At 45.2% G+C, this 57,671-nt stretch carries 53 protein-coding genes and 1 riboswitch (1 of these 54 running past the window's edge); of the genes, 28 read left to right on the top strand and 25 right to left on the bottom strand.

The genetic code is table 11. The features are described from left to right. The 4 genes from R7P69_RS10385 to R7P69_RS10370 all read right to left on the bottom strand — a co-directional run. On the bottom strand, nucleotides 1-100 hold the beginning of the coding sequence (locus tag R7P69_RS10385; protein ID WP_238952189.1) for an ABC transporter ATP-binding protein. It extends 629 nt beyond the left edge of the window; the window shows 100 of its 729 coding nt (coding positions 1-100); the start codon lies at nucleotides 98-100; its stop codon lies beyond the left edge, outside the window. Nucleotides 101-152: 52 nt separating this feature from the next. Beyond that, nucleotides 153-806 (bottom strand): zinc uptake protein ZrgA, encoded by a 654-nt coding sequence (gene zrgA / locus R7P69_RS10380; protein WP_025768357.1) that lies wholly within the window; start codon nucleotides 804-806, stop codon nucleotides 153-155. Between the two features lie 134 nt (nucleotides 807-940). Next, nucleotides 941-1,240: a DUF2607 family protein gene (locus tag R7P69_RS10375; protein ID WP_005379608.1), complete on the bottom strand. Its 300-nt coding sequence runs from the start codon at nucleotides 1,238-1,240 to the stop codon at nucleotides 941-943. A gap of 227 nt (nucleotides 1,241-1,467) precedes the next feature. Further along, nucleotides 1,468-2,019 (bottom strand): YtfJ family protein, encoded by a 552-nt coding sequence (locus R7P69_RS10370; protein ID WP_005379610.1) that lies wholly within the window; start codon nucleotides 2,017-2,019, stop codon nucleotides 1,468-1,470. Between the two features lie 215 nt (nucleotides 2,020-2,234). Between R7P69_RS10370 and R7P69_RS10365 the strand changes: the two genes are divergently transcribed. Further along, a complete protein-coding gene (locus tag R7P69_RS10365) occupies nucleotides 2,235-2,435 on the top strand; it encodes a DUF1107 domain-containing protein (protein ID WP_005379612.1) in 201 nt (66 codons plus the stop codon). Nucleotides 2,436-2,505: 70 nt separating this feature from the next. Here R7P69_RS10365 and msrA read toward each other — a convergent pair whose 3' ends face one another. Then, a complete protein-coding gene (gene msrA, locus R7P69_RS10360) occupies nucleotides 2,506-3,144 on the bottom strand; it encodes a peptide-methionine (S)-S-oxide reductase MsrA (protein WP_017633451.1) in 639 nt (212 codons plus the stop codon). Between the two features lie 167 nt (nucleotides 3,145-3,311). Between msrA and R7P69_RS10355 the strand changes: the two genes are divergently transcribed. The 4 genes from R7P69_RS10355 to R7P69_RS10340 are packed head-to-tail and all read left to right on the top strand — an operon-like array spanning nucleotide 3,312 to nucleotide 9,589. Then, complete coding sequence (locus tag R7P69_RS10355) at nucleotides 3,312-5,024, top strand: autotransporter assembly complex protein TamA (protein ID WP_005379622.1); 1,713 nt, start codon at nucleotides 3,312-3,314, stop codon at nucleotides 5,022-5,024. Continuing rightward, nucleotides 5,021-8,785: a translocation/assembly module TamB domain-containing protein gene (locus tag R7P69_RS10350; RefSeq protein WP_064368957.1), complete on the top strand. Its 3,765-nt coding sequence runs from the start codon at nucleotides 5,021-5,023 to the stop codon at nucleotides 8,783-8,785. The genes R7P69_RS10355 and R7P69_RS10350 overlap by 4 nt, the downstream gene beginning before the upstream one ends. A 44-nt stretch (nucleotides 8,786-8,829) precedes the next feature. After that, complete coding sequence (locus R7P69_RS10345) at nucleotides 8,830-9,177, top strand: gamma-glutamylcyclotransferase (protein ID WP_238952190.1); 348 nt, start codon at nucleotides 8,830-8,832, stop codon at nucleotides 9,175-9,177. A 49-nt stretch (nucleotides 9,178-9,226) separates the two neighbouring features. Beyond that, nucleotides 9,227-9,589, top strand: a complete 363-nt coding sequence (locus R7P69_RS10340; protein WP_017633454.1) for a DUF2799 domain-containing protein — start codon at nucleotides 9,227-9,229, stop codon at nucleotides 9,587-9,589. A 73-nt stretch (nucleotides 9,590-9,662) separates the two neighbouring features. Here the strand turns inward: R7P69_RS10340 and ppa are convergent, their stop codons facing one another. Beyond that, nucleotides 9,663-10,193 carry an inorganic diphosphatase gene (gene ppa, locus R7P69_RS10335; protein WP_005379635.1) on the bottom strand — a complete coding sequence of 177 codons (531 nt, stop codon included), beginning with the start codon at nucleotides 10,191-10,193 and terminating at the stop codon, nucleotides 9,663-9,665. Between the two features lie 127 nt (nucleotides 10,194-10,320). Next, a complete protein-coding gene (gene fbp / locus R7P69_RS10330; RefSeq protein ID WP_005383114.1) occupies nucleotides 10,321-11,337 on the bottom strand; it encodes a class 1 fructose-bisphosphatase in 1,017 nt (338 codons plus the stop codon). A gap of 312 nt (nucleotides 11,338-11,649) precedes the next feature. Here fbp and mpl point away from each other — a divergent pair, with 312 nt between their 5' ends. The 5 genes from mpl to thiQ all read left to right on the top strand — a co-directional run bounded on the left by mpl (nucleotide 11,650) and on the right by thiQ (nucleotide 17,223). Beyond that, complete coding sequence (gene mpl / locus R7P69_RS10325) at nucleotides 11,650-13,008, top strand: UDP-N-acetylmuramate:L-alanyl-gamma-D-glutamyl-meso-diaminopimelate ligase (RefSeq protein ID WP_238952191.1); 1,359 nt, start codon at nucleotides 11,650-11,652, stop codon at nucleotides 13,006-13,008. 5 nt (nucleotides 13,009-13,013) lie between these two features. Next, nucleotides 13,014-13,652, top strand: coding sequence for a flavin prenyltransferase UbiX (locus R7P69_RS10320; RefSeq protein ID WP_005379640.1), 639 nt, complete (start codon nucleotides 13,014-13,016; stop codon nucleotides 13,650-13,652). Nucleotides 13,653-13,689: 37 nt separating this feature from the next. Next, nucleotides 13,690-13,826: riboswitch (TPP riboswitch) on the top strand. Between the two features lie 72 nt (nucleotides 13,827-13,898). After that, the gene (gene thiB, locus R7P69_RS10315) at nucleotides 13,899-14,891 is read left to right on the top strand and encodes a thiamine ABC transporter substrate binding subunit (RefSeq protein ID WP_238952192.1); all 993 of its coding nucleotides are present in this window, start codon (nucleotides 13,899-13,901) and stop codon (nucleotides 14,889-14,891) included. A 41-nt stretch (nucleotides 14,892-14,932) separates the two neighbouring features. Beyond that, nucleotides 14,933-16,519 (top strand): thiamine/thiamine pyrophosphate ABC transporter permease ThiP, encoded by a 1,587-nt coding sequence (gene thiP, locus R7P69_RS10310; RefSeq protein ID WP_238952193.1) that lies wholly within the window; start codon nucleotides 14,933-14,935, stop codon nucleotides 16,517-16,519. Further along, nucleotides 16,519-17,223 carry a thiamine ABC transporter ATP-binding protein gene (gene thiQ / locus R7P69_RS10305; RefSeq protein WP_005379648.1) on the top strand — a complete coding sequence of 235 codons (705 nt, stop codon included), beginning with the start codon at nucleotides 16,519-16,521 and terminating at the stop codon, nucleotides 17,221-17,223. Before thiP ends, thiQ begins: the two co-directional genes overlap by 1 nt. An 18-nt stretch (nucleotides 17,224-17,241) precedes the next feature. On the opposite strand, the gene R7P69_RS10300 is transcribed toward thiQ, so the two are convergent. Further along, a complete protein-coding gene (locus R7P69_RS10300) occupies nucleotides 17,242-18,189 on the bottom strand; it encodes a LysR family transcriptional regulator (RefSeq protein ID WP_005379650.1) in 948 nt (315 codons plus the stop codon). Nucleotides 18,190-18,281: 92 nt separating this feature from the next. Here R7P69_RS10300 and R7P69_RS10295 point away from each other — a divergent pair, with 92 nt between their 5' ends. Next, complete coding sequence (locus R7P69_RS10295) at nucleotides 18,282-19,358, top strand: alkene reductase (RefSeq protein ID WP_025768366.1); 1,077 nt, start codon at nucleotides 18,282-18,284, stop codon at nucleotides 19,356-19,358. A gap of 63 nt (nucleotides 19,359-19,421) precedes the next feature. Here R7P69_RS10295 and R7P69_RS10290 read toward each other — a convergent pair whose 3' ends face one another. The 4 genes from R7P69_RS10290 to argR all read right to left on the bottom strand — a co-directional run bounded on the left by R7P69_RS10290 (nucleotide 19,422) and on the right by argR (nucleotide 24,620). Further along, nucleotides 19,422-19,859, bottom strand: a complete 438-nt coding sequence (locus R7P69_RS10290) for a universal stress protein (protein ID WP_017820275.1) — start codon at nucleotides 19,857-19,859, stop codon at nucleotides 19,422-19,424. A 45-nt stretch (nucleotides 19,860-19,904) separates the two neighbouring features. Next, a complete protein-coding gene (locus R7P69_RS10285) occupies nucleotides 19,905-22,484 on the bottom strand; it encodes a TRAP transporter permease (protein WP_017820274.1) in 2,580 nt (859 codons plus the stop codon). 291 nt (nucleotides 22,485-22,775) lie between these two features. Next, on the bottom strand, nucleotides 22,776-23,744 hold the full coding sequence (locus R7P69_RS10280; RefSeq protein WP_005379657.1) for a TAXI family TRAP transporter solute-binding subunit: 969 nt from the start codon (nucleotides 23,742-23,744) through the stop codon (nucleotides 22,776-22,778). A gap of 405 nt (nucleotides 23,745-24,149) precedes the next feature. Next, the gene (argR, locus tag R7P69_RS10275) at nucleotides 24,150-24,620 is read right to left on the bottom strand and encodes a transcriptional regulator ArgR (protein WP_005379659.1); all 471 of its coding nucleotides are present in this window, start codon (nucleotides 24,618-24,620) and stop codon (nucleotides 24,150-24,152) included. 359 nt (nucleotides 24,621-24,979) lie between these two features. On the opposite strand from argR, the gene mdh reads away from it, so the two are divergent. Together mdh and R7P69_RS10265 are read left to right on the top strand one after the other, a co-directional pair. Then, on the top strand, nucleotides 24,980-25,915 hold the full coding sequence (gene mdh / locus R7P69_RS10270; protein WP_005379660.1) for a malate dehydrogenase: 936 nt from the start codon (nucleotides 24,980-24,982) through the stop codon (nucleotides 25,913-25,915). A 113-nt stretch (nucleotides 25,916-26,028) separates the two neighbouring features. Beyond that, a complete protein-coding gene (locus R7P69_RS10265; protein ID WP_005379661.1) occupies nucleotides 26,029-26,220 on the top strand; it encodes a hypothetical protein in 192 nt (63 codons plus the stop codon). Between the two features lie 93 nt (nucleotides 26,221-26,313). Here the strand turns inward: R7P69_RS10265 and ispB are convergent, their stop codons facing one another. Next, nucleotides 26,314-27,285, bottom strand: coding sequence for an octaprenyl diphosphate synthase (gene ispB, locus R7P69_RS10260; protein WP_064353590.1), 972 nt, complete (start codon nucleotides 27,283-27,285; stop codon nucleotides 26,314-26,316). A gap of 256 nt (nucleotides 27,286-27,541) precedes the next feature. On the opposite strand from ispB, the gene rplU reads away from it, so the two are divergent. From rplU to folA, 6 genes are all read left to right on the top strand, one after another. Beyond that, the gene (gene rplU, locus R7P69_RS10255) at nucleotides 27,542-27,853 is read left to right on the top strand and encodes a 50S ribosomal protein L21 (RefSeq protein ID WP_005383096.1); all 312 of its coding nucleotides are present in this window, start codon (nucleotides 27,542-27,544) and stop codon (nucleotides 27,851-27,853) included. Between the two features lie 20 nt (nucleotides 27,854-27,873). Then, nucleotides 27,874-28,131 (top strand): 50S ribosomal protein L27, encoded by a 258-nt coding sequence (gene rpmA, locus R7P69_RS10250; protein WP_005383095.1) that lies wholly within the window; start codon nucleotides 27,874-27,876, stop codon nucleotides 28,129-28,131. Nucleotides 28,132-28,343: 212 nt separating this feature from the next. Beyond that, a complete protein-coding gene (gene cgtA, locus R7P69_RS10245; RefSeq protein WP_042522432.1) occupies nucleotides 28,344-29,516 on the top strand; it encodes an Obg family GTPase CgtA in 1,173 nt (390 codons plus the stop codon). A 196-nt stretch (nucleotides 29,517-29,712) separates the two neighbouring features. Further along, nucleotides 29,713-30,513, top strand: coding sequence for a threonine/serine exporter family protein (locus R7P69_RS10240; protein ID WP_005379664.1), 801 nt, complete (start codon nucleotides 29,713-29,715; stop codon nucleotides 30,511-30,513). Continuing rightward, complete coding sequence (locus tag R7P69_RS10235) at nucleotides 30,513-30,986, top strand: threonine/serine exporter family protein (protein WP_005379665.1); 474 nt, start codon at nucleotides 30,513-30,515, stop codon at nucleotides 30,984-30,986. The genes R7P69_RS10240 and R7P69_RS10235 overlap by 1 nt, the downstream gene beginning before the upstream one ends. A 9-nt stretch (nucleotides 30,987-30,995) precedes the next feature. Then, nucleotides 30,996-31,475: a type 3 dihydrofolate reductase gene (gene folA, locus R7P69_RS10230; protein ID WP_186584482.1), complete on the top strand. Its 480-nt coding sequence runs from the start codon at nucleotides 30,996-30,998 to the stop codon at nucleotides 31,473-31,475. Between the two features lie 269 nt (nucleotides 31,476-31,744). Here folA and apaH read toward each other — a convergent pair whose 3' ends face one another. From apaH to lptD, 6 genes are all read right to left on the bottom strand, one after another. Continuing rightward, entirely contained in the window at nucleotides 31,745-32,551 is an 807-nt protein-coding gene (gene apaH / locus R7P69_RS10225) for a bis(5'-nucleosyl)-tetraphosphatase (symmetrical) ApaH (RefSeq protein ID WP_025768370.1), read from the bottom strand. Nucleotides 32,552-32,566: 15 nt separating this feature from the next. Further along, nucleotides 32,567-32,947, bottom strand: a complete 381-nt coding sequence (gene apaG / locus R7P69_RS10220) for a Co2+/Mg2+ efflux protein ApaG (protein WP_005379668.1) — start codon at nucleotides 32,945-32,947, stop codon at nucleotides 32,567-32,569. A 75-nt stretch (nucleotides 32,948-33,022) separates the two neighbouring features. Next, nucleotides 33,023-33,832 carry a 16S rRNA (adenine(1518)-N(6)/adenine(1519)-N(6))-dimethyltransferase RsmA gene (gene rsmA, locus R7P69_RS10215; protein WP_005379669.1) on the bottom strand — a complete coding sequence of 270 codons (810 nt, stop codon included), beginning with the start codon at nucleotides 33,830-33,832 and terminating at the stop codon, nucleotides 33,023-33,025. Further along, entirely contained in the window at nucleotides 33,829-34,827 is a 999-nt protein-coding gene (pdxA, locus tag R7P69_RS10210) for a 4-hydroxythreonine-4-phosphate dehydrogenase PdxA (protein ID WP_005379670.1), read from the bottom strand. Before pdxA ends, rsmA begins: the two co-directional genes overlap by 4 nt. Further along, entirely contained in the window at nucleotides 34,817-36,100 is a 1,284-nt protein-coding gene (surA, locus tag R7P69_RS10205) for a peptidylprolyl isomerase SurA (protein WP_005379672.1), read from the bottom strand. The genes pdxA and surA overlap by 11 nt, the downstream gene beginning before the upstream one ends. 59 nt (nucleotides 36,101-36,159) lie before the next feature. After that, a complete protein-coding gene (gene lptD / locus R7P69_RS10200) occupies nucleotides 36,160-38,505 on the bottom strand; it encodes an LPS assembly protein LptD (RefSeq protein ID WP_005379673.1) in 2,346 nt (781 codons plus the stop codon). A 266-nt stretch (nucleotides 38,506-38,771) separates the two neighbouring features. Between lptD and djlA the strand changes: the two genes are divergently transcribed. Beyond that, nucleotides 38,772-39,626 carry a co-chaperone DjlA gene (gene djlA / locus R7P69_RS10195; RefSeq protein WP_005383076.1) on the top strand — a complete coding sequence of 285 codons (855 nt, stop codon included), beginning with the start codon at nucleotides 38,772-38,774 and terminating at the stop codon, nucleotides 39,624-39,626. 140 nt (nucleotides 39,627-39,766) lie between these two features. Here the strand turns inward: djlA and R7P69_RS10190 are convergent, their stop codons facing one another. The 5 genes from R7P69_RS10190 to leuA all read right to left on the bottom strand — a co-directional run bounded on the left by R7P69_RS10190 (nucleotide 39,767) and on the right by leuA (nucleotide 45,699). Further along, nucleotides 39,767-40,549 carry a DUF547 domain-containing protein gene (locus tag R7P69_RS10190; RefSeq protein WP_186584481.1) on the bottom strand — a complete coding sequence of 261 codons (783 nt, stop codon included), beginning with the start codon at nucleotides 40,547-40,549 and terminating at the stop codon, nucleotides 39,767-39,769. Nucleotides 40,550-40,884: 335 nt separating this feature from the next. Beyond that, on the bottom strand, nucleotides 40,885-41,487 hold the full coding sequence (gene leuD / locus R7P69_RS10185) for a 3-isopropylmalate dehydratase small subunit (RefSeq protein ID WP_005383071.1): 603 nt from the start codon (nucleotides 41,485-41,487) through the stop codon (nucleotides 40,885-40,887). Between the two features lie 16 nt (nucleotides 41,488-41,503). After that, complete coding sequence (gene leuC, locus R7P69_RS10180) at nucleotides 41,504-42,904, bottom strand: 3-isopropylmalate dehydratase large subunit (RefSeq protein WP_039841408.1); 1,401 nt, start codon at nucleotides 42,902-42,904, stop codon at nucleotides 41,504-41,506. Nucleotides 42,905-42,977: 73 nt separating this feature from the next. Continuing rightward, nucleotides 42,978-44,069 carry a 3-isopropylmalate dehydrogenase gene (gene leuB, locus R7P69_RS10175; protein WP_005383068.1) on the bottom strand — a complete coding sequence of 364 codons (1,092 nt, stop codon included), beginning with the start codon at nucleotides 44,067-44,069 and terminating at the stop codon, nucleotides 42,978-42,980. Nucleotides 44,070-44,151: 82 nt separating this feature from the next. Next, nucleotides 44,152-45,699, bottom strand: coding sequence for a 2-isopropylmalate synthase (gene leuA, locus R7P69_RS10170; RefSeq protein WP_005379685.1), 1,548 nt, complete (start codon nucleotides 45,697-45,699; stop codon nucleotides 44,152-44,154). Nucleotides 45,700-46,218: 519 nt separating this feature from the next. Here leuA and R7P69_RS10165 point away from each other — a divergent pair. The 8 genes from R7P69_RS10165 (at nucleotide 46,219) to R7P69_RS10130 (ending at nucleotide 57,045) form a co-directional block, all read left to right on the top strand. Beyond that, on the top strand, nucleotides 46,219-47,016 hold the full coding sequence (locus tag R7P69_RS10165; RefSeq protein ID WP_033906036.1) for an SH3 domain-containing protein: 798 nt from the start codon (nucleotides 46,219-46,221) through the stop codon (nucleotides 47,014-47,016). Between the two features lie 152 nt (nucleotides 47,017-47,168). Beyond that, nucleotides 47,169-47,717, top strand: coding sequence for a phosphatase PAP2 family protein (locus tag R7P69_RS10160; protein WP_042522417.1), 549 nt, complete (start codon nucleotides 47,169-47,171; stop codon nucleotides 47,715-47,717). Nucleotides 47,718-47,720: 3 nt separating this feature from the next. After that, on the top strand, nucleotides 47,721-48,767 hold the full coding sequence (locus R7P69_RS10155) for an MJ1255/VC2487 family glycosyltransferase (protein WP_042522415.1): 1,047 nt from the start codon (nucleotides 47,721-47,723) through the stop codon (nucleotides 48,765-48,767). A gap of 555 nt (nucleotides 48,768-49,322) precedes the next feature. Beyond that, the gene (gene calR, locus R7P69_RS10150) at nucleotides 49,323-50,282 is read left to right on the top strand and encodes a LysR family transcriptional regulator CalR (RefSeq protein WP_005379693.1); all 960 of its coding nucleotides are present in this window, start codon (nucleotides 49,323-49,325) and stop codon (nucleotides 50,280-50,282) included. Between the two features lie 293 nt (nucleotides 50,283-50,575). Further along, nucleotides 50,576-52,384 carry an AMP-dependent synthetase/ligase gene (locus R7P69_RS10145; protein WP_005383062.1) on the top strand — a complete coding sequence of 603 codons (1,809 nt, stop codon included), beginning with the start codon at nucleotides 50,576-50,578 and terminating at the stop codon, nucleotides 52,382-52,384. A gap of 449 nt (nucleotides 52,385-52,833) precedes the next feature. Further along, nucleotides 52,834-54,558 (top strand): acetolactate synthase 3 large subunit, encoded by a 1,725-nt coding sequence (locus R7P69_RS10140; RefSeq protein ID WP_005379695.1) that lies wholly within the window; start codon nucleotides 52,834-52,836, stop codon nucleotides 54,556-54,558. Nucleotide 54,559: 1 nt separating this feature from the next. After that, the gene (gene ilvN / locus R7P69_RS10135; protein WP_005379697.1) at nucleotides 54,560-55,054 is read left to right on the top strand and encodes an acetolactate synthase small subunit; all 495 of its coding nucleotides are present in this window, start codon (nucleotides 54,560-54,562) and stop codon (nucleotides 55,052-55,054) included. Nucleotides 55,055-55,164: 110 nt separating this feature from the next. Further along, nucleotides 55,165-57,045 (top strand): diguanylate cyclase, encoded by a 1,881-nt coding sequence (locus R7P69_RS10130; RefSeq protein WP_149192005.1) that lies wholly within the window; start codon nucleotides 55,165-55,167, stop codon nucleotides 57,043-57,045. Nucleotides 57,046-57,100: 55 nt separating this feature from the next. On the opposite strand, the gene R7P69_RS10125 is transcribed toward R7P69_RS10130, so the two are convergent. Next, nucleotides 57,101-57,583: a GntR family transcriptional regulator gene (locus R7P69_RS10125; protein WP_318121575.1), complete on the bottom strand. Its 483-nt coding sequence runs from the start codon at nucleotides 57,581-57,583 to the stop codon at nucleotides 57,101-57,103. Between the last annotated feature and the right edge of the window lie 88 nt (nucleotides 57,584-57,671).

The raw sequence follows: 57,671 nt of genomic DNA, 5'->3' as shown, positions 1-57,671 counted from the left end.
TAATGTGTAATTTGGGGATGTGGATGGTTGGGTTGGTTGAACCGGGCCAGAAAAATTGGGCATCCTCTAGCTCGACAACATTTGGTGTGGTTTCAGTCATATTAAATCACCAAAGCTGTGGCGTGTAAGTGGGTACTCACACGCCACTCGTGTTATTTGATTACGATTTGGGTGTTATCTTTGCTTAATTTAATTGCTGATTGCATGGTATCTGTGAATATATTGACGCTGATGGACTCTGTAGTTGGGAATTGGTTAAACCAATCGGTTTGGATTTGGCTAAGCTGATTAACTTGTTCGCAATTGAAGCGATATTGCACCGAAAATTCACCGTGACCGCCATGATCGTGCGCCTCATCATGATCGTCATGGTGGTCATGTTTATCATGATGTTCATTATGATCATGGTGTTCGTGTCCTTCATGATCGTGATGTGCATGGTCATCATGGTCGTGCTCACTATGATCATGTTCCTCATGAGTTTCGCTTAGGTTGTGGCTCACGTAAGCTTCTTCAACATTACAATCAGCTTGTGAGTTAATAGCGAACAATGCGTTGCTGTCTTCGAGTGTAGCGACGGCTTGTTTAAGCGCTTGCTCTTGTTGTGCGTTTTCTGGAGCATGTTCGAAACCCACAACATCAGCTCCAGGAGCTGTGATCTCTACTAACAGATCTTTGCCATCTTGGGCGATATTAAACTCGACGTGACCATGCACATGAGCACCATGCTGGCGGTATTCGTTTGCATTCGCTGCTGTCGATAAAGTGAGGCCAATAGCAAGGGCTAAAACGTGTTTTGATGACATTGTATTTTTCCTAATTTTACTGGCATTAACCAAAGGCGGTATTGCTCAGATTCGAGTTTCACTAAGTCATTGTTCCCTGACACACTAGGTGCGGAAATGAACTCAATAATTTTGAGTGTGGAATAGTTTGGAAATTAAGCAAAATAAGGAGGGGCACGAGCAGCGCCAAGAACTTCTTCGCCGTACACGAGATGCAAAAAAACATGATGATGCTGGGCGCGCGTAAAAGTCGGTGTAGAGAGGGTAGGTTGTACCTTTGCTATACCGTGCTGAACACCAGAAAATAATTGGCAATGATGATGGGTATGATGGTCGGGCGTCAGATCGACTTGATGAAGTACAACCGCAAAGTTCCAAGCGATCAGCAACGCAACACTGAAAAATAAAGCAGTGCGATACCAATATCTTAGTGTTTTTTGCTGGTGGTGGTACATCTGAGCTCCTCTTACCGACTGTTATAATATAACACCCATAATGAATAAAAGTTCACTCTTTTGTTGGCTAGCAGAAAAATTTAACTCCACACATACGTGCCGAAAAATATTGGTAATACTCTCTGATGGAAGTGTCGCACTTATAAAGAGCAGAGTTATCACTGCCCATGCTTCTAATCAAATTCATATAGCTCCTTACAACAAGAGCAAGGAGCCATTCAATGAAGCTAGATGTTCTGTTTAATAAGCTCAATGACTTTTGTTATCTCATCTTGCTCAAGTGCGCCCTCTTTGACGAACAGAATTTTGCCCGTTTTGTCTTGAACAATAATGGCCGAACTTTCTTCTTTCAGGTCCCAAGTATTAGCAACTACGCCATTTTCATCAAGAACCATGGATGACCAAGGAAACTCTTTTTTACTGTCTTGAGCTGAAGACTTCACGAAAGAGCCTGTCCCCCAAATTGCATCATCTTGGTTGATGATAGTCGTCGTCTGGTAGCTTTCTTGTGGAAAATTTGCCGCTGTTATTGCTGACATTAAAGGGGCATTCATCTCTTTTGAACTGCTACGGCCTGCAATGGCTTGAATGACACGAACTTTGCCTTGCATATGTTGAGTTGCCCAGGGTTGGTATGCAACGCCTTCGCCTTGTAAAACAATCTCGCCGTAAGCGGCAACATTGACAGGAGGAACGCTTTTTCCCACTGACAAGTTGTGTGCAAAGGTCAAGCTTGGCGTTAAGGCCAGTAATAGAGGTAGGAGAGTCTTAGTTTTCATATTGTTATATTCCGTACGAGGTTTGGAAGCTTCCAGTATATATCCAGATCCTAGAAATTTGTAGGACCGTTGATAACATTTATTTAACGTATGGAGTGGTGTAATCTTGCGTTATATTTAGAATTTGCTAAAATGAGTTCCGTCGCAAATTGCGCATTAAGATTGCAGAGGAAAAATAAGCAATCCGTGTTTTCTCAAAGGAATTGAGGTGAGTTATGCTACGTGAGTTTGCTGTATATCGACCATTACAAGTGGCCCGTTTTGTTAAAACGTTGTTCAAAGGTCAATTTTTTATTGTTGGGGTTGGCTGTTTTCAGTTCGACAATGGCAAAGTGTTACTACCTGACGTCAACGATCATAAAAGGCTCACCATCTTTAAAGAAGTCAACCAAGTGATAGCATCATTATCGGCTTAGTTAGCTTGGTACCCACTTAGATTTAGAAAAGAGCGACCATATCGGTCGCTCTTTTTGTTGCTGGTTAGGTTTATCCTTGGAGGCTTGGTGGGAAGCAAACTCCCGTTCCTCCGATGCCACAGTAACCATCAGGGTTTTTCGCCAAATATTGCTGGTGGTAGGTTTCCGCAAAGTAATACGGACCTGCTGGTTGTATTTCGGTGGTGATGTTCGCGCGCTGCTCTTCTTGCAGTGCTTGCTGATACAAGAGTTTCGATTTCTCTGCGCTCTCGAGTTGCTCCGTCGAATAAGTGTAAATTGCAGAACGATATTGAGTACCTAAGTCGTTACCTTGACGCATTCCCTGAGTTGGGTCGTGTTTTTCCCAAAAAACAGCCAGTAGCTTTTCTAATGAGATGACGCGTTCATCGAAAACGACTCGTACGACTTCTGTATGACCCGTTTTACCTGTACAGACCTCTTCATACGTGGGATTGGGTGTGTAACCCCCAGCGTAACCGACTGAAGTAGATACAACGCCGTCGAGTTGCCAAAATACGCGCTCAGCGCCCCAAAAACAGCCCATTCCGAGCAAGATCTGCTGTTGGTGTGACGTCAGAGGCGCCTTTAGGTTAGATTTATTTACAAAATGATGATCGTCAATCTGCATTGGTTGATCTCTACCTGGCAAGGCATCTTCTATACTGATCAATGTTTGTTTGTTGAGCATGGTATTTGTCCTTCAATACGTGTCTTAAATTTGCGAACTTTTTCATTTCGTCTGTATCTGATGCTGTGATGACATAGACCGCGTTAAACCTATTAATATTACAGACTTAGAATCTAATTGGCGTTATCATTATTTACGTTTACTTAACCTCATTCAGCCATAAAAGCATGATAAAAAAAGCTCTCCCCACCATTGTTGGCCTGTTTGCCTTTTCTCATGGTGCCTATGCCGATGTTTCTTTGACTTTGAAAGGCATTGATGGCGCTTTAGAAGAGAATGTCAGTGCGTATCTATCATCTATTCCAGAGAAGGATTACTCCACTTCTCTGCGTTTTCAAGCGAGATTAGATCAAAGTATCACTGAAGCGCTTAACGCGCTTGGGTATTATCATGCAAAAATTTCATACTCTATTCCTGAAGCGAATGATGAGTTAATTGTGCTCATCAAGCCGGGCTTGCCAGTGAAAGTGAAAGTCATGGATGTGGTCATCACTGGAGAGGCTAAGGACGATGAAGAGTTTGCAAAACTTATTGAGCGCTCTCCGCTAAAAGTTGGTCAAGTTTTGAATCAAGGCCAATACGACACCCTTAAGTCAGGCATTCGTAACTTGGCGCTTCAGCGTGGTTACTTCAATGGTGAGTTTACGCTAAGTCGATTAGAGGTTATCCCTGATCTGAACGAAGCTAATGTCCGTTTGCACTACAGCAGTGGAATACGTTTCAATTTTGGCGACGTTTCTTTTATTGGCAACCACATCTGGGAAGACCGTGTCGCATCACTACAACCTTTTAAAGAAGGGGACCCATACAACGTTTCGAAGCTGGGCGAGTTTAACCAGAAGCTATCAAATACGGAGTGGTTTTCCTCAGTTTTTGTTGAGCCTGAATTGGATAGGCTTGATGATGGCCGAGACTTGCCAATTAAAGTGTCTTTATCTCCTGCTTCGAAGAATCAGATCGAGACGGGTATTGGTTACTCAACGGATGTCGGCGTTCGAGGAACGTTGAAGTGGAAGAAACCTTGGGTGAGCTCCCGAGGACACAGTTTCAACACCGCTTTATCCCTATCTAAGCCAGAGCAAACCGTGACTGCTTCTTACAAAATTCCTTTAGAAGATGTCGCTAACGATTATTATCAAGTTCAATATGGGCTTAAAAACCTAGACAACCGTGACACGCAGAGTATCGAGTCTAACCTTGCAGTGGAGCGTCATTGGTTAGCAGACGGTGGTTGGCATAATACCGTTTATGTTCGTCATTTGTACGAGAGCTTTACGCAAGGTTTACAAGATGATGAATTCAACTTCGTACTTCCAGGTGCGACATTTTCTCGGACTAGGGTTCGAGGGGGCAATATGCCAATGTGGGGAGACAAGCAAAGCATCACTATTGAGTATGGTGATACCGCTATGCTTTCTGAAACTAGAGTGCTCCGCTTAATTGGCTCGACTTCTTGGATTCGTGGTATTGGAGAGAATCATCGTGGTTTGTTCCGCTTAGAAGGTGGTGCGAATATTACCGATGAACTTGAAAAACTATCACCGTCGCTGCGTTTCTTCGCTGGTGGTGACAATAATATTCGTGGTTACGGCTATGAATCTATTTCACCTGTGGATGAGAGTGGCGCCCTGACGGGGGGTAAATACATTGTTAGCAGTACATTAGAATACCAATATCGTGTTTATGGAAACTGGTGGGCTGCAACGTTTTACGATATTGGTGATGCGTTTAATGAAACACCAGATTGGAAATCAGGTGCTGGTGTTGGTATCCGCTGGGCGTCTCCGGTGGGCCCTGTTAGTTTTGATTTTGCATGGGGGTTGGATGCAAAACCAGAACGAGAGTTTCGTATCCACTTCTCATTGGGGCCTGAGCTATGATCAAAATGATGTTTAAGTGGACCAAATGGCTGTCGCTCAGTTTGATTGGTCTATTGCTGTTGCTCATCATTATTGTCGCGACAGTTTTATTTACCCACCCAGGCCTCAAATTTGCCTTGTGGGGAGCCGAAAAAGCACTACCACAATTGCAGATTGAAAAAGTGCAGGGTTCATTGTTTCCTCGCTTCGAACTGCATAACGTCAGTTTTGTCGATGAGTCTTTGAATATCGACGCCAAAGTCGAGCGTTTAGCATTGGCAGTGAACTTCCGCTGTTTCTTTGACCCTAAGGTCTGTGTCGATGAGTTAAGACTGCAGGGGCTTGACTTTAAGATGCCAGAGCTACCGCCAGCAAGCGAGGAGCAAGAGGAAACACCACCACTGCGTTCTATCAGTACGCCAGTGCCAATTTTTGTTAATAAAGTCAGCTTTAATGACATCAATGTCAATGTGCTGGGCAATCAAATTGATTGGCAAACATTCTCGACCGCTTTGTCGATGCAGGGTGATCGTTTGGTGATCGCACCTACCGCGTTGAAAGACATTAATGTGGCTTTAGCACCAAGTGAGGCTGAACCTGAAGCGGCTGCCGAGGAGCCGAAAGAAACTGACGTTACGCCGCAAGATATTGTGTTACCCGAAGTATGGATTCCACTGACGGTTGAAGCGCGTCGTCTTGATATTCACAATTTCAAACTGGCGGGTGAAACGCCAGTGATCGTCAATCATCTTGGTTTGGTTGCAAGAGCAGGCGGTGAGCGTGTTGATGTCAAAACGTTAGAGCTCGACATGCCAGAAGTGGAAGGCAAGTTGAGCACACAAGTGACGCTTTCTTCTGATTACCCTATCAAAGCGCAATTGGACGCGTTAGTGAAGCAAGCGGATGCGAAGGGACAAAAACTGTCGCTTTCGGTCTCGGGTTCGGTTGGTGATTTGTCACTAAATGCTACGCTTTCTGAGCTTGTACAAGCGGAGATCAAAGGTGATATTCAACCGCTTAAAACGCAGTTACCGTTTGATGTCGCGATTAAAAATGTACAGGCGCAATGGCCGCTATTTGGACAAAGCGATTACCAGGTTTCTGTACCAAGCTTGGCGGCAAAAGGCTCACTTGATGGCTACGAAGTCGCATTAGAAACCAAAGCTTCGGGCAAAGATATTCCCGCCGTTGATGTCGCACTAAACGGCAAAGGTACGTTAGAGCAAATTGACCTCGAAAGCCTTGTAGTGAAAACCTTAGGGGGCGAACTCTCTGGGAAAGTCATGGCCAATTGGGCCGCGCCAATCAACTGGCAAGCTGACTTAAACCTGAAGAACATTCAACCAGGATTGCAGTGGAAAGAAGCAGAAGGGGATATCAGCGGTAACCTTTCGACTTCGGGGTCGTTAACAGAACAAGGCGGTTGGCAAGTCAGTTTGCCTAAGTTAGACATTGACGGCATTTTGCGAGGGTATCCGCTGAATGTTGAAGGGCAACTTGAAGCGTCTGATAAGAACGGCAAAGGCGAAGACATCCAACTTACCACTCAGGGTTTAGCGCTTTCTCATGGTCCAAACCAACTCAGTGCAAAGGGTAAGATAGATAAGCAAATTCTGATGGATGTTGAGGTTAACTTCCCTGATTTTGCAAAAAGTGTTCCGGATCTTGCAGGTAAAATGCAGGGTAAAGTCGCACTACGTGGTAGCTTGAAAGAACCAGACATCAATCTTGATCTCGCTTTAAATCAGATAAACTGGCAGCAACAGGCGAACGTAGAAACGATCACCTTAAAGGGTGATGTGAAGCCTCTGCCAGCACCAAAAGCGAACATAAGCCTAATTGCGAACAACATTACCTATGACGACATAAAAGTTGATAGTGCTGACCTTGAAGTCTCTGGGGATGAAAAACTGCATCAACTGACGCTCGATGTAGTATCTGACCTGGTGTCGACCAGTTTAGAAATTGAAGGGACATTCCAGCAGAAACCAGAAATGATTTGGGATGGGGCGCTGCGCCGCTTGACGCTGAGCTCGCAACAAGGCCCGTGGGCGTTGCAAAAATCGACCGCGGTGAAGGTCAATATCGACAAACAGATCGCGAACGTTCAAGCGCATTGTTGGTTGCAAGCGGAGTCGAGCGTATGTCTAACCGAAGACATTAGTGTCGGTAAGAGTGGCCAGGCGAAGTTAGCCATCAATGATTTTGATTTTGACCAAATCAAACAATTCCTGCCGCCAGAAACCAAGCTGCAAGGCTCGGTTAATGCACAGGCTTTTGCTAAATGGGCACCAGAGAAAAAGCCTGAAGTAACCTTAAGTGTCAATATGCCAAAAGGCCAAGTTGAACAAGCGCTTGAACAGCCAATTAAAGTCGGTTGGGAAAGCTTCAACTTTAAAGCAGCATTAGCGAAAGACAAGCTTGATGCCGAGTGGCTATTTGATGTGAAAGATAACGGTGACTTGTCTGGTAAGGTTTCTTTACTGAATGTCTCGTCTGAAAAGCCCACTATTGATGGTAAGGTTTCACTCTCTACGTTCCACTTGGATTTCTTGGCACCGTTGATTGGTGAGTACAGCTTGTTTAAAGCAAACATGAATACTGACCTAGCGATATCAGGTGACGTCATGCATCCGAAGGTGAATGGTCAGTTCTTGATTGACCAAATGAAGCTACAGGGTGAAGTCACACCGATAGATATAAACTCAGGGCAGGTCGTCATCAACTTTAAAGGCCATCAAGCGGACTTGGATGCCGGAATTCTAACCCCGGATGGTGAGTTGAACGTTACCGGTGATGCCGACTGGCAGGACTTACAGAACTGGCGTACTAAAGCGCGTGTATTTGCTAAAGAGCTCAATGTTGATTTGCCTCCAATGGTAAAAATCAAAGTTGAGCCTGACATGACAATAGATGTGACTCCTCAGCTTGCGAAAATTGAGGGTGATATTAATTTGCCATGGGGCAGAATTGTCGTCGAAGAGCTTCCACCAAGTGCGGTAGGCGTATCGAGTGATACCGTTATTCTCGATAAAAACTTGCAGCCAGTGGACGATGTGGCTGCGATGCCGTTTGATGTGGAAACGAACATCAACATTAAAATTGGTGATGACTTCCAACTTGCCGCTTTTGGTTTAAAAGGTGGGTTGAAAGGGAACCTAAACGTGACACAAAAAGACAAAGGTCCTTTCATCGTTGGTGAAGTGAATGTTGTCGACGGTTCTTATCGTTCGTTTGGTCAGGACTTATTGATTAAAGAAGGTAAGATTCTGATGAATGGTCCACCAGATCAACCTTACTTGTCTATCAAAGCGATTCGTAATCCAGACAATACCCAAGATGATGTCATTGCGGGGGTACAAGTGTCGGGCCCAGCATCTGATCCGAGTATAGAAATTTTCTCAGAGCCCGCGATGAACCAAGCCAATGCACTTTCTTATCTACTTCGTGGTCAAGATATTGATGGTGAAGCCGGTGGTAATGCAATGACGACTACCTTAATTGGTTTAAGCTTGGCGAAGAGTGGTCGTGTGGTTGGTGAAATTGGTGAAGCCTTTGGCGTACAAGATTTACAGCTGGACACTGCTGGGTCGGGCGATGATTCGCAAGTGACGGTGAGTGGTTATATTCTGCCAGGTTTGCAGGTGAAATATGGTGTCGGCATCTTTAACTCTCTAGGTGAGTTCACTGTGCGTTACCGATTGATGCAAGACTTGTATTTAGAAGCGGTATCTGGTGTAGATAGCGCCGTTGACCTACTCTATCAGTTTGAGTTCGATTAAAGTGCTTTAACCTAAGCATACACAGTCATGACTAAGGAGTGGTTATGCAGCATTTGATTTTTGTCTACGGCACGTTACGCAAGGGAGAGTACAACCATCAGTATTTGCGCTCGGCGCAGTTTCTTGGTTTACATGAAACGGATGCTCAATTTGCAATGTATGACTTAGGCCCTTATCCAGCGTTGTCTGTTGGGCAACGCTCGATTCAAGGTGAAGTGTATCTGATTGATGATGAAACCTTATCCGAGCTAGATAGGTTAGAAGATGTGCCAGTGGAATATCGCCGAGAGAGCATCGTTACGCCTTTTGGCCAAGCTTGGATCTACTTATATCAAGATAATGAGCAATTAACCGAAGAAATCGCTTCCGGCGATTGGTGTCAAAAGGTGTGAGCTATACTGACATTATCAATAGCAACGAGCTAAACACTAAGGAGTCACGATGAAAGCATTCGTAATTGGAGTAATGGCGTTGCTTCTTGCTGCATGCGCACAAACAACACTACCGACTTCGAATAATGTGACCGATTGGCAAGTGTTTGGTAAGCAGTCAGCTTTAGATGGATTACGGGAGTTATCTGAGGAGCGAATTGCGAAGCTGGATGATGTTAACCATGCGACGCCAGAACTGATAATGGCTTATCAAGCGGGTTACCAGCAAGGCAAACAAGAGTATTGTGAGCAAAGTGCTTATATGCTCGGTGTTATCGGGCGTCCGTATTTTGGCATTTGTGATGATGTTGACCCCTTCTTTCAACATGACTACGACGCTGGACGAATGTCTTCAGCAGGCGCACCTATCTAGTTGACACAGGTAAGATGAAAGCAAAAGAGCTGCCCTAGAGCAGCTCTTTTTAATTTTGTATCAGCAGTGATGCTTATTTTTTCTGAGCGCGCTCGTAAGATTCTAGGATCTCAGCTTTAGCGGCAGCAACATCTGCCCAACCATCCACTTTCACCCATTTGCCTGCTTCAAGCTCTTTGTAACGCTCAAAGAATTGCGTGATCTGCGCTTTCAGTAGTTCTGGAATATCGTCCACATCTTGGATGTGCTCGTACTCTTTCGAGATTTTTGAGTGGGGAACCGCAAACACTTTTGCATCTTCACCCGATTCATCTGTCATCTTCAAAACGCCAACAGGACGGCAGCGAATGACTGAACCTGGCATGAGTGGGTATGGTGTTGGTACCAATACGTCGACTGGGTCGCCATCAAGAGACAGGGTATTGTTCACATAGCCATAGTTGCATGGGTAGAACATTGGTGCAGACATGAAACGGTCGACAAATACAGCACCAGAGTCTTTATCTACTTCGTACTTGATTGGATCTGCATTTGCAGGAATTTCGATAACGACATAGATATCTTCAGGCAGCGACTTGCCTGCTGGTACATGGTTTAAGCTCATTAGAATATTCCTTTTCATTAACGATGAGTCACACAAAAGCGGCTTCATCTGATGATAAATTCGCGTTTCACTTTAGCGACAAAAACGCGGCAGGTAAACACCTGCCGCGTTGGACAAAGGTCTGAAATTATTCTTCGTCGCGGTGCAGTTCAAGGAACTCTTCAACTTTGCGAACCATGTTCTTCGAACCCACAAAGAAAGGTACACGCTGGTGCAACTCAGTAGGCTTGATGTCCATAATGCGATTCACGCCGTCCGATGCAATGCCGCCAGCTTGCTCAATGAGGAATGCCATAGGGTTACATTCGTAAAGCAGGCGTAGCTTGCCTTGTGGGTGGCTTTGTGTGCTTGGGTAAAGGTAGATACCGCCTTTCAGTAGGTTGCGGTGGAAATCAGCAACCAGCGAGCCAATGTAGCGAGAAGTGTATGGGCGACCGTCTTCTGGCACGTTTTCTTGGCAGTACTTGATGTACTTCTTCACCCCTTGAGGGAAACGAATGTAATTACCTTCGTTGATGGAGTAGATCTTACCATCATCAGGAATCATCATGTTTTCATGAGAAAGACAGAAGCTGCCGATAGATGGGTCGTAAGTAAAGCCGTTTACGCCGTTACCTGTTGTGTATACCAACATGGTGGAGGAGCCGTAAATTACGTAGCCCGCAGCCACTTGTTTGTGACCAGGTTGTAGGAAGTCTTCTTCAGTTGGTGGAGTACCGATTGGAGAAACACGACGGTAAATCGAGAAGATAGTACCAACAGAGACGTTCACATCGATGTTAGAAGAACCATCAAGTGGGTCCATCAGTACTACATATTTGGCGTTTTGGTTGAGTTCTTTATTGAACGCAACTGCTTCGTCTTCTTCTTCACTGGCAACGCCACACACTTGGTCACGAGCTTCAAGCGCGGCTTTGAACTTATCGTTCGCGTAAACATCGAGCTTTTGCTGATCTTCACCTTGGACATTTTCCGTGCCTACAGCACCAGTGATATCACCGAGACCCGCTGCGTTGATTTCGCGGTTAACGATTTTTGCAGCTAAACGAATGGAGGCTAAAAGGGATGATAGATCACCGCTAGCGTGGGGGAAATCCGCTTGTTTTTCGACAATGAACTCGCCTAGGGTGCGCAGTCCTGACATGGTTAATCCTTACATTTTCATTTCATTGGGGGTAGTGCGCAAGTGAGCATCTCTTTATGGATGTTAAACGATTGCGCTGGATGTAAGTTTAAGTCGCAGATCTTTTTAATGGTAATGAAGTAACTGTTTGAGATCTCAATTTATTTGTAGACTTGTTTGAGGGATTCATCAGTAAGCAAGAGGTTGTACAGTCTGTGTTCAACCTTGTCATATTTGTGAAAGGGACTGCAAGAAGAAGGCTAAAGTCACTCGCTTTTCAGGCGGTAATCGCGATAATGAAAGCATTAAAAAACGCATTACAAGGTTTAGTTTATGCACATTCATATCTTGGGTATCTGTGGCACATTTATGGGCGGCGCAGCGATTCTAGCGCGCCAATTAGGACATAAAGTCACTGGTTCTGATGCCAACGTTTATCCGCCAATGAGCACACTGCTTGAGTCTCAAGGTATTGAAATTATTGAAGGCTTTGACCCGTCTCAACTCGCCCCCCAACCAGATCTTGTGGTGATTGGTAATGCGATGAGCCGTGGCAACCCTTGTGTCGAGCATGTGCTCAACACTAACATGCGTTACACCTCTGGCCCGCAGTGGCTCAACGAGTTTTTGCTGCATGATCGTTGGGTATTGGCGGTATCGGGTACACATGGGAAAACGACCACGTCGAGCATGCTTGCTTGGATACTTGAAGATTGTGGTTATCAACCGGGTTTCTTAGTCGGTGGGGTACTCGGTAACTTCGGAGTGTCTGCTCGTTTGGGTGAAAGCATGTTTTTTGTCGTTGAAGCGGACGAATATGACAGTGCTTTTTTCGATAAGCGTTCTAAGTTTGTGCACTACCATCCTCGAACCTTAATCATGAACAACCTTGAGTTTGATCATGCTGACATCTTCGATGATCTAGAAGCGATCAAGCGCCAATTCCATCATTTAGTGCGAACTGTACCGGGCAATGGGTTGATCTTAGCGCCGAGAAAAGATCAGGCGTTAGCGGATGTATTAGAGCGTGGCTGCTGGACTGAAAAACAGTTCTCTGGTGAGAATGGTGACTGGCAAGCGCACAAATTAGTGCTTGATGGCTCAAAATTTGACGTTGCGTTGCAAGGCGAGAAGGTTGGTACCGTCGAATGGAATTTGGTGGGTGACCACAATGTGGATAATGCGCTGATGGCAATCGCTGCTGCACGACATGTTGGAGTCACTCCGGATCTTGCTTGCCAGGCATTAGGGCGTTTCATCAATACCAAGCGCCGTTTAGAGCTGAAAGGTGAAGAACAAGGTGTGACGGTTTACGATGATTTTGCGCATCACCCAACGGCAATTGAACTTACTGTCGGTGGTTTGCGTAACAAGGTAGGTGAAAAACGCATCCTTGCTGTGTTAGAGCCGCGTTCTGCTACCATGAAGCGTGGCGTACACAAAAACACACTTGCAGAGTCACTACACAGTGCAGATGAAGTCTTCTTGTTCCAGCCAGATAATATCGAGTGGTCTGTGCAAGACATTGCCGACCAATGCACACAGCCAGCGTTTGTCGATGCGGATATAGATAACTTTGTAGCCAAGATCGTCGAACGTGCGCGACCAGGTGACCAAATTCTAGTCATGAGCAACGGTGGCTTTGGTGGTATTCACGGAAAACTTCTTGAGCAGTTAAAACAAAAAGCCTGATTGATATGCAAAACAAAACACAACCCTCTCATAAAAAAGCCATCACGTTGGCATTAACGGGTGCTTCTGGTGCTCCCTACGGCCTTCGTCTTTTAGAATGCTTGGTTGCGGCGGATTATCATGTCTACGTTCTGATTTCTTCGGCGGCTCGTGTTGTGATGGCAACCGAGCATAATCTTAAGCTACCAAGTGGCCCAGAAGCGGCGCAGCAAGCATTGGTAGAGCACCTGAACTGCAATCGAAATAACATCACCGTTTGCGGTAAAGATGACTGGTTCTCACCGGTTGCGTCTGGTTCTGCTGCACCAAAGCAAATGGTGGTTTGCCCATGTTCTGCGGGAAGCGTTGCAGCGATTGCGCATGGTATGTCAGATAACTTGATCGAGCGGGCCGCTGATGTGGTAATGAAAGAGCGCGGGCAGCTGTTGCTCGTGGTTCGCGAAACACCATTTTCAACGCTACATCTGGAGAACATGCACAAACTGTCGCAAATGGGCGTCACCATCATGCCAGCAGCTCCAGGCTTCTATCATCAGCCAAAGAGTATTGAAGACTTAGTGGATTTTATGGTGGCGAGAATTCTTGACCACTTAGGTATTGAGCAAGGTTTGGTGCCTCGTTGGGGTTATGACCAGCGCTCGTGAGCTGATTGTGTAACCACTCAAATACCTTTACAATCCATCCAACTCATCGGGGAGCAAACCCATTTAGCATTGAGTCAATCAATGCATTGGGGCGCTGAGACCTAAGTGTTTAACTAGGGACCCGTATTACCTGAACCAGATAATGCTGGCGTAGGAATTGAGTCTGGATATTGGAAGTCCTTAATAGCCGCCTCAAACCCTGTGCCGCTCAACTTATTTCTCTGAAATACTCATGGAGAGCGAGCAGTGAAACCCACTCTAAATCTGATTGCCTTAGCTGCAATCACCTCTACTTCAGCGTTTGCCGCTGAAAACACATTAACCATCTATACCTACGACTCTTTTGCCGCAGATTGGGGGCCGGGTCCTAAAATCGAGCAAGCTTTTGAAGCAAAATGTGGCTGTGACGTTAACTTCGTAGCGTTGGACGATGGCGTGTCGATTCTGAATCGTCTTCGTCTTGAAGGCGGTAATAGCAAAGCGGACATCGTATTAGGTTTGGATAACAATCTGATGGCAGAAGCGAAGAAAACCGGTCTGCTTGCCGAGCACAATGTGGATACGGCTAACACAGTGTTACCAAACGGTTGGAGTGACACGACGTTTGTACCGTACGATTACGGCTACTTCGCGTTTGTATACAACAAAGAGAAACTGGCTAATCCGCCGAAAAGCATGAAAGAGCTGGTGGAAACGCGCGACGATCTGAAAGTGATTTACCAAGATCCGCGGACTTCAACGCCGGGCCAAGGCTTAATGCTATGGATGAAATCTATTTATGGCGACGATGTGACGCAAGCGTGGCAGAAGCTAGCGAGCAAAACCGTAACGGTCACGAAAGGTTGGTCTGAGGCGTATTCTATGTTCCTCAATGGTGAGTCCGATTTAGTGCTTTCTTACACCACTTCACCTGCGTACCACTTAATTGCGGAAAACGATTCGAAGTTTGCGACGGCGAATTTTGCTGAAGGCCACTACATGCAAGTTGAAGTAGCCGCCAAAGTGAAAGGGGCAAAAAATTCAGAACTTGCTGATCAATTTATGAGTTTCATTTTAAGTGATGAGTTCCAATCGGCGATGCCAACGGGTAACTGGATGTACCCAGTCACTGAAGTTGAGTTACCTAAAGGTTTTGAAACTTTGAGTGTTCCAAGCAAGTCGTTGAGTTTTAGTGCTGATGAAGTGGCAAAAATGCGTAAGTCTTGGATTCGCGAATGGCAAAGCGCATTGACGTTTTAGCTGACGTTTCCATCCTCATCTGAATGAGATAGGTTTTACCTTTGAATTCTGTTCCAAAAATAGGTTTAGGGGTCGCGATGATCATCGCGACCTTTGTTATTTCTGCCCTAGGTGCTTTGATTGTTCAAGCCCCTTCACTTGATGTGTCTGTGGTATGGGGCGACCCGTACTATCAACATGTCACCAAGTTCAGTTTCTACCAAGCGTTTCTTTCCACATTGCTCAGTGTTGGCTTTGCCATTCCAGTAGCGCACGCACTTTCGCGTCGCCAATTTATTGGTAAATCATTACTGCTTAAGCTGTTTGCATCGACACTGGTTTTGCCGGTTTTGGTTGGTGTTTTTGGGCTGTTAGCGATTTATGGCAACAGTGGTTTGTTGGCGCAGTGGTTGCAAAGTTTCGACACTAAACTGCCATTCTCTATTTACGGTTTGAACGGCATTTTACTCGCCCATGTGTTCTTTAATTTACCTTACGCGGCACGATTGCTTCTGCAAGCCTTGGAGTCTATTCCTGCCGAGCAGCATAAGCTTTGCGCGCATCTTGGGATGAGCCATTGGGATAAGTTTCGCTGGGTAGAATGGCCGCGTTTAAGGCAGCAGCTTCCCCACGTTTGTGGGTTGGTGTTTATGTTGTGCTTTACCAGTTTTGCCACTGTAATGGCGTTGGGGGGCGGGCCAAAATCCACCACCATTGAATTGGCCATTTACCAAGCGATTAAGTTTGATTTTGATTTACAAGCTGGGGCGTTATTGGCGCTGTGGCAGATGCTGTTATGTGGACTGCTTGCTATTGGAGTGCAGAAGTTAACAAGGCCTGTTTCTATCAGTGTTGGAAGCACATCGGTACAGCAATATTTAACGAAGGATCATGGGTGGTCAAAAGCTTGGGATAGCTTTTGGATCATAGGTGCCTTTTTACTGGTAATACCGCCGTTATTGATGGTGTTACTGAGTGGCATCAACCAACAAGTTTGGACAGTATTAACCGATGAGCGTTTTTGGTCTGCGCTATTGAACTCCCTCAAAGTCGCCTGTGTCGCTAGCGCGCTTGCGGTCGCTGCAGGGGTGTCCATACTATTGACCAGTCGCCGTTGGCGGTTGCAGTACAAAAACACGCGAGCCGATCAGATTGAGTTAATCGGCACCGTTATTTTGGTGACTCCAGGTCTGGTGATCAGCACCGGTTTATTCTTACTACTGCGCGCATTTACCGATGTTTTTAGCTTGGCATTTTTTGTCGTGATTTTGGTGAACGGTTTGATGGCTTTGCCTTACGTGATCAAAACGCTAGCGCAGCCAATGCTGCACATTGAACAACAGTATCAGTATGTATGTGCCAGCTTAGGCATGCGTGGCTGGCAACGGTTTAAAGTGGTGGAGTGGCAGGCGCTACGCAAGCCGTTTGCACATGCGTTTGCGATCAGCTTTATGTTTGCGATTGGCGATTTAAGTGCTATTGCGTTGTTTGGCGGACAAGAGTTCCGCACTTTACCTCTGTATTTATTCCAGCTGCTTGGCAGCTATCAGATGGACGCGGCTGCGGTGGTATCGGTGACCTTATTGTTGTTGAGTGTGGGCTGTTTTGCCTTGATTGAGAAAGTATTGAAAACGAAGGAGAGAGCGTAATGTTAGTGTTGGATGATGTGCAGTACACCTACCAACGTGAACTGTTTCGTTTTGACTTAACGATTGAGCAAGGACAGATTGTGTCGCTGATGGGACCAAGTGGGGCAGGGAAGTCAACCTTGCTGGCGTTGGTGGCAGGATTCATCCATCCTGACCGTGGTGATATTTGTGTTGATGGTGAGTCCATTGTGCGTAAAGAGCCTTATCTGCGTCCGTTCTCTATGTTGTTCCAAGAGCACAATTTGTTTGCTCACTTATCGGTGCGTGACAACATCGGTTTGGGCTTACACCCAGGGCTAAAGCTTACGGTGGACCAAAATCGTCAGATTGAACAAGCCGCGCAGCAAGTTGGTGTTGCAGAGTACCTCGACCGTTTGCCAGAGCATCTTTCTGGTGGCCAGCGTCAACGTGTTGCCTTAGCGCGTTGTTTTGTTCAGCCTCATCCCATGTGGCTATTGGATGAGCCGTTCTCGGCGCTTGATCCGGTGTTGCGTGAAGAGATGCTGAGCTTGGTAAAAAAACTCGCAGCAGAGCGGGGAATAACCGTATTGATGGTCACGCACCATTTAAGCGATGCCAAAGCGATTGCCAGCCACTTTGTGTTTGTGGCAGATGGTAAAGTGGAAGCCGCGGGTGATATGTCTGCATTGAGTGAACAGCATGCTAGTGAGAAGCTTGCGGCATTTATCCGAGCAGCATGCTAGTGCCTGATAGTTGCTAGGTTATGCTTCTCCGCAACACAAACCATGCCGAGGTCCAAATTCAAATTGAGATCTTAAGCTCATGATATGGTCAATCATTGCTTGTACACGCCGTGGGCGGTTTGCTCCAGGACGATAGACTAAATAAATAGGCATTGGTACCGTGTGCCATTGCGGTAACACTCTGACTAAGGTGCCACTTTCTAGCTCTTGCGTCATGTTCTGCACAGGTAAGTTAGCGATGCCTAGTCCTTTAAGTGCGCCTTTCAATATTGCTTCTACAGTTGTACTTGAGAAGTTACTGGTTATTGAAACATTGACGGTATTATCGTGTGAGATCAGCGTCCAAGGCCCTATTTCTGAAACATATTGATACCTCAAACAGTTGTGTTTTGTCAGATCTTCTGGCGTTTCAGGTACGCCGAACTCAGCTAAATACTCAGGGCTAGCAGCCAGGACTCGAGTGGTATAGCCTAATTTTTTTGCGATCAATCGATCATCAACTATCTGACCGACTCGAATTGCCATATCAAAGCCGTGTGAAAACAGATCAACAAAATCGTTCGATGCTTCTAACGCAATTTGTACTTTTGGCCATTGTTTTAAAAATGGCAAAAAGATGTGTTCCGCCATATACGCATCCAACGCTGGTGGCGCGGAAATACGCAGCCGGCCTTGGATCTGTTGTTCCATCTCCTGTACGTCATGGCCAATTGAGTGGAATTCCTCAACTAAGCTTGCAGCACGCTCTAAAACCATTTGGCCAGCTTCGGTGATCACTAACTTTCGGGTTGTGCGCTCTAGCAGTTTGGCTTCAAAGTGTTGTTCGAGTTTGGTTATGGCTTTACTAACAGTAGATTTTGGTAGGTTTAACTCCAGCGCGCACTTGGTTAAGCTCAGTAGTCGACAGCTTGTGACAAAGATAGAAAGCGTTCTAAAGTCAATTGTTTCTAAATTGCGAACAATCACTTTCAATTATCCATATTGTTTCAATATTAATCTGATTATAGTCTGGCACCTCATCCTTAGCCATCAAGTTATTGTCATTTGAGGTAAACACCATGTCCAACTCTGTAGACTTATTTTCTCCTATCGAACTCGGTCAATTAGCATTAGATAACCGTGCCATTATGGCGCCTTTAACGCGAGCTCGTGCTGGCGCAGACCATATTCCTAATGACCTTATGGTTGAATACTACGCTCAACGTGCGAGTGCCGGACTTATCATTGCTGAATGCACCATGGTGATGGAAGGTACGTCTGCTTTCATGGCAGAGCCGGGCATTTACAACGAAGAGCAAATCGCAGCTTGGAAAAAGGTAACGGATGCGGTTCATGAGAGAGGCGGTAAGATTGTACTGCAAATTTGGCATGCGGGACGAGCTTGTCATCCTGATCTGAATGAAGGAAAAACACCTGTAGCGGCGAGCGCATTGGCCATTCGTGATGAATTAGTCCATACCCCTTCGGGTAAGCAAGCATATACGGTACCACGAGCACTCGAAGTGGATGAGATAGCTTCCATTGTTGCGGCGTTTAAACAAGGTGCAGAAAACGCCAAGAAAGCCGGCTTTGATGGGGTCGAGATACATGGCGCCAATGGTTATCTTATTGATAACTTCCTTCGTGACGGCTCAAATTTACGTACCGATGAATACGGTGGCTCGGTTGAAAATCGTGCTCGATTTTTACTTGAGATAGTGAAAGAAGTCGTTGAGGTGTGGGGACCCGGAAGAGTCGGTCTGCGTACATCTCCGCTAAATGGATTTAATGACATGAAAGACAGTGATCCAGTTGGTTTGGTGCGTTACTTAGCAGAGCAACTTAATTCTTTCGATCTTGCTTATTGGCACGTGATGCGTGCGGATCTGAAAGGCGTACAAAAAGCAGATGTTCTCAAGCCAGCACGCGAAAACTATCAAGGTCACTTAATGGCGAACGTGGGCTACAGTGCACAAGAAGCGGCAACAGCAATTGCAGAAAACAAAGTTGATGTGGTCGCATTTGGCGTTCCCTTTATCGCAAACCCAGATTTAGTTGAGCGATTTAAGAAAAATGCACCTCTTAATGAGGCGAAACCAGAACACTTTTATTTGGGTGGAGCAGAAGGTTATACCGATTACCCAGTGATGGCATAACTCTTACTTGTTTAATATAAAAAGGACGCTAATGTTAGCGTCCTTTTTCGTTTCTGTATTTACTTAGCCTTGCGGTTTTACGACCATCACATTGATTGGAGAATATTCCACAACCTTACTCGCGACAGAGCCAAGCATTACTTTATTGATTTTAGAGCGTTTGTGGCTTGGCATAATGATGAGATCAGCGCCTAAACGTTCTGCATAATCAAGAATGGTCGCGTAGGCCTTGCCTTCAGCAACATGCACTTGGTAAACCACATCTTCAGCAATATGCTCATTAGCGAAAGCTTTTAGTTGCTGCTTCACGTCTTGCTTCATTTTGGCTGCAGCATCTTTCGGAAAGTATGTGGCAACCATCGACATGTGAATACCAGGTAGTACCGTCAGAAGATGGATTTGAGCATTTGCTTGCTTTGCCTGCCAAACCGCTAGTTCAACTGCTCGGTCTGAAAAGCCTTGGTCATTTAGATCAACCGGAACAAGAATTTGTTTGTACATTCAATGTCTCTCATTAAGGCCCCTTTATCCTCGGGGCCAAATCGGTTATGCGCTCAATTGTTCCTTACGAGCACGACGTTTTTGGTTCATGGCAAGCACCAGCAAAATCATTAAGCATGGTACAAACACCCACTCTTTCATCGGACGGTCTGCATCCTGGATAACCCACTTGATTTCCCAATCAAAGTCGATACCTGCGGACTCTGCTGGACTACCAAATTCAACCATATCGACAATCATTTTGTTGTCACTTTCGGTCAGCATCAGACCCATAGATGAAATACGTGCGTCTGCTGTTGTCGCACTGTCTTCGAATGGAAGACGAACCGTTTTCTCAATGTAGTCGCCCTCAAGGTTTTCACCGGCAACACGTAACTCCAATGATTCTCCTACATTTAGTGTTTCCGTGATTTGAGCTACCTCAACGCCAGGAGAAAGAACTTTCGCTGGGTACAGCATGTCCCACCAAAAACCTGGACGGAAAAACGAAAACGTCAGTACTAATAATAGGACTGTTTCCCACCACTTGTTACGCGTGAACCACCACCCTTGAGTTGCCGCAGAGAAAATCAGCATTGCAATGATCGATGAGATGACCGTGAGTGCCAAATGCCACCAAGAGTCGATCCCCATTAACAATAGCTGGGTATTGAACACAAACATGAACGGCAAAATAGCGGTTCGAATATCGTAAGTAAAACCTTGGATACCGGTACGAATTGGATCTGATTTCGCAATTGCTGCTGCTGCAAAAGCGGCAAGACCTACAGGTGGGGTATCGTCGGCTAAAATACCAAAGTAGAAAACGAACAAGTGCACCGCTATCAACGGAATAATCAAGCCATGCGCTGCGCCGAGCGTAACAATAACCGGCGCCATTAGAGTAGAGACCACGATATAGTTCGCCGTTGTTGGCAGACCCATCCCCAGAACCAAGCTAATGATGGCGGTAAACAGCAGCATAAGAATGATACTGCCACCAGAGATAAACTCGACGAAGTCGGTCATCACTAGGCCGATACCCGTTAGTGTAACAACACCAACAACGGTGCCCGCTGCCGCGGTTGCAACGCCGATACCAATCATATTGCGCGCACCAGAAACTAAGCTCTCGGCAAGATCGACAAAGCCATCTTTGGTTTGCTGAAGCATGTCACCTTGCTTTGACAGCAGTGCAATCAACGGACGTTGAGTAAGCAAAATGAAAATCATGAATACCGTTGCCCAGAATGCCGAAAGGCCAGGTGAGAAACGTTCGACAGTCAAACACCAAACTAATACGACGATAGGGAGTAGGTAGTGCAAGCCTGACTTAACGGTTGGGCCAGGATCAGGTACTTCTGTTAATTCTGCATCAATCTCAATTGCGCCATCTTGCACGTGATTTGCTGAGACTTTCACCAACCCAACGTACGCGATTAATAGTGCGACGGTAACAATTGGTGTCGCGGCATCACCAAAGACGTCCTTTGTCCAACCCACTCCGTAGTAAACCAATGCGCTGATCACACACAATCCTAAGATTGTACCAGTAAAGGACAGCAGACTTTGTACTAGTGTTGGGTTGTGGCGACGAGGAAGGCCTGTCATGCCTGCTTTACACGCTTCAAGGTGAACAATGTAAATTAAAGCAATATAAGAGATTAGCGCTGGAAGTAGGGCGGCTTTAATCACCTCAACGTAGGAGATACCGACGTATTCCACCATCAAAAATGCTGCTGCACCCATGATTGGCGGTGTTAACTGACCATTGGTTGAAGCCGCTACCTCTACCGCACCCGCTTTTGTGCCGGGAAAGCCAACACGCTTCATCAGTGGAATCGTAAAGGTGCCAGTTGTTACTACGTTTGCGATTGAAGAACCAGAAACCAGACCAGATAAACCTGATGCAACAACGGCCGCTTTAGCTGGACCACCTTTCATATGGCCAAGTAACGAGAAGGCAACTTTAATGAAGTAAGCACCAGCACCAGCGCGTTCCAGCATTGCTCCAAACAATACAAACAAGAAGACAAAAGAGGTAGAAACACCTAGCGCAACCCCAAATACGCCTTCAGTTGTTAGCCACAAGTGAGACATGGCCTTGTTCAAGCTTGCCCCTTTGTGCGCGATAACGTCAGGCATGTAAGGGCCTGCAAAGGTGTAAGTAAGGAAAACAGCAGCCACGACCATTAATGGTGGACCAAGTGCTCGGCGTGTTGCTTCTAAAAGGAGGAGCATACCGATAACAGCAACAACGATATCAACCGTTGTCGGTGCGCCTGAGCGTCCTGCTAGCTCGGTATAAAAAAGGTATATATAGGCTGCTGAAAAGCTGCCAGCCAACGCGAGTATCCAATCAACAAGAGGGATATGATCGCGAGGAGAATTCTTCATCGCTGGATAAGCAGTGAAAGCCAAAAAGATCGCGAAAGTAAGGTGGATAGATCGCGCTTCCGTGTCGTTCAGTACGCCAAAATTGAAAATAAATGGTAACGGGGATGCGTACCATAATTGAAATAGTGACCAACACAGAGGAACAAACCAAAGGATTCGTCCTTGCATTCCTGAAGGGCTACGTGCACCTGTGTCTGCCTGAGCCACCATTTCTTGCACATCTTGTGACGGAGCTTGATTCGTCGCCATGTACTTTTTCCTTATTATTGATGGTCCTGTCTGATTTTTATCGAGAACCACACTTCGCCTCTATCAGTGTAGTGAATGGAGCGAAGTTTGCTTTCGAGTATTTTGCTGCCTGAACTCAAAGTGTTGATTGTTGGATACTCTGTTAGGCGGCGTTTAAGTTTTCTTGGGTATGAGCTCGCAGTTTTCAGAAGAAAACTGGCGAATGAAGCATACAGTTAGAACGTGCTACAACCTGTATGCTCAAACAGGCAGAAAATATTCTTTCCTGCCTGTATGTAGAGTCTGAGGAAATTACTTAATTAGACCCATTTCTTTGTAGTATTTTTCTGCACCTGGGTGAAGAGGAATAGAAAGACCAGCTTTCACCATGTCTTCTTTCTTCAAGTTTGCGAATGCAGGGTGTAGACGTTTGAAGGTATCAAAGTTTTCAAACACAGCTTTTGCCACGTTGTAAGCGACATCGTCTGAAACATCAGAGGTCGTTACCATTGTTGCTGCAACACCAAAGCTGTTTACGTCTTTGTCTGTACCGCGGTACATACCAGCCGGTACTGAGCTAAAGGCGTAGTATGGGTTGTCGGCAACAATTTTATCGATTTTAGGGCCTGTTGCTGAAACTAGCTTCGCATCACATGATGTGGTTGCTTCTTTGATTGAACCGTTCGGGTGGCCGACCATGTAAATGAAGGCGTCAATTTTGTTATCGCAAAGTGCCTGAGAGCGTTCAGAGCCTTTTAGCTCAGACGCCAGTTTGAAGCTGTCGTTTGTCCAACCCATCGCTTCCATGACAACGCCCATCGTTGCACGGTCACCAGAGCCTGGGTTACCGATGTTTACGCGCTTACCTTTCAGGTCTTCAACGTTTTCAATACCTGAATCTGCACGCGCAATGATGTTGAAAGGTTCTGTATGAAGAGAGAACATTGCGCGTAGCTTTTTGTACGGGCCTTGTTCTTCAAACTTGCTCGTACCGTTGTAGCCGTGGTACTGCCAATCCGATTGCACGATACCAAAATCTAATTCGCCTGCACGGATAGTGTTAACGTTGTAAATTGAGCCACCAGTCGATTCTACTGAACAACGGATGTTGTGGTCTTTACGACCTTTATTTACCAACTTACAGATAGCACCACCAGTTGGGTAGTAAACACCTGTCACAGAGCCAGTACCGATGGTAATAAACTCTTGAGCGTTAACTGCGCCTGCGCCCATTACGGCTGCAGCGATAGCGCCTACTTTGAGAAGTTTGTTAAATGCCATGAATTTCCCTTCCTTATATTCATTATTTACCCGGAAATAACCATAAATCACTTCTGGAGTTTCCTATTTGGAAACGGCACCTTTTTCAATCCAATCGTTTGAAAAAGCGAGCGAATCATAACAAAAAATTGGCAGAAAATTATCCAATTGTTAAATGTTATAGTTGATAAGTCTGAATTTTGTATCAGGGGATAGGATTCAATTTATGATTTAATTCTTTTTATAACAATTACTTAATTAACGTTTAGTGACTGAAATGAAAAAGATCAATTGCGTGATGTTAATCACAAAATAGGTGGTTAAAGAATGAGCGGAGTAAGCAAGAAATTTACATAAATTATGGGCTACAAAATGAGACTTCTTTTATAACCCACAATGAGTTAGCTGATTGAAGCTTTATAGAGCTTAACCAGTATATTCGAACAGCTCGCACACTGATTTGAAGAGTTGCTCAGTCGTAATTGCCATGGTTGGCGTAATGAAAATGGTATCGTCACCTGCGACAACACCAAGAATACCTTCGGATTTACCGAGTGAATCAAGCAAGCGAGCAATCAACTGTGCTGCACCTGGGCCGGTGTGAATTACCACTAACGCTGCATTACGATCGATGTCTAGTACCAGTTCACGCAGAGAGCTGCTGACTGTTGGGACACCTAGCTCAGCAGGAAGACAGTAAACCATTTCCATTTTTGCATTGCGCGTACGGACGGCGCCAAATTTAGTCAGCATACGTGAGACTTTAGATTGGTTGATACTCTCAAACCCTTGCTGTTTGAGTGCGTCAACAATCTCGCCCTGTGAGCCAAAGCTTTCTTCTTTTAACAGGGCTTTAAAGGCGCGAACTAAGTTGTCTTGTTTTTCTGAATTGCGCATAGTCATTACAAATCTCTTATTACGGGTCAGCAATTTTGCATATTCTCGCATATATATTCAGGCGGTGCCAAAGAGTCCCAGGATTATGTTAGATGCGTCACTGTAAACTATATACCACATAGAATTCTTTAGCGCGCTGAAGTAGGGCTGTATCTGTTTTCTTGAATTCCTTGTCATTTCAACAGAATAAAAGAATAATCCAAGCCCCATTTGTAGCACGGTAACAGCGAGTTGCGCGAGGTCGCAAAGCTAGCGTTAATTGATTGTAATCAAGTTGTGATTCCGATAGCTTTATTTAAGTTGGTTACAAACTACCCTACGAATACGTTTATAAGAGAAATACTCTCAAGGAGAACTACATGAAAGTAGCCGTTATTGGTGCCGCTGGTGGCATCGGTCAAGCCCTGGCCCTTCTACTTAAGAACCGTCTTCCTGCTGGTTCTGATCTAGCCCTATATGATATTGCTCCAGTAACTCCTGGTGTGGCCGCTGATCTTAGCCACATCCCTACGCCAGTTTCTATCAAAGGTTACGCTGGTGAAGATCCTACTCCAGCACTAGAAGGCGCGGATGTTGTGCTAATTTCTGCTGGTGTTGCGCGTAAGCCAGGTATGGATCGTGCGGATCTATTTAATGTAAACGCTGGTATCGTTAAATCGCTAGCGGAGAAGATTGCGGTTGTTTGTCCGAAAGCTTGTGTTGGTATCATCACAAACCCTGTAAATACAACAGTGCCAATTGCTGCTGAAGTTCTTAAAAAAGCGGGTGTTTATGATAAGCGTCGTCTATTTGGTGTAACAACGTTGGATGTTATCCGTTCAGAAACGTTTGTTGCTGAGCTTAAAGACAAAGATCCAGGTGACGTTCGCGTGCCAGTTATTGGTGGTCACTCTGGCGTAACGATCTTACCTCTACTGTCTCAAGTAGAAGGTGTTGAGTTTACAGCTGAAGAAGTAGAAGCATTAACGAAACGTATTCAAAATGCAGGTACTGAAGTTGTAGAAGCTAAAGCGGGTGGTGGTAGTGCAACACTATCAATGGGCCAAGCTGCATGTCGCTTTGGTCTGTCTCTGGTTCGTGCTCTTCAAGGTGAAGAAGGCGTAGTTGAGTGCGCTTACGTTGAAGGCGACGGCGAACACGCGACTTACTTCGCGCAACCTGTGAAACTGGGTAAAGAAGGCGTTGAAGAAGTACTAAGCTACGGCAAACTCAGCGATTACGAAAAGTCTGCATTAGACGGTATGCTAGAAACACTAAATGGCGACATCAACATTGGTGTTGAATTCGCAAAGTAATCTAGAAAGCCTATATAAGAAAAAAGCCGATCATTTTGATCGGCTTTTTTGATCCTTGATTTCTCAACTTCGTAAAAATGGTCGAATAAAACCACGTAGTGAAGGAGAAGATGATGGAAGCGAGTCGAATCCGTAAAGGCATGGTTGTTGAGTGCCAACAAGGCGTCGGTACGATATTAGTGGTCGACCATGAAGCAGAGACGGTATTGTTGTCCAAACAAGGGACTGAACAGCAACTCGCCGTTAGCTTTGATGAAATAGAAGATGATCCACAACTGCATGGCGGTAGTGACAGATATTACTAGCGCCCCGGGCGTCGTCATTAGGTATCAAACGTAAAAAAGGAAGAGCGTGCTCTTCCTTTTCGCTATAAGCCTTGCGTTACGGGTAGCTATTGATTACTTCGTGCGTTGTACTGCGACATGAGCCAGAGTAACAAGCGCTTGTTTGTATTCAGACTCTGGCAACACTGATAGTTCTGCGATTGCTTTGTCTGCTTCTTCTAGAGCTTTTTGCGTTGTGTATTCCAGAGAGCCTGCTTCTTTCATGACCGCAAGAATTTCTTCTAAGCGCTCCATTCCATTCGCTTTCTCAATCGCTTCACGAATCATGATGGCGTTTTCTGGTGTGGTATTACGCATAGCATGGAGTAGAGGTAAAGTTGGCTTGCCTTCGGCCAAGTCATCACCCACATTTTTACCCATGTCTTCGCCATCAGAAGTGTAATCCATGACGTCATCAATGAGCTGAAACGCAGTGCCTAGATACTTACCGTAATTTTGCATTGCGATTTCAACATGCTCAGGAGCATCATTTAAGATTGCACCGATTTGAGTTGCGGATTCAAATAAGCGCGCAGTCTTAGAGTAGATGACTTGCATGTAGCTTTCTTCTGTCGTGTCAGGGTCGTTACAGTTCATCAACTGCTGTACTTCACCTTCGGCGATCACGTTTACGGCATTGCTCATTAGTTTAAGGATCTTCATGGATCCTAGTTCTGTCATCATCTGAAATGAGCGTGTATAGATAAAGTCCCCAACTAATACGCTAGCCGCATTGCCAAATGCTGCATTCGCAGTGGCTTTACCACGGCGCATGTCTGATTCATCTACCACGTCATCATGCAGCAAAGTCGCTGTATGGATGAACTCAATAAACGCAGCTGCCATTGTATGACCATTGCCTTGGTAACCAAGTGCGCGGGCTGACAGTATCGCTAAAAGCGGTCTTAGACGTTTGCCTCCACCACTCACGATATAAAAACCGAGCTGGTTGATTAAAGAGACATCAGAATTAAGTTGGGCTTGAATTGTTTCATTCACTTTTGCCATGTCATCGGCAGTAAGCGCTTGGATAGTTTTAAAATCCATCGTATATCCGGCTGAAGTTAGACCCTGCAAGGCTTATTCGATTTATATAATTGTCGAATAATACACTAAAAAACGTTGATTAATACATTACTAAAGGGCATGATTGCCGCACTTTTCTTTGGCGATTAGCTTTTCGCCAATTTTTTCAAAATATGGCTTGTCATAGGAGCATCTATTCTGTAGAATCTGCGCCCTATTGATGATTAGTTTAGCGCACACCCTCAAGAAAGGCTGTGCGGAAAAAGCGGAGTAAAATATGTACGCTGTTTTCCAATCTGGTGGTAAACAACACCGTGTAAGCGAAGGTCAAACTCTTCGTTTAGAGAAATTAGACGTTGAAACTGGTGCAACTGTAGAATTTGATAAAGTTCTTCTTGTTGCTAACGGCGAAGACATCAAAGTTGGTGCTCCTCTTGTAGAGGGCGGCAAAATTGTTGCTGAAGTTGTACAACACGGTCGTGGCGATAAAGTTAAAATCGTTAAGTTCCGTCGTCGTAAGCACTCTCGTAAGCAACAGGGTCACCGTCAGTGGTTCACTGAAGTGAAGATCACTGGTATCAACGCTTAATCTATTAGGAGAGTTTAACAATGGCACACAAAAAAGCTGGTGGTTCTACTCGTAACGGCCGCGATTCAGAAAGCAAACGTCTAGGTGTTAAGCGTTTCGGTGGTGAATCTGTACTTGCAGGTAACATCATCGTTCGTCAACGTGGTACTAAGTTCCACGCTGGTAACAACGTAGGTATCGGTAAAGACCACACTCTATTCGCTCTTACTGAAGGTAAAGTGAAGTTCGAAGTGAAAGGTCCTAAGAACCGTAAGTTTGTAAGCATCGAAGCTGAGTAATTAGGTTTTTAACCAAATTACTTAATAGCTTTAAGCTGAATTCAAAAGCCCTGCCGAATCGGCGGGGTTTTTTATTTGTGGCAGTCGACATATCGAAGTTTCTCGCTAAGATCCTAAGCGATTTGAATCTGGGAGCTTAGATCTGTCATCTGCTAAAATTGTCGGATGACATAGTAAGATTTAATCCACGCACGAAGTAGTCGGAGTAAAAGATGAAGTTCGTAGATGAAGCGGTAGTAAAAGTTCAGGCTGGTGATGGCGGTAGTGGCGTTGTCAGTTTCTGGCGTGAAAAATTCATCACTAAAGGTGGCCCTGATGGCGGTGATGGCGGTGACGGTGGTGATGTTTATATCCAAGCTGATGAAAACCTAAATACCCTGATTGATTACCGTTTCCAGCGCTTCTACGAAGCTGAGCGTGGTGAAAACGGTCGCGGTGGTAACTGTACAGGTAAGCGTGGTAAAGACATTGTTCTTCGTGTACCTGTGGGTACGCGCGCTGTGGATATCCACACAAATGAAATCGTGGCGGAAGTTGCTGAACACGGTAAGAAAGTGATGATCGCAAAAGGCGGTTGGCACGGTCTAGGTAACACGCGTTTCAAATCTTCAGTAAACCGCGCGCCTCGTCAGAGAACATTGGGTACAAAGGGTGAAGTACGCGAAATTCGCCTTGAGCTATTGCTTCTTGCTGATGTGGGTATGCTTGGTCTACCTAATGCTGGTAAATCAACCTTTATCCGCGCAGTATCAGCAGCAAAACCGAAAGTCGCTGATTACCCATTCACGACTTTGATCCCAAGCTTGGGTGTCGTAAGTGTCGTACCAGAGAAAAGTTTTGTTGTTGCAGATATCCCTGGTTTGATCGAGGGTGCAGCAGATGGCGCTGGCCTTGGTATTCGATTCTTGAAGCACTTAGAGCGTTGTCGAGTGTTGCTGCACATGATCGATATTATGCCAATTGATCAGTCCGATCCGGTGCAAAATGCATTGACGATCATTGATGAACTAGAACAATACAGCGAAAAACTGGCAAGTAAGCCGCGCTGGTTAGTGTTCAACAAAGTTGATCTAATGCCTGAAGAAGAAGCGAATGAGAAGATCCAAGAAATCTTAGACGCACTAGGTTGGGAAGACGAGTACTTTAAGATCTCGGCGATCAATCGTAACGGTACTAAAGAGCTTTGTTACAAACTGGCTGACTTTATGGATAACCTACCTCGCGAAGAGGAAGAAGTGGCTGAAGAAGATAAAGTTAACTTCATGTGGGATGATTACCATAAAGATGCGATGGCGGGTAAAGACGTTATCACTGAAGATGACGACGATTGGGATGACTGGGACGATGAAGAAGATGACGGTCACGTTGTCTACGTTCGTGACTAATCAGAACGGTCAAACAATGCCTGTTTGCCTATAATTCATTAAGCCGCAATTATTTATTGCGGCTTTTTTTGTATCTAAATCATATTTAGGTGATGTGATTTACGGCACAATAACTGATACGTCGTGTTTTTTTGAGGGTTAGTTTGGCCCTCGCGCGTATGAATGAGTAACACCCTAAAAGGAATTAGACTTATTTATGACTCTAGAAACCATACCGCCTAGAGAGTTGGCGGTATCTACTCAACGATCGATTTCTCGTCTTGTCGCCCAAGCCGGACAAATGCTACTTGCTCATGGTGCTGAAAGTACTCTTGTGAGCGATATTATGCGTCGTATTGGCCTTGCTTGTGGGGTGAATGAAGTTGCGGTAGCACTATCAGCTAATGCATTGGTTGTGACGACGGTAATGGATGGGCATTGCATCACCACCACCCGAAGCTGCGCTGATCGTGGCATCAATATGCGCGTTATTACGCAAATTCAACGAATCTGTATCATGATGGAACGTGGTTTGCTCGATTCAACCATGGCGCAGAAAAAGCTGAACGCTATCAGTCCAGAGCGTTATAACCGCTGGTTGGTGGTGTTTATGATTGGCTTGTCTTGTGCGGCATTCAGTCATCTAGCTGGTGGTGATTGGGGAGTATTCATTATGACCTTTTTAGCTTCAGCTGGTGGCATGATCGTTCGCCAAGAAATTGGTCATCGTCATTTCAACCCTCTATTGAACTTTGCTGCGACCGCTTTTGTGACCACCTTAATTTCAGCACAGGCGGAAATTTACCAAATCGGTAATCTACCTACCGTAGCAATGGCATCGTCAGTATTAATGCTTGTACCTGGTTTCCCACTCATTAACTCTGTCGCAGATATGTTGAAAGGCCACATTAATATGGGGATTGCTCGATTTGTGATGGCTAGTTTACTAACGTTGGCGACATGTTTGGGGATCGTTGCTGCGATGAGTGTAACTGGAATTTGGGGGTGGGCTATCTAATGAGTTTATTTGATTTGATGTTTGGCCTTTTGAATGACATGTTTTTTGCGGCGATTCCCGCTGTAGGATTTGCATTGGTTTTTAACGTACCACAAAGAGCTTTAGTGTATTGCGCTGTTGGTGGCGCGATTGGTCATGGTAGCCGCTACTTGATGATGCAGTTTGGCATTCCTATTGAGTGGGCAACCTTTTTTGCTGCGACGTTAGTTGGGATGATTGGTGTGTACTGGTCTCACCGTTTTCTCGCGCATCCAAAAGTGTTTACTGTGGCTGCTTTGATCCCGATGGTGCCGGGTGTGTTTGCGTACAAAGCAATGATCGCTATGGTAGAAATCAATCATGTTGGCTACTCACCCGAGCTTGTCGCAACCTGTATGGAAAACTTTCTTAAGGCCATGTTTATTATTGCAGGTTTAGCTGTTGGTCTTGCGGTTCCAGGGCTGTTATTCTATCGCCGCAGACCAATTGTATAAGGACCTAACATGATCATTAGTATGATTGCCGCTATGGCCGACAATCGCATCATTGGCAAAGACAATCAAATGCCTTGGCATCTTCCCGCCGATTTCGCTTGGTTTAAGCGTTGTACCATGGGAAAACCGGTTGTGATGGGACGCAAAACCTATGAGTCTATTGGTCGCCCTTTACCAGGTCGCTTGAATATTGTTATTAGCCGTGATGAGACACTAAAGATCGAAGGCGTCACTACCGTAACATCGATTGAGCAGGCTCTGGAAGTCGCAGGTGATGTGGAAGAAGTGATGATCATTGGTGGTGGTGCGATTTACACCACTTGTCTGCCTATGGCCAATAAACTGTATGTAACATACATTGAAGCGGCCATTGATGGTGATACTCAGTTCCCAGATTGGGGAGACGAGTTTAAGGAAACTTACTCAGAAATGTATCAAGCCGATGAGAAGAACGCCTACAACATGCGCTTTACTGTGTTAGAAAAGTAATTCGAGATTAACACCGCGTAGTTAATACGGTAATGCCGTTCGTGTAACAGCGAGCGGCCATCCCAACCTACCGTCATCCTGAAAAGCGACGAAAGAGCGAGATTCAGGAGCCTCTATACGAGTACCTTGTTGTCAAAGGTATTTCTATCTATTCGCAGCGCGAGGATATTAGATTCCTAGTCTCGTTAAGGCTCGTTGGAATGACCCTACAGGAGGTGTTAAGTGACAAGTATTCTTCCTACTATGGATTATCGACTGTTATTCAGTGTTTAACTTAACGCATCCTGAGTAAAAATTTTCTTATCTTCCCAACGGATCATGGTTAGGCTTCCGCCCCAAACGCAGCCAGTATCTAGCCCGATGACTTCGTTGTTCATATAGCCTTGTAGTGCAGCCCAGTGCCCAAAGAGCACCGCTTTATTTAAGTGAATACGTTTGGGCACATCAAACCATGGAATAAGTTTGTTACCGGAAACTTGTTGCGGTGGCAATTTACAATCCATATCCAAACGACCATCAGGGAAACAAAAGCGCATCCGCGTAAAAGCATTGATAATATAACGGTATCGGTCCAAACCCTGTAGAGAGTCATCCCAGGAATCAGGTTGATTGCTGTACATGTTTTTTAATAGCCAAGGCAGCTCTTCACTTTGGATGATGCGCTCAACTTCACGGGCACACTTTCTCGCTGTTTTTAGATTCCACTGCGGTGATATGCCAGCGTGACACATCACGAACTCGTCATGCTCGGCCAATAGAGGTTGCTGAGCTAGCCATGTCAGTAGTTCCTCTTTGTCAGGGGCCGTGAAAATAGGTGCGGTTTTATCTTTGTCTTTGACCTTTTTTATCCCGTGAGCCACTGCGAGAAGGTGAAGGTCGTGATTACCAAGCACCACGATTGCGTTTGCGCCAAGTGACTTCACAAAGCGTAACGTTTCTAGTGATTTAGGCCCTCTGGCGACCAAATCACCAGCAAGCCAAAGTTGGTCTTTTTTCGCAGAGAAAGATACTTTTTCTAGTAGTCGCTGCAATTCATCAAAACAGCCTTGGATGTCACCAACAATATAGGTAGCCACTGAATCTCCAATTTACTAATTTAAAACATTTGGAACAGCCAAGCGAAATGGTTCGATTTCGGTGATGAACTCTTGCCCTTTCTCATCCAGCATTTTGTAGTGTCCTTGCATAACGCCGACAGGGGTTTCTAACGCGGTTCCGCTACTGTACGTGTATTCATCATTGCTTGGAATAAAGGGCTGCTGGCCTACAACTCCGTCACCTTCAACCGTCATTTGCTTGCCGTTCGAGTCTGTGATTAGCCAGCGGCGGCTCACTAACTGTACGGTTTGCTGGCTAAGGTTTTTGATGGTGATGATATAAGCGAAAACGTAGCGTTGTAGCTCTGGGTTGGACTGTTCTTCGATGTATTTGGTGTGAACTTGAATTTTGATGCAAGGTTGAATGACGTCCATGTGCACTCCTCAGAAACGTAATATCCCAATAATAATAAGCCAAACCTACAAGGGTTTGGCTCATTGTTTGAGTTCTTAGTGCTGCGGGTTATCCGCAAGCCAGTTCGCCATTGCGACGAATTGTTCTAGCGTCAGGTTCTCTGGACGCATGCTTGGATTAACACCTAGCTCTTCTAGTACTTCTGTGCTTAACAACGATTTGTAGCAGTTACGAACGGTTTTACGACGTTGGTTAAAGCCTTCACGACAAACGCGATCGAGCAAACGCAGATCTTTTGCCGGGCATGGCAGCTCTTCGTAAGGCACTAAACGAACAACGGCAGAATCCACTTTCGGTGGTGGAACGAATGCCGTTGGCGGTACTTCCAGTACCGGTACCACTTTACAGTAGTACTGAGCCATTACCGTTAAACGGCCGTAAGCTTTGCTGCCAGGGCCGGCGGCTAAGCGGTTTACCACTTCTTTTTGCAGCATAAAGTGCATGTCTTGAATGTCTTTATGGAACTCAAAAAGGTGGAACATCAATGGTGTAGAGATGTTGTATGGCAAGTTACCAAAAATGCGCAGCTTGTTGTTTGGCTTCACTAGTTGAGTGAAGTCAAAACGCATAGCGTCACCCTCATGGATGGTCAACTTATCTGCCAGTTCAGGGTGAGTACGTAGGCGTTCCGCCAGATCGCGGTCTAATTCGATAACTGTGAACTTATCTACTTCACGACCTACCGGCTCAGTGATTGCACCAAGACCAGGACCGATTTCAACCAGGTTTTGACCTGGTTTTGGGTTAATCGCTGATACGATCCCATCAATAATGTATGGATCGTTCAGGAAGTTTTGACCAAAACGTTTACGCGCTTTGTGTCCTAAATGGACATCATTTCTCATTGTTTCTTCTCTACCAAATCTATCGCATGCGTGAGCGCTGTTCGGAAACTCCCTGTATCCGCTTGACCTGTCCCTGCCAGATCTAATGCAGTACCGTGGTCCACCGATGTTCTAATAAAAGGTAGACCAAGAGTAATGTTTACTGAACGACCAAAGCCTTTGTATTTTAATACTGGCAATACTTGATCATGGTACATGCCTAAAACAGCATCAGCATCATTTAAATATTTTTCATTGAAAATGGTATCAGCCGGCAGAGGGCCGATCAGGTTGATACCTTTTTCTTGTCGAATTTTTTCCAGTGTCGGAGTGATGGTTTCGATCTCTTCACGACCTAAGCAGCCATCTTCGCCAGCATGAGGGTTAAGCCCGCAAACGTAGATGTTTGGTTGTGCGATAGCAAACTTTTCTACAAGGTCTTTATGAAGAATATCGATGATTTTTTCTAATCGCTCTTCGGTGACAGCTTTGGACACATAAGCTAAAGGAATATGTGTTGTAACCAGCGCCACGCGTAGTCCTTCCGTTGCTAGCATCATTACAACTAGCGGCGTTTGTGACTTCTCGGCGAAAAATTCAGTATGACCACTGAATGCAACACCTGCGCGATTAATCACCCCCTTATGAACAGGGCCGGTGACAATAGCATCAAATTCATCATTCATACAGCCTAAAGCCGCTCTTTCTAGCGTTTTTAGTACATAGTGGCCATTCGCTTCATTGAGCTCACCTGCGACCGCAGGTTCCGATATTTGGATATGGTCAACGATAAGCGTGCCCGCTTTTTGTGCTTTAGGTGCTTCTTCTGGATTGTAATCAGACAGTTGGACTTCGATGCCAAGCTGCTTGGCTCGCTCCATCAGCATATTCTTATCGGCACAGACGACAATTTGGTGCGCCCAATCTTCTTTCGATAGGGCAAGCACTAAGTCTGGGCCGATACCCGCAGGTTCCCCTGCGGTTACGACAATTCTACGAATTGTATTAGTTGTCATTGTTGTCATCCACGATTTCAACAAACGCACTTGCGCGTAGCTCTTGCATCCATGCGCCCGCTTCTTCATTAAATTTACGGTTAAATAGAATGCGGTAAGCTTTATTCTTCATCGCTGAGTCAGTACGGTCAACTTGGCGACGATCCAACACTTCAACGATATGCCAGCCGTGAACGGTTTTGAACGGTTCGCTGATTGAGCCAACTGGCAGAGTTTCTACTTGGTGCTTGAATTCTGGCACGTAAAGATCTGGTGTTTGATAACCTAGTTCACCGTCTTGTGCTGCCGAGCCAGGATCTTGACTGTATTGTGTTGCCAATTGAGCGAACGTTGCTTCACCGGCTTTGATGCGGCGTACAAATTCATTCAGTTGCTTCTTCGCCCCTTCGTCGCTCAGAATCACGGTTGGTTTAATCAAAATATGACGCGCATTTACTTCCGTTACCGCAACCGTTTCTAGGCCTTTGACATCCTCTATTTTTAGGATGTGGAAACCAACGCCACTACGGAATGGACCAATAATGCTGCCTTTGTTTTGCATCTTGATCTGATCAGCAAAGATGGTCGGCATCTCTTCTTTACGCATCCAGCCCCAGTCACCACCTTGTAAAGCTTTAGGACCTTTAGAGTAGGTGTAGGCCATCTCCGTAAAGTCTGCACCTTCGTTTAGCTTTTTCGCGAGCGCTTTAGCTTCTGCTTCTACAGCAGATTTTTCTTTATCGTCAGAGAAGCGCAGTTGAATGTGTCCAATTTTGTATTGAACAGTCGCATTGGTTTCTTGTGATAGTTGCTCAGCAAGGCTATCGACCTCTGCTGGAAGGATATTAATACGGCGACGAACCAGTGCATTGCGAGCTTCTGATGCGGCGATTTCCTTACGAATTTGTTCGCGGAATTCTGGGTAACTTAAACCTTCACTTTCTACAGAAGCAGCGAGTTGTTCTACCGATTGCTCATTATTACGTGCGATCTCTGCAATCGCTTGGTTTAAACGGTTGTCGTCAATACGTACACCAATACGGTCAGCTTCTTGGCCTTGCAACGTGTCAATGATAAGTTTTTCAACAACTTGTTCTTTTAATACGCTGGTAGAAGGTAAGCTCTTTCCACTTTGACGAGCGTTGGCTTGCAGCGTTTTCATCGCTGTTTCGATGTCGCTTTGTAGAACTACACCGTCGTTCACGATGACCGCAACCTTATCGATCTCTACTGGTGCTGCAACCGCTCCGCAAGAGAGTAGGGTCGTGAATAAGATTGATTTCCAAATTTTCATTTAAAATTCCGTCAGTATTTTTGAATAGGCGTCTTATTCATTTAAGACGCCTATTTTGATTAATTGTTCAGATAGAATGGGCGGCCGTACTTAATCGCGTTGTCAGAACCATCCAGCTCTTTGACAGCAGTGTCTTCACGCTGGTTGGTCGCAAAGCCTTGAATACCGAAGTTAACGCTGAAGTTATTTTCGTATTCAGGTGATGCCCCGGTGCTGCCGATAGCTTGGTCTTCCCAACCAAGCAATTGGTTTGAGTAAGTGACGCCAATGTACCAACAGTCAGATTGGTAACGTAGGCTCGCTAACCATTCTAGGTCCGCATTTTCATTGAGGTCGTAGTAGTATTGACCACTCGCAGACCAGTTCGGGTTGAACTCGTAGGCCGCTACAATACCTGCTTGAGAAATACCTTTACGAGTAATTGTGTCTAGGTTTTCGAGAATGATCGTATCTTCGATGTATTCACGCGTAACGTAGCGATAGTTACCCTGAATAAAGCCGCCGTTGAATTGGTATTCCAAGGTACTGTTTGCCAACTGCATGGAGCTCAAATCAATATCGTATTGAATTCCACCGTGATAGAACAAGTAATCGTTGTAGTTGAAATCAGCTTCAATCGCCCATGATGAGTAATTGGTTGTCTCATCCGGAAGATTTGGGCTGTTGCTCAGTTTGGTCTTTTTATCGAAGTAGTAAATCTGACCAAATGAAACGTTAAGACGCTCTTTATAGTCATCATCAAAGAAGCGAGTACTCGCACCGTAGCTTAACTGGTTCGCCGAGGCGATTTTATCAATGCCACTGTACTTACGACTGCGGAATAGCCCGTAGTAGTCGGTTTGTAGCAAGGTGGTATCGTAGTTGTAGATGTTGGTCTGATCTTCTTCAGGTACGTACAAGTACTGCAGCTGAGGCTCCAGTGTTTGGGTGTAGCCCTTGATCCAGCTTGTATCTCGCTCTAAGTAAAGTTGCGCATGCGTACGGAACTCAGGAATAACACGAGAAACTTCATCATCCAACTGGTTTTGCAAGTTTACATCTGTCAAACCCGTTAAGTCTTGAGAGTAATACGTAGAGAGCACACGCGCTTCTGTTGTCCACGTTGCCCATGAGTTTGAGAGTGGTAATGTAAGCCCTGGTTCAATGTGAACACGGGTCGCATTTGGTCGCGCAGCATCGCTGGTATCGAAGCGGCTGACTTGGCTCTTCACGTCAAAGTTAAGGTAGTCTCCCCACAACGGCGTGTAGTAGTTCAAGTCTAACTGAGGAAGCAGGCGATAAGGGCGGTTCTCTTCTTTCAATAAGATTTGGAAGTCACGAACGGTTAACGAGGCATCCCAGAAGTCAGAACGATATTGTACTTGTCCTTCTTGAACCAGTTGACCATCTTCACGGTTACCAATATCGGAGTCGAGATCGAGGAAGTAATCAATATCACTCACTTTTGAGTAATCAACTTTGACTATCCACTGTTTATTGATGATACCGTCGTGTTTAACTTGGTAGCCCCAACGAGACTCGTCCTGATATTTGCGATCACTATTGAGGTATTCGCCTTTGATTTCCCCATTTCCCCAACCATCTGTTAGGTAGCGGAAATCAGTATCGAGTTTTGTACCACGTTGCTGCATATAGAGCGTGGTGAGTGTCATGTCATATTGAGGCGCGATGTTCCAATAGAATGGCACCTCGACTTCCATACCATCACTAGAACCGTACGATAAAGAAGGGAAGAGGAAACCCGTTTTACGCGTATCTCCAATTGGCATGGTTAGATACGGCACATAGAAAACAGGCACATCTAACACTTCAAATCGAGGGTGGTGCAGCGTCGCTGTCTCTTCATCTTGGTCAACATCGATGCCTGACGCAACCAATCGCCATGAATTATCGCCTTGAGGGCACGATGTGATAGAGCCGTCTTCGAGTTCATAAACCGACTGACCTGTGCGGGCGATATAGGCTGCAGTGCCTCGGCCTTGTTGGCAAAGGAACTGATAATCGGTGTTCTCAAGTGAAAACGTATCTTGATTAATGTCGTTAGTAACACGATCAGATCGAGCTTTGACTTGGCCGTCATTGAAAGTCACGTTGCCTTCGGCAACCACGACGTTGTCTTGTTGGTGCAGCGTTACGCTATCTGCGGTAATTTTCTTCTGGCCTTGGGTGACTTGTACATTACCTGAGTACTGAGCTTTGTCACCATTGATGGCTTGCAGGGTGTCAGCTTCTACCACTACTGGGGTATTAAGAGCGTCCTCCTCGCCACTTGTATCGACCAAACATTGATCTGTGGCGGGCATTTCCTGCACACTATCATGGATATTCGCTTCAGCTTGAGTGGTGGGTACAAACAAGGCGGTGCTGATAGAGGCCGCTAAAAATGTGCGGGAGAAATGTTGCATTGAATTGAACTTTCCTGTGTCACTACTACTCGATGGCTATAGGGCTTGTTGTACCCTAGCGTAATAGCCAAATGAATCAACTATAGTCGCATTTATCCCAGCGTATTGATTCACTGTGGCATAATGACGACAAAATAGCTGCAAAGATAAGCAGGCGAAATGGCCTAGCCGAAATAAAACTAATTCCATTATCATAAAGGAAATCGTTGCATCCGGCACTATAAGACCGCCGTCGTCGATAAAAATTCATTGATAGAGAACACATAATGCATATTTTTGGCAAAATTCTGGGTGCCTTTTTTGGCTTGTTACTTGGCGGGCCGCTAGGTTTACTCTTTGGCTTATTTATTGGCCATCAATTCGATAAAGCACGTCGCTTGAGTCAAGCCGGGTTCTCTACTGGCGGCTTTGGAAAAGGGCCAAGTCAAGCTCAACGCCAAGAAGAGTTTTTTAAAGCGGCGTTTGCGGTAATGGGACATGTGGCAAAAGCGAAAGGCCAAGTCACCAAAGAGGAAATCCAACTGGCTTCAGCCATGATGGACCGCATGAATTTGCATGGCGAACAGCGTCGCGCAGCGCAAGACGCGTTTCGTGAAGGTAAAGACAGCGACTTTCCGTTAGAAGATGTTCTTGTTCGTGTGAAAATTTCGACAGCTGGTCGCTTTGACTTGTTGCAATTTTTCTTAGAGCTGCAAATCTCGGCGGCCTTTGCAGATGGCTCAATCCACCCGAGTGAACGAAATGTACTACACAAAATTGCACGTGGTTTGGGTTTCTCTTCTGAGCAATTAGAGCGTCGTTTGCAAATGCAAGAAGCCGCATTTCGTTTCCAAAGCCAGGGCGGTTTTCATGGTCAGCATCAAGGCCAATCTTCAGGTGGTAGCTGGCAACAAGCTTCACAAGCGGATCAGTTGGCCGACGCGTACAAAATTCTGGATGTGTCTTCAGATGCAGACAGTAAAACCGTTAAGCGTGCTTATCGTAAACTGATGAACGAGCATCACCCGGACAAATTGATGGCTAAAGGTTTACCACCAGAGATGATGAACGTCGCGAAAGAGAAATCTCAAGAGATTCAAAACGCTTACGATCTTATTAAGAAGGTTAAAGGCTTTAAGTAGCCGGACGTTTTCTATCAAACATTTGGATTTAAAAAGGGCACTCAGTGCCCTTTTTTCATGTCTTAGTCTTTGAGTTGCCAGTGTCTTTAGCTTTTGGCCTATTATGTCCCTAATGCTAATTGACCTCACATCCCCCCAGTTTAGTTGGCTTGATTCAAGTCCCAATCGTATTCGTATTTCACTTTACCAGAGAAGTTTTTGTATTGCGGTGCGTACTTTGTGATGTGGTTGAAGACTTGTTTTTCTCCACCAAAGTCCGTTGCAAACCAATCATAAATAGAAGACAGCTGTGCCGTGTTACCTTGGATAGATACGCCTTTGCTGCTGTTAATAAATGTTTTAGCTGCACTATCCAGTAGAACTTGCGTGTTGTCAGCAGTGAATGCTTGAGACTGCAGATTAGGGCATCCCAAGCTGGCACAGTTAACCGCGTAATGTGTTCTCGGGTCATTCCAAATTGGACGTAAAATGCGATGTTCAATATCGTTTAAAGTCAGATCCTTCCCGTTGACCACGACCACATCATCCCCCCAAGGGCCAAAGCTAAATAGCCCACCAAGTTTGGTAATCGATTCGACAGGATAGTTATCCAAAATAAGATCTACCGTGATGGCGTTGTAAAGGTTTACCCAGTAGGCGTATTGCTCCGCTTGGTTGTATTGTCGAGGGTCGAGTTTTGCCAAACGTTGGATGTATTGTTTCAGCTTAGTTTTATCGGCTGAGGTGACTTGGCTGTAACGAAACAAGGTATTCTCACCTTGTTCAACCAAATAAGCATCGAGCAATTGCTGCCAATCTTGATGAGAGATTTGACTTTGATTAGCCTGATTCGATTGTTTCCAATACGGCCATAAGTCGGATTTAGGTGCGGCAAATGTTGAGAATGAAACCAGAGCACACAATAGCAATAACAGACGCTTCATAGAGATACCTTTGAATGAGATATTGTTGATAGTGTAGACCAGTTTAGTGCTTGTTTTCTTTCAGTAATCAGTGGCCTTTATTCGCTGTCATTCCGAGGAGCATAAGCGATATCAGGAATCTAATACCCACAAACTCTTGAGTAAAGACAGTATGAATCTGTACAGTGCGCTCTGGTAGTCGATCCTGAATCACGCTCCTTCGTCGCTGTTCAGGATGACGAATTTCAACAGAGGCGTTCGGTATTCTGTAAGCAAAGCGATATGAGATCAGTCACCCAAAACAAATCAAGGGCCGACAATTGCCAGCCCTTGATTTGTGTATTTACTAACGCGTCTTAACGCAAGAAGCTTGGAATATTCGCTTCGTACTCAGCAATCTTATCTTCGTGTTGAAGGGTTAGGCCAATGTTGTCCAAACCGTTTAGCAAGCAATGACGACGGAACGAATCGATTTCAAAACCATATTCTTTGCCGTTGGCTCGAACGACATTCGCTTCTAGGTCGACCTCGACTTCTGCACCTTCATTTGCCTCAACAAACTGGAAGATTTCATCCACTTCTTGTTCAGTCAAACGAACTGGCACCATTTGGTTGTTGATCGAGTTGCCGTAAAAAATATCGGCAAAGCTTGGTGCGATCATCGCTTTGATGCCGTAATCCGCTAGTGCCCACGGTGCGTGCTCACGAGATGAGCCACAGCCGAAGTTTTCACGAGCCAGCAAGATAGACGCGCCTTGGTAGCGAGGTGCGTTCATCACGAACTCTGGATTTGGCTGTTCGCCAGCATCGTCTAGGAAGCGCCAGTCATGGAATAGGTGCTTACCAAACCCTAAGCGAGAGACCTTTTGTAGGAACTGCTTTGGAATGATGGCATCAGTATCTACGTTCGCTGCATCTAGAGGAACAACTAAGCCTGTATGTTGTTTAAAACCTGACATTTGTTCTCTCCTTAACCTAATCCAACTCACGAATATCAACAAAGTGACCAGCAATTGCTGCTGCCGCTGCCATAGCAGGGCTAACCAAGTGGGTACGACCATCACGACCTTGGCGGCCTTCAAAGTTACGGTTGGATGTGGATGCACAGCGCTCATGAGGACCCAAACGGTCGTTGTTCATTGCTAGACACATTGAGCAACCTGGTAGGCGCCACTCAAAGCCCGCTTCTTTAAAGATAACGTCCAAGCCTTCTGCTTCCGCTTGCGCTTTTACTTGCTCAGAACCAGGAACGATTAGCGCTTGAACGTGAGATGCGACTTTGCGACCTTTCGCTACTTCAGCGGCTGCGCGCATGTCTTCGATACGTGAGTTAGTACAAGAACCAACGAAGACTTTATCGACGTTGTAATCAGACAATGACTTGCCTGCTTCTAGACCCATGTAAGCCAACGCTTTTTCTGCAGAGGCTTTTTCTACTGGATCGGCAAAGCTTTCTGGTGCTGGGATCGGTTGATCTACCGCGATAACTTGGCCTGGGTTAGTTCCCCAAGTGACTTGTGGTTTAATGTCTGCAGCGTTTAGCGTCACAACCGCATCAAATTGAGCATCATCGTCAGTTTTTAATGTCTTCCAGTATTCTACTGCTGCGTCAAAGTCGGCACCTTGAGGTGAGAATTTACGGCCTTTGATGTATTCGAACGTGGTTTCATCTGGCGCAATCAAACCGGCTTTCGCACCTAGCTCAATTGCCATGTTACATACGGTCATGCGGCCTTCCATTGAAAGGTCTGTGATCGCTTCACCACAGAATTCAACCACGTAGCCTGTACCGCCAGCTGCTGTAGTTTCACCGATGATCGCTAGCACGATATCTTTCGCTGTGATGCCCGGCGCTACTTTACCTTTCACTTCGATCTTCATCGTTTTAGCGCGCGCTTGTTTTAGCGTTTGAGTCGCTAATACGTGCTCAACTTCTGATGTACCAATACCAAAAGCGAGAGAGCCGAACGCACCGTGTGTAGCAGTGTGCGAGTCACCACAAACAATGGTCATGCCTGGTAGGGTAATACCAAGCTCTGGGCCCATAACGTGCACAATACCTTGGTATTTGTGGTTAATGTCGTAAAGCGTAACACCAAACTCTTCACAGTTTTTCGATAGCGTTTCCATTTGGATACGAGCCATCTCACCGGATGCGTTGATGTCTTTGGTGGTTGTCGAAACGTTGTGGTCCATGGTGGCAAAAGTTTTGCTGACCTGGCGCACTTTACGACCTTTTTCACGCAAGCCGTCAAATGCTTGCGGAGACGTCACTTCGTGTACCAAGTGACGGTCGATGTACAAGATTGGGTTTTCCCCTTCTGCTGCGACGGCAACGTGTGCGTCGTAGACTTTTTCGTATAGTGTTTTGCCCATTGTTTGCTATCTCGTGTATAGCTCCCGACAACGGCTCATCAGGAGCAAATAATTATTATCAAATCGTGCTGTATTAAGAGTTTAAGATGTACTCAGCGATCTTATCGCCCATCTCAGACGTCGAAAGAGCTGGGTTGTCACCAGCAAGGTCGCCTGTTAGCTCACCCGCGGATAGTGCTTTTGAAACGGCCGTTTCGATGTCTTGTGCCGCCGTTTCTTCACCTAGGCTGTAACGCAACATCAGTGCAGCAGATAGGATTTGTGCCACTGGGTTAGCGATGTTCTTACCTGCGATATCTGGTGCACTGCCGCCTGCTGGCTCGTACAGACCGAATTTGCTTTCGTTTAAGCTCGCTGAAGGCAACATACCCATAGAGCCAGTGATCATCGCGCACTCATCAGAAATGATGTCGCCGAAGATGTTTGAACATAGCATTACGTCGAACTGAGCAGGGTCTTTGATAAGCTGCATAGTCGCGTTATCAATGTACATATGTGACAACTCGACATCTGGGTAGTCTTTTGCGATTTCTTCGACTACTTCACGCCATAAGATAGAGCTTTGTAGAACGTTCGCTTTGTCGATAGAGCACACTTTCTTGCGACGTAGACGAGCAGACTCAAAAGCGATTTTTGCAATACGTTCGATCTCAAAGCGGTGGTACACCTCAGTATCAAATGCTTTTTCTGTTGCGCCTTCACCTTCACGACCTTTCGGTTGGCCGAAGTAGATACCACCCGTCAGTTCACGGACTACCACGATGTCAAAGCCGCGACCCGAGATGTCTGCACGTAGCGGTGAGAAAGCTTCAAGACCTGAGTGAATTTGCGCTGGACGTAAGTTACAGAACAGTTGGAAGTGTTTGCGTAGTGGCAGTAGGGCACCGCGTTCAGGTTGGTCATTTGGTGGTAAGTGCTCCCACTTAGGGCCGCCAACCGAGCCGAATAAGACTGCATCAGACTCTTCACATGCTTTTATTGTGCTCTCCGGAAGTGGACAACCGTGATTGTCGATCGCGATACCACCGACATCATGCTCGTCACGCTCAAACGCAATACCATGTTTCTTTTCGATTGCATCCAATACTTTATGTGCCTGCGCCATTACTTCCGGGCCAATGCCGTCACCGGGTAGGACGGCAATTTTGTACGATTTGTCTGTCATGTTAATCCTTTAAGTTTTCTAATTTTGAGCTTAATTATTTCAACGAGCGTGTTCTTTCCTGAGCCGTGTAGCCCGGTTGTTATTACACAGTCGCAATCTTTTTCTGCTTCATTTCTTCGATTTTATCTGCACGATGAATGCTGTTAATAACGTGCAATAATGCTTGGCCGGAAGCCTCAACGATGTCGGTGGAAACACCCGTACCGTGGTATTTGCGACCTTTGTAGTTGGCAATGATGTCTGCTTGACCCAAACCATCTTCACCTTCACCTTTCGCGGTTAGGTCGAATTTATCCAGAACGATGTCGTAGCCTGTCACGCGGTAGATACATTGGTATAGCGCATCAACTGGGCCATTACCGACCGCTGCTTCACACATTTCTTCATCACCGCATTGCATTTTGATGCTGGTGGTAGCCATTACGCTGCCAGACTGCACGCTTAGGTAGCTCAATTTGTAGAAGTCATCTTCTTCACGCAAGTTCGAGAAGTGCATTAGGGCTTCTAGGTCGTAATCGAACACTTGGCCTTTGCGATCAGCAAGTTTCAAGAAATCCGCATACAGCGCGTCTAGGTTGTACTCGTCTTCGTTGTAACCCATGGTATCCATATGGCTCTTCACGGCAGCGCGACCGCTGCGGCTGGTTAGGTTCAGAGCTTGGTTTTTTAGGCCAATAGACTCAGGGGTCATGATTTCGTAGGTATTCTTATTCTTCAACATGCCATCTTGGTGGATGCCTGAAGAGTGGCTAAACGCATTTGCACCCACAATTGCTTTGTTGCTTTGAATAGGCATATTGCATAGCTGGCTAACCAACTTACTGGTGCGGTGAATTTCATCATGCTTAATGCCAGTGTGAACGCCCAAAAACTCTTGACGAGTCTTGATGATCATTGCGATCTCTTCAAGTGAACAGTTACCCGCTCGCTCTCCAATGCCATTGATCGTGCCTTCTATCTGACGTGCGCCAGCTTGAACGGCGGCAATAGAGTTGGCAACTGACATCCCCAAATCGTCGTGACAGTGAACGGAGATGATCGCTTTATCAATGTTCGGAACGCGGTTAAATAGAGTTTCAATAATCCCACCAAACTCACTTGGTACGGTGTAGCCAACGGTATCTGGAATGTTGATTGTACTCGCACCTGCATTGATGGCGGCTTCTACCATGCGACATAGGTTGTCGATTGGAGTACGACCAGCATCTTCACAAGAAAACTCGACATCATCAGTGTAGTTACGTGCATGTTTAACGGCGTTGACTGCCATTTCTAGTACATCGTCGTAGCTGCGGCGTAGTTTGTCTTCTACGTGAATGGTGGAAGTGGCTAAAAACGTGTGGATACGGAATTGGTCGGCCACTTTTAAGGCTTCAGCGGCAGCATCAATGTCTTTCGCAACGGCACGCGAAAGGGCACAAACTCGACTGTTTTTTATGTTTTTTGCGATGGTTTGTACAGACTCGAAATCACCTGGTGAAGAGATTGGGAAGCCAGCTTCGATAACATCAACGCCGAGTCTTTCCAGCGCATAGGCAATCTGCAGTTTTTCTTTAACCGTCAAGCTTGCTGACAACGCTTGCTCGCCATCACGCAATGTGGTGTCGAATATAATGACCTGATCGTTCATGTTTGCTTCCTTCCTGATTTCCGCACTTTCGCGCAAGTGAATCGTTTACTTCCAGTATTTAGATATAAAAAAACCCGCATTCTCATGCGGGTTCTTAGAAATTGGTGTGGTTATTTTTCTTCCACAGCCTACCCGCGCGAACTGGTCACGATCAGGAGGAGGCTAAGCAGGATAGAAAAATGAGCTGACATAGTTGTTAAGCTTTCCACATAATTAAGTTAACAAATTAGTACCGCACTCCATGAAGCGCGTCAACCCTAAAGTCGATTTTTTATTCATATCGGATGAGTCTTTTCGTTTGCTTGAAAAAAATGATGCACTAAGTGAAACGACATGATGCGATAGAAACGTGCTAGAAGAAGTAAGTTCTCATCAAGTTTGCGACGTTTCATTACCAAAACAAGCATCGGGATTGCGACTTGTCACACAAAGGTCCGAATTGTTTGGCAAAAGTTTTGAATGACCATTTATAGTAGTGCAGTTGCACTAGGTAAAAGAAATATAAGGGTTAGGGAAAGAATGAGGTTAACAAAACAATTTGGACGTTCAGCCATAGTATTTACTCTGGTCAGCTTGTCGGGTTGTCAGCTGTTTCAATCGCAGACCTATGTGGAAGTGGCTTCCCCCGTTGTTATGAATGATCACTCACAGAGCGTCGTGGTCATCAATGATCAAATGGATCGATTTTTGAGTAATGAAGGACGCGAATCGTTCTTGAATCAGATGCTTGTTGCCCTTGAGTCTGACAGCCGAAATAAGTTTAAAGGTAAAGATCCGGAAACGTATTCTTGGTGGAAGATCCGTGTCCAGCCTAGTGAGAAACAGCAAGCGGAAGTTTTCCGACCAACCACTGAAGGTGTCGATACCTCAAACCCAGTAGAGTTTATGGATGTCTCTTACCGCTCTAAGACCACATTAAACCTACGCTCCAAACCGAGTCTTGAAGGGGAAAAGCTTGGCGTATTATCGAAAGGGGAAGTCTTTAATGTGCTAGCAAAAGTGGTTGATCAACCTTGGTTTCTCGTTGAACAGAAAGGAGTGATAAAAGGTTATGTCCATAAGGATTATGCGCGCAGCAATGTGATAAATCGTGACATTTTATCTACACAGCCTAACCCTTTACTAGAGCCTAACTCGAGTAAAACGGAGCAAACGAGTATAGAGCATGAACTGTCGGGAAACTATACTTGCCGCTCACTGAGCTATGAGCTTACAAAAGATGGCGACATGACGACGGGCTCTTTGCGCGCCTGCCGCAAGAAGAGAAAAGTCTGGTATATAGACACCCCTCAACCGCAACTATCAAACCCTTCTTAATGTTCTATTTTTATGGTTATGCCCAATAGATAAATTGTTGGGCACACTTTAATTTGGCCTTTGTCATTAATTGTCCAAACTCCCGTCATGCTGTTGTCACCTAAACCTCCTACTTTTCACACAAAGGCGTTGTCAAAGTAAGGAAAGGTCACATGCGAACCATAGAGACAATTACACAGCCAATTGCAACCATTGCTAAGTTTGATTTAGCGCTCTCTAGTGTTTGTCTTAAGCACCGTTTTAATCAACAAGTCGCCAATATCAGCAAAGGAGTCTCCCACAGTGGTGACGGGCATCTTTACTTGGTGTTGGGTTTATTAGCTTGGTATTTAGATAAGGAGCAAGGAGTCTGGTTTTTACTGGCGGGTTTACTTGCTTTTGCTATCGAGCTACCAATTTATTGGACGCTGAAAAATAGTTTTAAGCGTCGTCGCCCTGAAGAGTTTAGTGCACTCCTTCCTGCTTTTATTACTCCCTCTGATCGCTATAGTCTTCCTTCAGGACACACTGCCGCTGCGTTTGTCATGGCGACGCTGATTGATCATTTCTATCCGAGCCTAGGCGTTGCTGCATTCTTTTGGGCAAGTTTAATCGGAACCGCGCGAATCTTATTGGGTGTGCACTTTTTTACTGATGTCATCATTGGTGCACTGCTTGGCAGTCTTTGTGGTGGATTAGCGATTGCGATGTTGGGAGGCTAATTGATGAAAATCTTGTACGGTGTTCAAGGGACAGGAAACGGACATATTGCACGCGCAAGGGCGATGAGTCATGCGTTTAAAGAGCACGATGTTGAGGTCGACTTTTTGTTTTCTGGGCGAGCGCCGGAAAAATACTTTTCAATGGAAGCATTTGGCGATTACCAGACTCGCCGAGGCTTCACCTTTATTACCGAAAAAGGCTCTGTAAACTACGCGAAAACAGCATTGAATAACAATTTGGTGCAGTTTTTCAAAGAAGTTAAGCAACTCGATCTGTCGTCCTACGATCTTATCATTAATGATTTCGAACCTGTGACTGCGTGGGCAGCGAGACAACAAAATAAGCCTTCTATTGGTATCAGCCACCAAAATGCTTTCCGTTATCCGGTGCCACTAAAGGGAGCAAGTTGGTTAGATAAATCCGTCATTGAATACTTTGCGCCTTCTCAACATCACCTTGGTTTGCATTGGCATCATTTTGATCAACCTTTGTTACCACCGATAGTGCATACCGTCGATAGCCAAGCAGAAAACGACGACTTCGTGTTGGTGTATCTACCGTTCGAATCGATTGAAGATATCTCAGACTTATTGTTCCACTTTAATCAACAAGCGTTTATCTGTTATCACCCGGATGTGATCGAATGTGAGCTGGTAGAAAACATAGAACTGCGCCCTTTATGCCACAGCAACTTCCAGCATCATTTGCATCGCTGTAGTGGTGTCATTGCTAATGGTGGGTTTGAGCTTCCTTCAGAAGCCTTGTCTTTGGGGAAAAAATTGTTACTAAAGCCACTCGCGGGTCAATTCGAGCAGCAGAGCAATGTTGCGACCTTAGAAGATTTAGGGCTTGCGATGTCGATGGAGAGCTTAGACATTTCCGCAGTACGCCAGTGGCTAAAGGAGCAACAAGCCGAAAGTGTGAAATACCCAGATGTTGCTCAGGCTATTGTTCATTGGGTACTGCAAGGTGCATGGGATTCAAAAGCAGAGTTATCCAGACAACTGTGGGAGCAGGTTGATTTTCCAAGTTACGTGTCGAACATTTAAGTACGTTGTTCTAAGTACATTGTTCCTTCCATTTTTGACACGATTTTGTTGCAGCCTTTCTGTTTGGAAGGCTGCATTTTTATTCTTCCTCTCTAATTTCTATTCAGTGTGTATTTGCTGATAATTTGACTGATAAGTGCAAAATTCAATCAGAGATATAGCTGTCATCTGTTGTTCTTATTTCAACTAATAACTGAGCTAAATGCATGCTTGTGTTGACCGCCTGTCCTATCAATTTGCTAAATACGTCCTCAAAGAATGCATTTTTACGTGTTTTATAGTTTTTTATGTTTTTATCAAGCTTTTGTTATTTAACGAATAAATACCTAATTGGCTAAAATTTACTGATTAAATATCAATCTAGTTGCGAAACCGCAATCGATTAGTTGATAGTACAGTTCGAGCCGGAAGTATCCGGACGATAAATATAATAAAAAGTTAGGTTATCTATTCGTAAAATGATTCGAATCCAGCCGCCGTCTTTTGTGCGAGATGGGATTCTATTCGTTATGAATTTAATGAACAAAGTTGACGATTACAAAAGAGGCGCACTCAATGTTAGAGAAGAAAGACGCGATGAGCGCAATTGCTAGCTACCGTATGGAAAGCACTTTGCGTGGTGTAGATTTAAACCTACTGACTGTATTTGATGCTGTAATGCAAGAGCAAAATATTACTCGTGCAGCACATAACCTAGGCATGTCTCAACCGGCAGTAAGTAACGCCGTGGCACGCTTAAAAGTGATGTTTAACGACGAGCTATTCATGCGCCAAGGCCGTGGTATTCAGCCTACGCAACGAGCTCGTCAACTGTTTGGCCCTATTCGCCAAGCACTACAGCTGATTCGCAATGAACTTCCTAGCTCTGTATTCCAACCAGAATCCTCGACTCGCTTATTCAAGCTTGCGATTTGCAGCCCTTGTGACATGCGTTTTGCTCCGAAGATCATGGCAAAAGTGAATCAACAAGCACCAAACGTTCAGCTTCACCTAGATGCAGAATTTGACCGTTTGTTGTCTGAGCGTATGCGCTACCAAGAAATTGATTTCGTGATCGACTACGCTCGTTTTGATGAGCAAGGTTTCTCAAGTACTGAAATCTTCAAAGATGAATTAGTGGTTATCGCATCAAAAACCCACCCACGCATTCAAGGTGGTGTGACGGCTGAGCAACTGCTTAACGAAAAGCATGCGAAGTTATCGAAAGTGCATGGCCAACGTAGTTTCTCAGAGCAAGCGTACCGTGAACTGGATTGCCAAGCGGCGTATGAAGGTTCTAGTTTAAGCAACCTACTATACGTGGTGGGTCAATCTGAGCTTGTGACTATTGCACCACGTTGGATGGCGGAAAATGCGGTAAACAGCGATCAACTGCAAATTCTTGATTTCCCATTTGCAAACAAAGAAATCAGCGGCTTCTTAAGCTGGCATGAATCAAGTGAAAAAGATAAAGGCCACATTTGGCTACGCGATCAACTGATGATCACTTGTGGTGAAGTCGTTGCCGCAAAATAAGATGACGTTTGGTCTTCTCGATTAGACCATATTGGTAATCATCAATTTTTACAATTCATTGGTCCCCGAGCGATTTTTGTCTCTCGGGGCTTTTTGTTTTCGTAATCAACAATCGAAACAGTAAGTTAAATAGAGTAATCATTCAGCAATTTGAGGTACGTTCGCGACGTATAAGTGATAGTTGTCTCTTATTAGTGATAAGTTTGATACTGGTCAGTTGCGTTTTAGCAAGCCGTGAGTACACTTGTTCGCTCAATTAGCTTACGCCTGTAAGCCAAAAGGTAAGTAAAAGAATGGCCAAGTTAGATTTTCATATCGTTAAACGTATTCGTGAACAAATTGCGAACGGTGGTACACGCGTTGCACTCAAGCATAAAGTGGGTGAGGAGTGGCAAGGTATTACGTGGACGCAATTTGGTCAGCAAGTTGATGCTTTATCACTTGCACTTTTGGCTCAGGGATTAGGAGTCCAAGATAAGATCGGCATTTTCTCGAACAACATGCCGCAATGGACGATCGCTGATATCGCAGCTCTGCAATTACGCAGCGTGACAGTACCTATTTACCCAACCAATACTGCCGCCCAGTCGGCGTACATCATTAACAATGCAGACGTAAAAGTTCTGTTTGTTGGTGAACAGCCTCAATTTGATGCAGCAGTGAGCATTTTCGACCAGTGCGAACAGTTAGAGCTCATTGTTGCGATGTCTGATGATATAGAACTTGGCGATCATGATTTCGTTATCTCTTGGCAAGCATTTGTTGCCAAAGGCGACGCTATATATCAAGTTGAATTGGACGCGCGTTTAGATCAGGCAAAAGAAGATGATCTACTCACGCTGATCTACACCTCGGGTACAACAGGCCAGCCAAAAGGCGTTATGTTGGACTACGCAAACATTGCGGCGCAATTGGAAGGGCACGATCAGCGCTTGAGCCTTTCTCAAAGTGACGTGTCATTATGTTTCCTTCCGTTGTCACACGTATTTGAGCGCGCTTGGACCTTTTATGTATTGTACAAAGGGGCGACCAACTGCTATTTGCAAGACACCATGCAAGTACGTGATGCACTGAGCCAGGTGCGACCTACCGTGATGTGTGCCGTACCGCGTTTCTATGAGAAGATCTTCTCTGCGATTCACGAGAAAGTGTCTCGCGCGCCGATTCACCGTAAGATCATGTTTACTTGGGCAGTCAACATGGGCGCAAAAATGGCCGCTTGTCATCAAGAAAAACGTCAGCCATCGCTCTTGCTGCGTAAGTCATACGCTTTGGCGGATAAGTTGGTTCTGAGCAAACTGCGTGCGCTACTTGGCGGGCAAATCAACTTTATGCCTTGTGGCGGTGCAAAGTTGGATGAAACCATCGGTCGATTCTTCCATGCGATTGGTATCAACGTTAAGTTGGGCTACGGCATGACTGAAACCACTGCGACAGTATCGTGTTGGGATGATAAATGTTTTAACCCCGACTCTATTGGTATGTCGATGCCTGGCGCACAGGTTAAGATCGGCGAAAACAACGAGATTCTGGTTCGTGGTCCAATGGTGATGCGTGGCTATTACAAAATGCCAGAAGAGACGGAAAAGACCTTTGATGAGCACGGTTTCCTAAAAACGGGCGACGCTGGTTACATTGATGAAAATGGCAATTTGTTCATCACCGATCGTATCAAAGAGTTGATGAAAACTTCAGGTGGTAAATACATCGCTCCACAAATGATTGAAGGTGCGATTGGTAAAGACCACTTTATCGAGCAAATCGCAGTCATTGCGGATACTCGTAAGTTTGTTTCTGCGCTTATCGTGCCTTGTTATGACTCGCTAGAAGAGTACGCGAAAGAGCTGAATATCAAATATCACGATCGCGTTGAGTTGATTAAGCACCACCAGGTGGTCGAAATGCTTGAGAAGCGTGTGAACGATCTTCAAAAAGAGTTGGCAAAGTTTGAACAAGTGAAGAAGTTTAAACTGTTACCAAGAGCTTTCTCTATGGATGATGGTGAGTTAACGCCAACTCAAAAACTTCGTCGTAAAGTCATCAATGACAAATACCAAGATGAAATTGAAGAAATGTATAAGGAAAAGTCGGATAAAAAGTAACTTAAGCTGACTTAGATTTTATATTGATGAAAAAATCCCCAGTGATGTGATCGCGCATTGCTGGGGATTTTTGTTTGTATTGATTTTTTCTGTTCTGCTCGTCAAATAACGCTATTTAGCACCCTGTAGCTAAAAGCTTATGAAATAATGTTCTTTTTTTAAGCGTTAATTTTTTAGGTTGTACTGTGAAATAGGAGATGTGTGGCTGCTATTCCTACTAACATTCTAATTACTAGTATCTTGTTTAAAAAGTAGACCAATCTCTCATTAGACCCTTTGATAATAAAACGTTACATTTGTTGGGTAACCTTGCGGGATGTTATGACGAACGCAAGACATAGCCGAAAACGTGGAAGTATTTCGATTAGGCTACGAATAAGACCTAGACTATGTAAAACCAGACCAATCCGTTGACCTTACGGTGAGGAAACTGGCTAAGGAGAGCAATTATGACAGCAATGTTGTCAGGCGCAGAGATGGTGGTTCAATCTCTGATAGAAGAGCACGTAGAGCAGATCTTTGGCTACCCAGGTGGCTCTGTTTTGGATATCTACGATGCACTGCATGCCAAAACCGATCAAATCAAACACGTACTTGTAAGGCATGAGCAAGCCGCCACTCATATGGCAGATGGTTACGCTCGAGCTACCGGTAAACCGGGTGTCGTACTTGTGTGCTCGGGGCCGGGCGCGACCAATACCATTACGGGTATTGCAACAGCATATATGGACTCTATCCCAATGATCGTTATCTCGGGTAACGTACCGAATAGCCTAATTGGTAATGATGCTTTCCAAGAGTGTGACATCGTCGGTGTCTCCCGCCCAGTGGTCAAACACAGCTTTTTAGTAAAAAAAGCGGAAGATATTCCTGAAACAATCAAAAAAGCGTTTTATATTGCGACTACGGGTCGACCTGGTCCAGTTGTGATTGATTTGCCAAAAGATGTGATGAACCCGCAAATCAAACTGCCTTATCAATATCCAGAAACGCTTTCAATGCGTTCTTACAAGCCGACAACTTCGGGCCATAAAGGCCAGATTAAAAAAGCGCTTAAATCGCTATTAGAAGCGAAAAAACCAGTGCTTTATATCGGTGGTGGTGCAGTGATTTCTGGCGCTCATGAACATATTTTAGAGCTTTCCGACAAACTGAACCTACCCGTTGTGAGTACTTTGATGGGCTTGGGGGCATTCCCGGGTACACATAAAAACTCACTGGGAATGTTGGGTATGCACGGCACTTACGAAGCTAATATGGCAATGCATGAAGCGGATCTTATTTTTGGTATCGGTGTGCGTTTTGATGACCGTACAACCAACAACCTTGAAAAGTACTGCCCAAACGCAAAAGTGATGCATATTGATATCGATCCGTCATCGATCTCGAAAAACGTGAAAGTGGATTTGCCGATCGTAGGTTCTGCGGAAAAAGTGTTGACAACCATGCTCGGGCTGCTTGCAGAGCAAGGTAGTGGAAATGATCAAGATGCTATCACTGCATGGTGGGATGACATTCAAGTATGGCGTGACCGCAACTGCTTGTCTTATGAAACGTCTCCAGAACGAATCAAGCCACAGCAAGTAATTGAAACGCTGCACAAGCTAACTAATGGCGACGCATATGTAGCGTCTGATGTGGGCCAGCATCAGATGTTTGCGGCGCTGTACTACCCATTCAATAAGCCGCGCCGTTGGATAAACTCTGGTGGTCTTGGCACCATGGGATTTGGTCTTCCGGCTGGCATGGGCGTGAAGTTTGCCATGCCACAAGAAGAGGTCGTGGTTGTGACTGGTGACGGCAGTATTCAGATGAATATTCAAGAATTGTCGACAGCCATGCAATACGACATTCCAGTGAAGATCATCAACCTGAACAACCGATTCTTAGGCATGGTAAAACAGTGGCAAGACATTATTTATCAAGGCCGTCACTCTAATTCTTACATGAGTTCTGTTCCTGACTTTGCAGCGATTGCAGAAGCTTATGGTCACGTCGGTATTCGTATCGAAACGCCTGATCAGCTCGAAGAAGGGCTACAAAAAGCGTTGGATATGAAAGATCGTCTGGTGTTTGTGGACATCAACGTAGACGAAACCGAACACGTATACCCGATGCAAATCAAAGGTGAGGGTATGGATAAAATGTGGCTAAGCAAAACGGAGAGAACTTAATATGAGACACATTATTTCATTGCTATTGGAAAACCAACCGGGTGCGTTGTCTCGTGTTGTTGGTTTGTTCTCTCAACGTGGTTATAACATTGAATCTTTGACGGTATCACCGACTGATGATGAAACCCTGTCGCGAATGAACATTACCACGACATCTGATGAGATGCAGTTGGAACAAATTCAGAAGCAGTTACACAAACTGATCGATGTGCTGAAAGTACAAGAAGTCACCGAGTATGAGCACATTGAGCGTGAACTGATGATGGTGAAAGTGAAAGCCAGTGGTTTTGCGCGAGCAGAAGTGAAGCGGACGGCAGACATCTTCCGTGGCCAGATCGTGGATGTCACGGCTTCCCAATACACCGTACAACTTGCGGGTACGAGTGAAAAGCTAGATGCCTTCATTCAAGCGATATCCGAAGTGACCGAAGTTGTCGAAGTTGCTCGTAGTGGTGTCGTTGGCATTGCGCGAGGAGAGCGAGCCCTCAAACCTTAACTCTCTGATTGCATATAGAAAAGCCACTTAATCTAAGTGGCTTTTTTGTTTAGAAAATAACAATTAATGATATAATTGTCGTTTTAGTAAGCATGATAGGCATTAGACGTGTGAAAGTACCTAAGCGAGTCGGCACCTTATTGGCGACAGCACTATTTTTTAGTGCACTCACTGCCGCTTACTACTATCAGAAATATCTGACGTTGTTAGAAAACAATGTTGAGAACACCGCTCAAGAAGCGTTACATCAATTGGCCTATACTGGCCGTGAATACAGCAATATTCAGGATCAAATCGAAACGATCAGTGACCTACTTGGTCACAGCCAAAGTCTGTATGAATATCTGCGCCAACCTAACCGGGTGAACCGTTCCATCTTAGAAGACATGTGGATCTCGGTCGCAATCAATCAAAAGTTGTATAAGCAAATTCGCTTTCTTGATGTTTCTGGTCGAGAAAAAGTGAGGATTAATTATGAGATTGAAACAGGCGCTGCGTTGCCCGCGATCAAATTGCAAAATAAGTCAGAGCGAGATTACTTTCAATTCGCTAAGAACTTAGACGATGGCGAAATCGCTTCGTGGGGGATAGGTTTAGAACGAGAGTATGGCGAGTTAGTCTATCCCTATAGCCCGTCACTGCGTATTTTGATGCCTATTTCGCTTAACGGAAAGCGCGAAGGGTATCTTGTGCTTAATGTTGATATTGACTATTTATCCTCTCGACTCAACTATTCGTCAGTGCTTGATTTCCATATTGAGCTGATTAAGAGTGACGGATTTTACATTGATAGCCCTAAATCAGCTCGTTTGTATGGCCATATAATTCCCGCTCGCTCTCAATTTAATTTTGGCCGGATGTACCCAAACATTTGGCGTAGTTTAAATTCAAAAGATTCGGGCTATGCTTACAATGGTTCGAATTTGGTCGCGTATCGCACCATCCAGTTTGTTTCTAGCGAACCTCTTCATCTGGTTATTGATCTTACCAATGAGCAGTTATTATCCCGAGCTCAGAGGGATATTGATGACTTAATCCAAGAAGCGTTTTTTGTTTTAAGTTTGGTGCTCGGCTTCACTTTGCCGACGGCAGCCCTTGCTCTGCATTATCGGCGTCATAGTATGGAATCGAAGTTGGCTCGAGCTGCTCTTGATGGTATGACTGCGGTGATGATCTCGGATGCTTCACATAGAATCATCATGGTTAATCAAGAGTTTGAAAATATGATGGGTTACTCAACCAAGCATGCCCAAGGTTGGAGTGCACATCATTTAATTCTCTTACCTGAAGATCTCGAAGCAAACCTGAGTATCTGGAAAGCATTGAAGAGTGAACACGTATGGGAAGGGGAGATTCGTTGTCGAACTAAGTTTAATCAAGTCTTTACCGCAATAATGCGTATTCAGGCGAATTTAACCAAATCAGGTAAAGTGAGTTATTACATTACGTCGCTGGTGGATATCTCTGGGCAAAAAGAGTTAGAAGAAAAATTACGAAACCTAAGCGAAAAAGATGGCTTGACGGGGTTGTGGAACCGCCGAAAATTTGAAGAGCAATTGGCGCAATATGCGGGGATTATTGAACGCTATCCTGATAGCCCTCCTGCTTGTTTGGCGTTGTTTGATATTGACCATTTTAAGCGTATTAATGACGAGCTTGGCCACGACGAAGGAGACAAGGTGATTTGTAGTGTCGCAGAAACCCTCCTAGAAGAAGTCCGCAGCACAGATTTTGTATCTCGTGTCGGTGGTGAGGAATTTGCAGTGATTATGCCGCATACAACACTAGAAGAGGCTGAAATTGTATTGAACAGGCTACGTGTCGCGGTTCAAATGCGTAGTGATAGAGGCATTACTGTAAGTGCTGGGTATAGTGATTTAACCTCTGATCGTACAAGAACGTATAAATGTGCTGATATTGCTTTGTATGAGTCAAAAAGTGCAGGGCGTAACTGCGTATCGCTATGTCATAGTTATGATGATATTGCTTAGTGCTTTTACAAAAACGAAAAAACGGGGATAGACCCCCGCTTTTTCAGTCTCAGCGTTATTCGCTAGCCAGTATGCGACATTGGTTATCGATGGCGGCTTCGATACACTGTATTGACTGTCTCAAATAACGCTCTAGATAACCTAAAGCATCCTGACTCTTTTTGTCTAGTGATGCCTTCATCAGTATTTCTTGCTCATCGAGATTACAGTGCCCAGGGTTCCCTGTGCCTAAAATCTGCATCGCGAAGTATTGGTAGCGTTTAATTTGCGTGAGTAGATCGCAGAAAAAACCAAACATATTGACAGAGCCAGCACCTTCAAACAGTGCAGTAAGAAACTGATTTTGGCGCTCTTCCCATTCCCTCCAACAAAAGCTTTCGCCAGGTTTTACTCGGGATAACTTGTGATAAGCAGTTAGTACATCCAGTTCCCATTTTTCATCGCCAATCGTAATTGCCTTACTGAGTAAGCATGCGGAGACCATTTGCAGGCTTTCGTACAAGTCATGTAACTGTGCCGTCCTAAATAAGGTTGACACTTTCCACCCCCAAAATTGGAGAGTGTTATGAAATCAACAACTAAAAGAACTCAGCGCGATTACTCCCTCGCTTTTAAACTCACTGTAG

The sequence above is a fragment of the Vibrio sp. 661 genome (genome assembly GCF_033339315.1).
GTDB classification, from domain to species: Bacteria; Pseudomonadota; Gammaproteobacteria; order Enterobacterales; family Vibrionaceae; genus Vibrio; species Vibrio alginolyticus.
The sequence above is the reverse complement of the archived record's forward strand: the minus strand, read 5'-3'. Positions and strand labels throughout refer to the sequence as shown.

Excerpts from the sequence above, each read along its gene's own strand:
- surA (WP_005379672.1), bottom strand. The coding sequence starts at position 36,100 with ATGAAAATTTGGAAATCAATCTTATTCACGACCCTACTCTCTTGCGGA.
- leuD (WP_005383071.1), bottom strand. The coding sequence starts at position 41,487 with ATGTCAGGTTTTAAACAACATACAGGCTTAGTTGTTCCTCTAGATGCA.
- pdxA (WP_005379670.1), bottom strand. The coding sequence starts at position 34,827 with ATGACAACTAATACAATTCGTAGAATTGTCGTAACCGCAGGGGAACCT.
- leuC (WP_039841408.1), bottom strand. The coding sequence starts at position 42,904 with ATGGGCAAAACACTATACGAAAAAGTCTACGACGCACACGTTGCCGTC.
- R7P69_RS10295 (WP_025768366.1), top strand. The coding sequence starts at position 18,282 with ATGTCCAACTCTGTAGACTTATTTTCTCCTATCGAACTCGGTCAATTA.
- msrA (WP_017633451.1), bottom strand. The coding sequence starts at position 3,144 with ATGCTCAACAAACAAACATTGATCAGTATAGAAGATGCCTTGCCAGGT.
- R7P69_RS10240 (WP_005379664.1), top strand. The coding sequence starts at position 29,713 with ATGACTCTAGAAACCATACCGCCTAGAGAGTTGGCGGTATCTACTCAA.
- mdh (WP_005379660.1), top strand. The coding sequence starts at position 24,980 with ATGAAAGTAGCCGTTATTGGTGCCGCTGGTGGCATCGGTCAAGCCCTG.
- R7P69_RS10265 (WP_005379661.1), top strand. The coding sequence starts at position 26,029 with ATGGAAGCGAGTCGAATCCGTAAAGGCATGGTTGTTGAGTGCCAACAA.
- thiQ (WP_005379648.1), top strand. The coding sequence starts at position 16,519 with ATGTTAGTGTTGGATGATGTGCAGTACACCTACCAACGTGAACTGTTT.
- R7P69_RS10290 (WP_017820275.1), bottom strand. The coding sequence starts at position 19,859 with ATGTACAAACAAATTCTTGTTCCGGTTGATCTAAATGACCAAGGCTTT.
- R7P69_RS10365 (WP_005379612.1), top strand. The coding sequence starts at position 2,235 with ATGCTACGTGAGTTTGCTGTATATCGACCATTACAAGTGGCCCGTTTT.
- R7P69_RS10145 (WP_005383062.1), top strand. The coding sequence starts at position 50,576 with ATGGCCAAGTTAGATTTTCATATCGTTAAACGTATTCGTGAACAAATT.
- ilvN (WP_005379697.1), top strand. The coding sequence starts at position 54,560 with ATGAGACACATTATTTCATTGCTATTGGAAAACCAACCGGGTGCGTTG.
- lptD (WP_005379673.1), bottom strand. The coding sequence starts at position 38,505 with ATGCAACATTTCTCCCGCACATTTTTAGCGGCCTCTATCAGCACCGCC.
- R7P69_RS10355 (WP_005379622.1), top strand. The coding sequence starts at position 3,312 with ATGATAAAAAAAGCTCTCCCCACCATTGTTGGCCTGTTTGCCTTTTCT.
- zrgA (WP_025768357.1), bottom strand. The coding sequence starts at position 806 with ATGTCATCAAAACACGTTTTAGCCCTTGCTATTGGCCTCACTTTATCG.
- R7P69_RS10235 (WP_005379665.1), top strand. The coding sequence starts at position 30,513 with ATGAGTTTATTTGATTTGATGTTTGGCCTTTTGAATGACATGTTTTTT.
- R7P69_RS10350 (WP_064368957.1), top strand. The coding sequence starts at position 5,021 with ATGATCAAAATGATGTTTAAGTGGACCAAATGGCTGTCGCTCAGTTTG.
- ppa (WP_005379635.1), bottom strand. The coding sequence starts at position 10,193 with ATGAGCTTAAACCATGTACCAGCAGGCAAGTCGCTGCCTGAAGATATC.
- R7P69_RS10320 (WP_005379640.1), top strand. The coding sequence starts at position 13,014 with ATGCAAAACAAAACACAACCCTCTCATAAAAAAGCCATCACGTTGGCA.
- cgtA (WP_042522432.1), top strand. The coding sequence starts at position 28,344 with ATGAAGTTCGTAGATGAAGCGGTAGTAAAAGTTCAGGCTGGTGATGGC.
- leuB (WP_005383068.1), bottom strand. The coding sequence starts at position 44,069 with ATGACAGACAAATCGTACAAAATTGCCGTCCTACCCGGTGACGGCATT.
- R7P69_RS10345 (WP_238952190.1), top strand. The coding sequence starts at position 8,830 with ATGCAGCATTTGATTTTTGTCTACGGCACGTTACGCAAGGGAGAGTAC.
- R7P69_RS10340 (WP_017633454.1), top strand. The coding sequence starts at position 9,227 with ATGAAAGCATTCGTAATTGGAGTAATGGCGTTGCTTCTTGCTGCATGC.
- apaG (WP_005379668.1), bottom strand. The coding sequence starts at position 32,947 with ATGGACGTCATTCAACCTTGCATCAAAATTCAAGTTCACACCAAATAC.
- leuA (WP_005379685.1), bottom strand. The coding sequence starts at position 45,699 with ATGAACGATCAGGTCATTATATTCGACACCACATTGCGTGATGGCGAG.
- R7P69_RS10375 (WP_005379608.1), bottom strand. The coding sequence starts at position 1,240 with ATGTACCACCACCAGCAAAAAACACTAAGATATTGGTATCGCACTGCT.
- rpmA (WP_005383095.1), top strand. The coding sequence starts at position 27,874 with ATGGCACACAAAAAAGCTGGTGGTTCTACTCGTAACGGCCGCGATTCA.
- argR (WP_005379659.1), bottom strand. The coding sequence starts at position 24,620 with ATGCGCAATTCAGAAAAACAAGACAACTTAGTTCGCGCCTTTAAAGCC.
- fbp (WP_005383114.1), bottom strand. The coding sequence starts at position 11,337 with ATGTCAGGACTGCGCACCCTAGGCGAGTTCATTGTCGAAAAACAAGCG.
- R7P69_RS10140 (WP_005379695.1), top strand. The coding sequence starts at position 52,834 with ATGACAGCAATGTTGTCAGGCGCAGAGATGGTGGTTCAATCTCTGATA.
- djlA (WP_005383076.1), top strand. The coding sequence starts at position 38,772 with ATGCATATTTTTGGCAAAATTCTGGGTGCCTTTTTTGGCTTGTTACTT.
- R7P69_RS10165 (WP_033906036.1), top strand. The coding sequence starts at position 46,219 with ATGAGGTTAACAAAACAATTTGGACGTTCAGCCATAGTATTTACTCTG.
- mpl (WP_238952191.1), top strand. The coding sequence starts at position 11,650 with ATGCACATTCATATCTTGGGTATCTGTGGCACATTTATGGGCGGCGCA.
- R7P69_RS10280 (WP_005379657.1), bottom strand. The coding sequence starts at position 23,744 with ATGGCATTTAACAAACTTCTCAAAGTAGGCGCTATCGCTGCAGCCGTA.
- R7P69_RS10160 (WP_042522417.1), top strand. The coding sequence starts at position 47,169 with ATGCGAACCATAGAGACAATTACACAGCCAATTGCAACCATTGCTAAG.
- R7P69_RS10190 (WP_186584481.1), bottom strand. The coding sequence starts at position 40,549 with ATGAAGCGTCTGTTATTGCTATTGTGTGCTCTGGTTTCATTCTCAACA.
- folA (WP_186584482.1), top strand. The coding sequence starts at position 30,996 with ATGATCATTAGTATGATTGCCGCTATGGCCGACAATCGCATCATTGGC.
- R7P69_RS10155 (WP_042522415.1), top strand. The coding sequence starts at position 47,721 with ATGAAAATCTTGTACGGTGTTCAAGGGACAGGAAACGGACATATTGCA.
- ispB (WP_064353590.1), bottom strand. The coding sequence starts at position 27,285 with ATGGATTTTAAAACTATCCAAGCGCTTACTGCCGATGACATGGCAAAA.
- calR (WP_005379693.1), top strand. The coding sequence starts at position 49,323 with ATGTTAGAGAAGAAAGACGCGATGAGCGCAATTGCTAGCTACCGTATG.
- rplU (WP_005383096.1), top strand. The coding sequence starts at position 27,542 with ATGTACGCTGTTTTCCAATCTGGTGGTAAACAACACCGTGTAAGCGAA.
- R7P69_RS10285 (WP_017820274.1), bottom strand. The coding sequence starts at position 22,484 with ATGGCGACGAATCAAGCTCCGTCACAAGATGTGCAAGAAATGGTGGCT.
- R7P69_RS10370 (WP_005379610.1), bottom strand. The coding sequence starts at position 2,019 with ATGAAAACTAAGACTCTCCTACCTCTATTACTGGCCTTAACGCCAAGC.
- rsmA (WP_005379669.1), bottom strand. The coding sequence starts at position 33,832 with ATGAGAAATGATGTCCATTTAGGACACAAAGCGCGTAAACGTTTTGGT.